Consider the following 54,800-nt stretch of genomic DNA (forward strand, 5'->3'; position numbering starts at 1 on the left):
TCATCCTCCCGAGCGGCGGCCACAACTTCAACACCTGGCGGCGGGAGATCCCCGCCACCCTCCAGTGGCTCAGCTCGCGACTGGTCGCCCACTGAGCCCCCGCACGACCGATGCCGCGTGAAGCCGGTGATGTGGCCGGGTTTTTACGGGGCGGGGGTCCGCGATTCGCCTACGCGCGGTAAGTTTCTGGCCATGCCACGTGGACGCCACCGCCATTCACCACCCCTGCATCGGTTGTTGCCTCCTTCGGCGATCGCCGGTGTCTCCGTCGTCTGCGCGCTGGGTCCCTGGGTGTTCTCCGAGGCCATGGTGCTGCGCGCGCTGGCCGGGGCCGCTGCGGCCACTGCGGTCGTGGGCGCGTTCGTGATGCGCCGCTGGGACATCCACGCGGGCAAGCAGGTCGCCGACCTCACACGCGCGCGTGCCGGTGACGAGTGGCGGTACGAGGAGCGGGTCGCCGAACTGGAGACCGACCTGGAGGAGTCGCGCGAGCTGCGCACCAAGCTGGAGCAGCGGCTGCGCGCCAAGCGCGCGGAGCTGGCCGGCCTGCGCAACGAGCACGCGGCCCTGCTGCGCCGGTACGCCACGGCGGAGACCGAGCGCGCCAGCGCCCTGGAGGGGCGCCGGCTGCTGGAGATCGAGGCGACCGTGCCCTCGCCCGCGCTGCCGCCCGCGCGCCGCGCCGAGCCGGACCTGGAGCCGGCCGAGGAGCCCGTGGAGGCGGCCGCTGAGGCCGCTGAGGCCGGGGACGAGCCGACGGCGTACGCGGTGTTCTCGCCCGAGGGCGCGCGGCTCTACCGGCAGGCCCTGACGGCCCTGGCCCGGTTCGACGGCGAGGCCGCGGACGACTCCGTGACGGACGCAGAGGCTTCCGTGGACACGGCCACGCGCGTGGCTTCCGAGGAGGCGGATTCCGGCGAGGCGGCTTCCGGGAACACCAAGGCGGCGGCTTCTGAAGCGGGTGCGCCCGACGCCGGCGAGGCCAGGGTCGACGCGGGCGCTGTTTTGGCGGGCAAGGCCGATGTCCGCAGGGCCGACGCGGGCAGGGCGGACTCCGCCGCGCGGGCGGAAGGCACTGCGGAAGGCGCCCGTGAGGACGCGGCGGAAGGCGTGACGGACGGCGCCGGTGCTTCCGCGAGCGAGGCCGGTGCGCCGGCCGCCCAGGAGGACGAGGCGCAGGGGAAGCCCGTGGCGGCCGACGGGCACGCGCGTGCGGCCGCCGCCCCGATGGCACCGGCCGAGGCCGCCAAGCCCGTGGGCCGGCCGCCCGCCGGGCACTTCACGGTGCCGACCGCGGTGGCCGTCGTACCGGCCGCGCCCGCGCGGCGCCCGGTGGTCGAGGGCGGTTTCGACTTCTTCGGCACCCAGAAGGACGCACCGAAGGCCGCGCTGGACTCCGTGCAGAACGAGGATCTCGCCGACGTCGTCGGCCCGGAGGCCCTCGCCGTGCACAAGGCCGAGGCCGAGGCCGAGTTCAAGCACGCCGGCGCTCAGTCGGACGGCGCCGGCCAGGTCATCGACCTGACCGCGCACGACGAGACCGAGCAGATCGACGTCCAGCGGCTGCGCAGCGCGGCTTCCTGACACGGCACCACGCATCAGGCGCTACCGGGCCCGGCTTCCCGCGAGGGGAGCCGGGCCTGATGTCATCCGGTCATCCAGCGGTCGGGGCGGGCGTCCCGGCGACCCGTACGCGACCGCTCCGCCTGGGCGCGCAGAAGCCGCGCGGCCTCCTGGGCGTCCCGCAGACCGGCCGTCACGGTCTTGTCGGCCCCGGTGTCCACGTGGACGTCGGCGAGCCGCCACAGACGCTGCCAGGGCCCCTGGCGCAGCCGCACGCTCTGCACCTTGGCATGCGGGACCAGCGACAGCCGGCGCCGCAAAAGACCGTGCCGGGTGGCGAACACCGCGCCGGTGACCGCGAGACGCCGGCCGCGCCACCACACCGGCACGCACCAGCGGGCCCGCCGCGGCGGCCGCGACAGCTCCTGAGGCACCGTCACACCCGGCAGCACGCACGCGACGACCGACTCGGCGATCGGGCGCGGAGCGACCGGTACCAGCACCGAGTTGGCGGATCCGGCCACGTCCAGTTCCACCCGCACCCAGCCGAGCCACCGCCACAGCAGCGGCTCCACGATCCGCACGGTCTGCACCCGGCCGGGCGGGACCGTCTCGTGCGTACGGTCGAGCAGCCCGCGGTCGATGCGCAGTCCGTCCGGTGACTCGCTCACCTTCCAGTCGAACTCGCCGGTGAACCGTCCCGCGCTGCTCGCGCCGGCCGCGCCGAACAGCGGCAGGGCGGTCGCGAGGACCGTCCACAGGTTGTGGGTGGTGAGCCACAGCACGGTCGGTACGACGAGCGCGGCGCACAACGAGCCCCAGGTGGCGCCCGTCAGCAGCAGGGAGAGCGCCAGCGCGCGCGGGGGCACGCGCAGCAGCTCGCGCGCCGGAGCCTCGCCGACTTCGCGCGCCGTCTCGGGTGCGAAACCCGCCGCGCGCGCCAGCAGCTCCGCGCGCAGGGCGCGCGCCTCCTGCTCGCCGAGGAAGGCCAGTTCGTCCTTGTCGTCGGCGCCGACGACGTCGATCCGGAGCTTGGCGACACCCGCCACGCGCGCGAGGAGGGGGCGGGAGACGTCCACGGCCTGGATGCGCTCCAGCCGGATGTGCGCGGCGCGCCGGAACAACAGGCCGGTACGGATGCGCAGTTCGGCGTCGGTGACCGCGTAGTGCGTGAACCACCAGGACAGGAAGCCGTACAGGCCGGCCACCGGCACCAGCACCGCGAGCCCCAGCAGCAGGGCGGTGGTGGTCAGCCGCGCCAGCTGCACCTGTGGCCCGTTCGGGTCGTGCACCGCCCATCCGGCGACCACGGCGACCGGCGCCCACGCCCGGCGGAACGGCGTGACGGGGTGCAGTCGGCGCTCGGTCACCGGCGCGGGCGCCGGTATCTCCTCGTCGTGGTCCGCAGTCCTCTCCTCGTCTTGGTCCGAGGTCACCTTCTCGCCGGGGTCCGGGGTCGTCACAGGCCCGCCGATCGCGCCTCGCCCAGCTCGGTGAGCCGGTCGCGCAGCCGTTCCGCCTCGGCCGGGTCCAGACCGGGGATGGTGGCATCGGTCGCGGCGGCCGCCGTGTGCAGTTGCACGGTCGCCAGCCCGAAGCGCCGCTCGACGGGCCCGGAGGTGACCTCCACCAGCTGCATCCGCCCGTACGGCACCACCGTCTCCTCGCGCCACAGGACACCTCGACTGATCAGCAGGTCGTCCGCGCGCTCGGCGTACCGCCACGAGTGCCAGTTGCGCCCCACCAGCCGCCAGCACCACGCGCCGCAGGCCACGGGCACCAGGGCGACGGCGGCCCACGCGGGCCCCACGAGCAGGCCCGGCAGCAACCCGGTGACGGCCGCGAGCACCGCCGCCCACACCACCACGAGCAGTCGGCGCACCCGCATCAGGGCGGGCTGCAGTCTCCGCCATTCCAGCTCGGCCCCCGGTGTCCCGGTCTCCTCCGGGCTCCCCGTTTCCATGGGGCCAGCGTACGTAGGGGAAACTGGGGCCATGACTCCTACGACGGAGACCACGGTCGGGATCGGCGGCGCCGCGGAAAGCACCGACATGGTGCTCAACATCGGGCCCCAGCACCCGTCCACGCACGGCGTGCTGCGGCTCAGGCTCGTGCTGGACGGGGAGCGCATCGTGCGCGCGGAGCCGGTGATCGGCTATATGCACCGCGGCGCCGAGAAGCTCTTCGAGGCGCGCGACTACCGCCAGATCATCGTGCTCGCCAACCGCCACGACTGGCTGTCGGCGTTCTCGAACGAGCTGGGCGTGGTCCTCGCCGTGGAGCGGATGCTCGGCATGGAGGTGCCCGAGCGGGCGGTGTGGACTCGCACGCTGCTCGCCGAGCTGAACCGGGTTCTGAACCACCTGATGTTCCTCGGCTCCTACCCGCTGGAGCTGGGCGGCATCACCCCGGTGTTCTATGCGTTCCGGGAGCGCGAGGTGCTCCAGAACGTCATGGAGGAGGTCTCCGGCGGGCGCATGCACTACATGTTCAACCGCGTCGGTGGCCTGAAGGAGGACCTGCCGGCCGGGTGGACCGCACGCGCGCGTGCCGCCGTCGCCGATGTGCGCTCGCGCATGGACGTCTTCGACGACCTGGTGCTCGGCAACGAGATCTTCCGGGGGCGCACGCGCGGCGTGGGCGCGATGACGCCGCAGACCGTGCACGCCTACGGCGTGAGCGGGCCCATCGCGCGCGCCTCGGGCGTCGACTTCGACCTGCGCCGCGACGAGCCGTACCTGGCGTACGGCGATCTCCAGGACACCCTGAAGGTCGTCACCCGGAGCGAGGGCGACTGCCTCGCCCGCTTCGAGGTGCTCCTGGACCAGACCCACAACGCGCTCGACCTCGCCGACGCCTGTCTGGACCGGCTCGCCGAGCTGCCGCCCGGGCCCATCAACCAGCGGCTGCCGAAGGTGCTGAAGGCGCCCGAGGGGCACACGTACGCGTGGACCGAGAATCCGCTCGGCATCAACGGCTACTACCTGGTCAGCAAGGGTGAGAAGACGCCGTACCGGCTGAAGCTGCGCTCTGCCTCGTACAACAACATCCAGGCGCTGACCGAGTTGCTGCCGGGGACGCTGGTGGCGGACATGGTGGCGATCCTGGGCTCGATGTTCTTCGTGGTCGGCGACATCGACAAGTAGGCCGACCGCAGGCAGCAGGCAGCAGGCTCAGGCGAGCGGGTCCGGAATTCCAACGGGCTGCACCAGCCAGCCGAAGTCACCGAGCCCGCCCGGGGCGGTGAGCTCGGCGGCCTCTCCGGCGCTCGCGAGGGCGCGCACATAGGCCGCGGGGTCCGTGGAGGCCAGCGCGAGCGGGGGGCGTGCGCCGGTGAGGTCCAGGGCGCGCAACGCGGCGCGCTGGGTGAGGAGGCGGGCGGGGGGCAGCGTGCGCGCCGTGTGGGAGGGTGCCCGCGACCTGTCGGTGGGCGTGCGCGCCGGACGTCGGGGCGTGCCCGAGGTTGCACGCGTGGTGTCGGGCGGTGTGTGCGCCGTATCGAGGGGCGTGCGCGGTGTGTCCGAGGGCGTGCGCGCCATGACCGCCGCCGCGCATGCGTCCAGGGCGACGTGCGCCGTGATGTCGCACGACCCGTCCGGCACGGGCGCCGTCTCGCGCCCTTCCCGAAAGCCGGTGAGCGTCCCGAACGGGGGGCGCGTGCCGACGGTGTGCGCGTAGTCCACGGCCACCGCGAGCCCGCGCACCACCCGGTCCACCGCCGACGCCCACGCCAGATCCCGGGGCAGCCCGATCTCCGCGCGCAGCCCCTCCTCGGCCGGCAACGGCCACCACCGGGCGAGCCAGTCCGCCTCCGCGCCGGTCGCCGGCTCCCCGAGCCGTTCGGTGCCGTCCTCGGCGACGAGCACCAGCCGGGGCACGCCCGCGGGGTCGACCTCGGCCACGTCCACGGGCACGTTGTCCAGCCACTCGTTGGCGAACAGCAGCCCCGTGACGGTGGCCGGGGGCGTGTCCAGCCAGGTGATCCGTTCGTCCAGCCCGGCCGGGCGGTCGGCGAGTTCGACGGCGTACCCACGCGCGCGTGCGGCCACATCGGCCGGCAGGGCGGCCAGCACCCCGGTGACCAGTTCGCCCCGCCCCGCGCCCATGTCGACGAAGTCCAGTACGGGGGGCCGGCCCAGTGCCTCGTCGACCCGGCACAGCAGCCGGGCCACGGCCTGCGCGAACAGCGAGGAGGCGTGTACGGACGTACGGAAGTGGCCGGCCGGGCCCTCCGGGCGGCGGTAGAAGCCGCCGGGCCCGTACAGCGCCGCCTCGGTCGCCGCACGCCAGCCGCGCCAGCGGCCCCCGCCGTCTCCGTCGCCGGGGCGCGGCCCCGATCCCCGTGCCGTCTCATCCGTCACCGGAACAGACTAGGCGCACAGATGATCACTTCCTCCACCTTGCGGAGTACGCGCCCCGGGCACGGATCGGCCCTCCGGTTGACCCCTGCATGCATCCGGTTTCCCTACTCTGGGTTACGTGCAGCGCCTCTACGACTTCCTCCGCCGCCACCCGACCTGGGTCGACACCTTCTGGGCCGTCGTCCTGTTCGGGCTGTCCGGTCTGAGCGTGGTCAATCTCCACGGGGTGCCCGGTCACCACATGACGCTCGCCGGGGGGATGGCCGTGTCCGCCGTCCTGTGCGTCGTCGTCGCGCTGCGCCGCCGTTTCCCGGAGCCGATGCTGCTCGTGGCCCTCGCGACGGGTCTGTCCCAGCTGGTGGTGGACGTCGAGACGACCGTCGCCGACTTCGCCATGCTGGTGATCACCTACACGGTGGCAACGGTCGGCGCGCGCTGGGCCTCCCGGCTCGCGCTCGCCGCCAGTCTCGTCGCGGCGCCCCTCGCGCAGATCCGCTGGCCGAACGAGCACACCAATTTTCTGGGGCAGATCGCGATAGTCGTCTTCCAGACGGTGCCCTTCGCGCTCGCCTGGGTGCTCGGTGACTCCATGCGCACCCGGCGTGCCTACTTCGCCCAGCTGGAGGAGCGCGCGGCCCGCCTGGAGAAGGAGCGCGAGGCGCAGTCGAAGGTCGCGGTCGCCGCCGAGCGCGCTCGTATCGCGCGCGAGCTGCACGATGTCGTGGCGCACAACGTGTCGGTGATGGTGGTGCAGGCCGACGGCGCCGCCTATGTCCTCGACGCCGCCCCCGACCAGGCCAAGAAGGCCCTGGAGACGATCTCCTCCACCGGCCGTCAGGCCCTCGCCGAGATGCGCCGTCTGCTGGGCGTGCTGCGCACCGGGGAGCACCAGGAGAGCGGGGAGTACGTCCCGCAGCCGGACGTCGGGCAGATCGACGAGCTGATCGAGCAGTGCCGCAGTTCCGGTCTCCCGGTCGACTTCAAGGTCGAGGGCACCCCGCGCCCGCTGCCGAGCGGCGTGGAGCTGACCGCGTACCGGATCGTGCAGGAGGCGCTCACCAACACCCGCAAGCACGGCGGGCCCAACGCGGGCGCCAGCGTCCGGCTGGTCTACTTCGACGACGGGCTCGGCCTGCTCGTCGAGGACGACGGCAAGGGCGCGCCGCACGAGCTGTACGAGGAGGGCGGCGCCGACGGCCAGGGGCACGGGCTGATCGGTATGCGCGAACGGGTCGGCATGGTAGGCGGCACCCTGGACGCGGGCCCGCGCCCGGGCGGAGGATTCCGCATCAGCGCCCTGCTCCCGCTCAAGCCGGCGCACTGACGCAGCCGTACGCCACGGTTGACACCTGTACCCCCTCGCCCTGAAGCCATCCCCACCGCCCCGAACGAAAGAGGCCCGATGACGATCCGTGTGATGCTCGTCGACGACCAGGTGCTGCTGCGCACCGGGTTCCGGATGGTGCTCGCCGCCCAGCCGGACATGGAGGTCGTGGCGGAGGCGGGCGACGGCGTCGAGGCCCTCCAGGTGCTGCGGTCCACGCCCGTCGACGTCGTCCTGATGGACGTCCGCATGCCCAAGCTGGACGGCGTGGAGGCCACCCGGCGGATCTGCGTGGAGCCCGATCCGCCCAAGGTGCTGATTCTGACCACCTTCGACCTGGACGAGTACGCCTTCTCCGGGCTGAAGGCGGGCGCCTCCGGCTTCATGCTCAAGGACGTGCCGCCGGGTGATCTGCTGGGTGCGATCCGGGCGGTGCACAGCGGTGACGCGGTCGTGGCGCCCTCCACCACCCGGCGCCTGCTGGACCGTTTCGCGCCGATGCTGCCGTCCACCGGCAAGGAGCCGCAGCACAGGGAGCTGGACCGGCTCACCGACCGCGAGCGCGAGGTGATGGTGCTGGTCGCGCAGGGCCTGTCCAACGGTGAGATCGCGGCCCGGCTGGTGCTGAGCGAGGCCACGGTGAAGACCCACGTGGGCCGCATCCTGACCAAGCTGGGCCTGCGCGACCGGGTGCAGGTCGTGGTGCTCGCCTACGAGACGGGTCTGGTACGCGCGGGCGGCCACGGCTGACACCCGGGCCTGCGGGCTGCCTCGGCGGTCACGGCTGGGGCGGGCTGTGGCGGCGGGCAGCGGCCCCAACGGTCCGAGACCCGGCTCAGCCGACTGCCTCCGCCGTCACGGCGGGGACGGCCTTTCCGGCTGCCCCGCGGTCACGGCTGAGAACCGGGCCCCCTTCCGGCTGCCTCGCGGCCACGGCTGACGCCCGCTGCGGCGCGCGGTGCGTCAGCGCAGGACGCCCTCGATGAAGTCGGTGCCCAGGCGGGCCACTGCCGCCAGGTCCAGTTGGTGCTGGACGTACCGGCCCCGGCGGCAGTTGGTGATCAGGCCCGCCTTCTTCAGCACCGCCAGGTGCCGGGATATCTCGGGCGCCGACATGCCGTGCGCGTCGGCCAGTTCGCTCGTGGTGTGCGGGGCGCGCGCCAGATGCCGGCACAGCCGCATCCGCACCGGGTGGGCCAGCGCCTCCATCCGGCGGGTGAGCTGCTCGACGGACGGGGCCTGCGGGCGGGAGACACTCGCCGGGTAGGTGATCGAGGGCTGCCAGCCGTACCGGTGCAGGACCATCACGTGCGGCCAGCCGAGGCTGGTCGGGACGAGGACCAGGCCGCCGTCACCGGTTGCGGTGCGGCCCACGAGGAGCTTGTCGACCGTGATGAGCGCGGCCTCCTCGTCCAGGGAGATGGCCCCGGAGAGGGCCGCGAGCGCTTCGCCCAGGCCCTTGCGGCGCAGCAGTTCGGTCTTGTGCCGGGCGTCGGCGGCGAGCTGGGGCTGCAGGCGGGCCCAGATGTCGGCGAAGAACGCCGCGTCGCAGTCGAGCATCAGCTCCCGGAACCAGGCGCGGACGGCCGGCGGATCATCCAGCAGCCGGCGCGTGAACCGCTCCTGCACAGCACCGCGGGCGGCGGCCAGTTCCAGGGAACGGCGGCGCAGCTCCAGGTCCTCCAGCGGGCCGGATTCCTGGACGTCGTAGCGCAGCTGGCAGGTGAACTCCAGGGCGGCGGTGACGAACTGGTCGTCTGTCAGCTTGTCCAGCTGGTCCAGTTCCTCGGCGAGGGTGGCGCCGGGGAGCGCGCGGCCGCCGGGAATGCCCGCGAACGGGGCGAACACGTCCGAGAACGTCGTACGCCACAGGAAGTCGGCCTCGCACAGGCGGTCGGCCAGGCGCGGGTCCAGCCGGGAGGAGACGGCGGTCGTCCAGCCCTGGAGGCCGGGGTGGTGGCCGGGCTCGCTGAGGGCGTGCAGGGCCATCCCCAGTTCCGCCAGCGGAGAGGGCACGACGGAGACCCGCTCCAGTGGCAGCCCGGTGATGTCGATGGTCACGCTCATGCCCTCCATCGTGCACCCGGCCACTGACAGCGCCGCCGCGGATCGACGGCGGCAGTCAATCCACGCGACGCCCGGGCCGAGGTCGGAGGCACCGGGGCGCGTGCGCGGCGCCCTGCGCCGGCTGCACCCGCGCGCCTTGCGATCACACCTTGGGCAGACGGGTCACGAAGTCGCCGACGGCCGCCCGTACGTCGTCCGCCGTCCACTCGAGGCCCGGCGAACGTACGGCGACCTCGGTGAAGGACAACCCCGGCCTGCTGCGGTCCCAGGGGTTGGCGAAGAGGAACGTCCCCGTCTCCTCGGCCTGGCGCACCGCCGCCTCCATGAGGACGTCCGAGTCGTACGGCAGCCAGACCTGGAAGTCGTGGGTGTGCGGTTCCTCGGGGTGCACGCGTACCCACGGGACCCCTGCCGCGGCGAAGCCCTCCCTCAGCGCGGCGGCGACCACGCGCGCGTGCCGGACGTAGTCAGGCAGCCGGGGCAGCTCGCGCTCCAGGCCGGCGAGGGCCGACAACGCGGTGGGGAACTGCTGGAAGACCATGCCGCCGTACCGGTGCCGCCATGTCTTCGCCTCCGCCACCAGCGTCTTCGGTCCCGCCAGCGCGGCGCCGCCGAAGCCGTCGAGGGACTTGTAGAACGACACGTAGACGCTGTCCGCCAGGCCCGCGATCTCCTCAAGGGGCCGGCCGAAGTGGACCGTGCACTCCCACAGGCGCGCGCCGTCGAAGTGCACCACCGCGTCGCGCTCCCGCGCGGCCTCGACGACCTCGGTGAGCTCCTCCCAGGTGGGCAGCACGAAACCGGCGTCCCGGAGGGGCAGCTCCAGCATCAACGCCCCGAAGGGCTCGTCGAAGTCGCGTATCTCGGCGGCGGTGGGCAGCCGGGGCTCGCTGGTCACGTGCACCGGACGCAACCCGCTGACCTGGCTGAACGCATGCCGTTCGTGCACCTCCGGGTGGGCCAGGGCGTGCAGGGCGACCGTTCGGTCGCCGGTGCGGCCCGCCCAGCAGCGCAACGCCACCTGCTGGGCCATCGTGCCGGTCGGGAAGAACGCGGCGGCCTCCGTGCCGAGCAGGGCCGCGACCCGTTCCTCCAGGTCCGCCATGATCCCGTTGCCGTAGATGTCCGTGTTCCGGTCCAGGTCGTACACCTCGGGTGCCGCTTCCTGGAGAGCTGCCAGCCGCTCCCGGATCGTGCGCTGGAAGCCCGGGCGCGACAGCACACGCTCCGCCTGCGCGAAGGCGGCCCGGCGCCGCTCCCGCATCCGTTCCCGTTCGGGCTGCTCCGTCTGCTGCTCGTCGCCCGTCTCCGCCGTACCAGTCATGTGCGGATCATGCCCTGAGAGGGGCCGTTCGGGCAGCCGGATTTCAGGCGCACGCACGCGTGGTGGCGCTCGGGGGCGTCGGGCGCGGCCGGAGCGCCGGTGGACACGCGACTGCGCGGCGTACACGTGGCGTAACCCACAGCCTGTGGACAACCAATCGGCTCCGGACCGAGATAGCGTTAACATGACGAGAAATCGTCCGGTACCCAGAGCGGACTGGAACGGGAAGGCCGCCGTCGCGTGAGTACAGTCCACCAGCAAGACCTCAAGGACCGCCCCGCGCGGCTCACCGTCGGCGTCGTGGGCGCCGGGCGGGTGGGCCCCGCGCTCGCCGCGTCCCTCCAGCTCGCCGGGCATCGCCCGGTGGCCGTCTCGGGCGTCTCCGACGCCTCCCGGCGGCGCGCCGAGACCATGCTCCCGGACGTGCCGCTGGTACCGCCCGCCGAGGTCCTCGAGCGCGCCGACCTGGTGCTGCTCACCGTCCCCGACGATGTCCTGCCCGGACTGGTCACCGGTCTCGCCGAGACCGGTGCGGTACGGCCCGGCCAGCTGCTCGTGCACACCTCCGGGCGGTACGGCGCGAGGGTCCTCGACCCCGCCCTGCGCGCGGGCGCGCTGCCGATGGCCCTGCACCCAGCGATGACCTTCACGGGCACTCCGGTGGACGTGCAGCGCCTGGCCGGCTGCTCCTTCGGCGTCACCGCGCCCGAGGAGCTGCGGCTGGCCGCCCAGGCCCTCGTCATCGAGATGGGCGGCGAGCCCGAGTGGATCAGTGAGCAGAACCGCCCGCTCTACCACGCGGCCCTCGCCCTCGGCGCCAACCACCTGGTGACCCTGGTCGCCCAGTCCATGGAGCTGCTGCGCACCGCGGGCGTCGAGGCGCCCGACCGGATGCTCGGCCCGCTGCTCGGCGCCGCCCTGGACAACGCCTTGCGCTCCGGCGACGCGGCGCTCACCGGGCCCGTCGCGCGCGGCGACGCCGGTACGGTCGCCGCCCACATCACCGAGCTGCGCAGGCACGCCCCGCAGACCGTCGCGGGCTATGTGGCGATGGCCCGCGCGACCGCGGACCGGGCGCTCGCGCACGGCCTGCTGAAGCCCGAACTCGCCGAGGACCTGCTCGGCGTGCTGGCCGACGGCGCCGGCGGAACGAGCGGCGCCGACGGCGGCAACGGCGGTGGCACGAACGGCACTCACGGCACCGAGGGGAACGACCGATGACCACCGCCCTGCTGAGCACCGCCGACGAACTCCACGCGCGCGTGCGCCGCGGCCGTCGCGCCGTCGTGATGACCATGGGTGCCCTGCACGACGGCCACGCCACCCTGATCCGCGCCGCGCGCCAGATCGCAGGACCGGACGGCGAGGTCGTCGTCACCGTCTTCGTCAACCCGCTGCAGTTCGGCGCGGGCGAGGACCTGGACCGCTACCCGCGTACCCTCGACGCCGACCTGAAGATCGCCGATCAGGCCGGTGCGGACGCGGTGTTCGCGCCCTCCGTGGACGAGGTCTACCCCGGCGGCGACCCCCAGGTACGGATCACCGCGGGCCCCATGGGCGAACGCCTGGAGGGCGCCTCGCGGCCCGGCCACTTCGACGGCATGCTCACCGTCGTCGCCAAGCTGCTCCACCTCACCCGTCCCGACGTGGCCCTCTACGGCCAGAAGGACGCCCAGCAGCTGGCCCTGATCCGGCGCATGGTGCGGGACCTGAACTTCGGCGTCGACATCGTCGCCGTACCGACCGTGCGGGAGGAGGACGGGCTCGCCCTGTCCAGCCGCAACCGCTACCTCTCGCCGGACGACCGCCGTACCGCGCTCGCGCTGTCCCGCGCGCTGTTCGCGGGCCGCGACCGGCACGCCGCGCAGGAGGCGTTGCGCGCGCGTGCCCGCGAAGTCCCCTCCACGCACGCGCGTGCCGAGGCGCTGAGCGCCCTCGGGGAGTCGCGCGCGGCCGCCGACGCGCACGCGGTCGCCACGGCGTCCCCCGGCGGTCCGGCAGCCGTCCGCGCGGCCGCCCGCCAGGTGCTGGACGAGGCCGCCCGGCTCGTCCCGCCGCTCGAACTGGACTACCTGGCGCTCGTCGACCCGTCCGACTTCACCGAGATCGGCGACGACTTCACCGGCGAGGCCGTCCTCGCCGTCGCCGCCCGGGTCGGCACGACCCGGCTGATCGACAACCTTCCCCTGACCTTTGGAGCCGCCTCGTGACCAGCACAGGCACCAGCACCGGCATACGACTGCACGCGCCCGCCCCCGGCTGGGCCATCTCCGCGGACGTGGTCGTCGTCGGCTCCGGCGTGGCAGGCCTGACCGCGGCCCTGCGCTGCGAGGCCGCGGGCCTGACGACGGTCGTCGTCACCAAGGCCCGCCTGGACGACGGCTCCACGCGCTGGGCGCAGGGCGGAATCGCCGCTGCCCTCGGCGAGGGCGACACGCCCGAGCAGCACCTGGACGACACCCTGGTGGCCGGCGCGGGCCTGTGCGACGAGGAGGCCGTACGGATCCTCGTCACCGAAGGCCCCGACGCGGTACGGCGCCTCATCGACACCGGCGCCATCTTCGACGAGTCCTCCGAAGGAGGACTGGCCCTCGCCCGCGAGGGCGGCCACCACCGGCGCCGGATCGCGCACGCGGGCGGCGACGCCACCGGCGCGGAGGTCTCCCGGGCGCTCGTCGAGGCCGTACGCGCGCGTGGGCTGCACACCATCGAGAACGCGCTCGTGCTGGATCTGCTGACCGACGCCGACGGCCGTACGGCGGGCGTCACGCTGCACGTGATGGGCGAGGGCCAGCACGACGGCGTGGGCGCCGTGCACGCGCCCGCGGTGGTGCTCGCGACCGGCGGCATGGGCCAGGTGTTCTCCGCGACCACCAACCCGTCGGTGTCGACCGGCGACGGCGTGGCGCTGGCGCTGCGCGCGGGCGCCGAGGTCAGCGACCTGGAGTTCGTGCAGTTCCACCCGACGGTGCTGTTCCTCGGCCCGGACGCCGAGGGCCAGCAGCCGCTGGTCTCCGAGGCAGTGCGCGGTGAGGGCGCCCACCTGGTCGACGCCGACGGGGTGCGCTTCATGGTCGGGCAGCACGAGCTGGCCGAGCTGGCGCCCCGGGACATCGTCGCCAAGGGCATCCTGCGGCGGATGCTGGAGCAGGGTGCCGAGCACATGTACCTCGACGCCCGGCACTTCGGGGCCGAGACGTGGGAGCACCGCTTCCCGACCATCCTGGCCGCCTGCCGCGCCAACGGCATCGACCCGGTCACCGAGCCCATCCCGATCGCCCCGGCCGCCCACTACGCCTCCGGAGGCGTCCGCACCGACGCCCGGGGCCGCACGACCGTGCCCGGCCTGTACGCGTGCGGCGAGGTCGCCTGCACCGGCGTGCACGGCGCCAACCGGCTCGCCTCCAACAGCCTCCTCGAAGGCCTCGTCTACGCCGAGCGGATCGCCGCCGACATCGCGGCGGCCCGCGCGGAGAACGGCCTCCACGCGCGCGTGCCCGTACCGGTCGAGCACCCCGAGACGCCCGCGCATCCGTTGCTCGCTCCCGAGACCCGGTTCGCCATCCAGCGGATCATGACCGAGGGCGCCGGCGTGCTGCGCTCCGAGGAGTCCCTCGCCAAGGCCGCCGAACAGCTGCAGCGGCTGCACACGGAGGCCCGCGACGCCCTCGAGGAGAACGGCAAGACCGCCGAGCCCGGCGTCGACACCTGGGAGGCCACCAACCTCCTGTGCGTCGGCCGCGTCCTGGTCGCCGCCGCCCGGCTGCGCGAGGAGACCCGCGGCTGCCACTGGCGCGAGGACCGCGCCGAGCGCGACGACACCCACTGGCGGCGGCACATCGTCGTACGGCTGAACCCCGACCGGTCGCTGGCCGTGCACACCACCGACACCGCAGACTTCCCCCCTACCCGGTAACACCCAGCGCCTCAGGAGCAGTGACAGACGTGAGCACCGACGACCTTCCCCTCGCCCCGACCGGCGGCTGCGGCGACGGCTGCGCCTGCGGCGCCGAGGGCGACGAGGAGTACCTGGAGAGCGGGCTCGACCCCGCGCTCGCCGAGCTGCTGGCCGCCGCCGGGCTCGACCCGATCGAGGTCGAGGACATCGCCAACGTCGCCATCCAGGAGGACCTGGACGGCGGTGTGGACGTGACGACCGTCTCGACCATCCCCGAGGACGCCACCGCCACCGGCGACTTCACCGCGCGCGAGGCGGGCGTCGTGGCGGGCCTCAGGGTCGCCGAGGCCGTGCTGTCCGTGGTCTGCACGGACGAGTTCGAGGTCGAGCGGCACGTCGAGGACGGCGACCGCGTCGAGGCCGGGCAGAAGCTGCTGTCGGTCACCACGCGCACGCGTGACCTGCTGACGGCCGAGCGCAGCGCGCTGAACATCCTGTGCCGGCTGTCCGGCATCGCGACAGCCACGCGCGCGTGGGCGGACGTGCTGGAGGGCACCAAGACCAAGGTCCGCGACACCCGCAAGACGACCCCGGGCCTGCGCTCGCTGGAGAAGTTCGCCGTCCGCTGCGGCGGCGGCGTCAACCACCGCATGTCGCTGTCCGACGCGGCCCTGGTGAAGGACAACCACGTGGTCGCCGCCGGTGGCGTCGCGCAGGCCTTCAAGGCCGTACGGGAGGCCTTCCCGGAGGTGCCGATCGAGGTCGAGGTGGACACCCTGCACCAGCTGCGCGAGGTCGTCGAGGCGGGCGCGGACCTGATCCTGCTGGACAACTTCACGCCCGACGAGTGCGCGGAGGCCGTCGGGATCGTCCGCGGCCGGGCCCTGCTGGAGGCCTCCGGCCGGCTCACGCTCGACATCGCGCGCGTGTACGCCGACACGGGCGTGGACTTCCTGGCCGTCGGCGCGCTCACCCACTCCGCGCCGATCCTGGACATCGGCCTCGACCTGCGCGAGGCGGAGTAACCGCGATGCTCCTCACGATCGACGTCGGCAACACGCACACCGTCCTCGGCCTGTTCGACGGCGAGGACATCGTCGAGCACTGGCGCATCTCCACGGACGCGCGCCGTACGGCGGACGAGCTGGCGGTGCTGCTCCAGGGCCTGATGGGCATGCACCCGTTGCTCGGCGAGGAGCTGGGCGACGGCATCGACGGCATCGCGATCTGCGCGACCGTCCCGTCGGTGCTGCACGAGCTGCGCGAGGTAACCCGGCGCTACTACGGCGACGTTCCCGCCGTGCTGGTCGAGCCGGGCGTGAAGACGGGCGTGCCGATCCTCACCGACAACCCCAAGGAAGTCGGCGCGGACCGGATCATCAACGCGGTCGCGGCCGTCGAGCTGTACGGCGGCCCGGCGATCGTCGTGGACTTCGGTACGGCGACGACCTTCGACGCGGTCTCCGCGCGCGGGGAGTACGTCGGCGGGGTCATCGCGCCCGGCATCGAGATCTCCGTGGAGGCGCTCGGCGTCAAGGGCGCCCAGCTGCGCAAGATCGAGGTGGCCAGGCCGCGCAGTGTGATCGGCAAGAACACGGTCGAGGCCATGCAGTCCGGCATCGTGTACGGCTTCGCGGGCCAGGTCGACGGGGTCGTCGGCCGGATGGCGCGGGAGCTCGCCGACGACCCGGACGACGTGCGGGTCATCGCCACGGGCGGGCTCGCGCCGATGGTGCTGGGGGAGTCCTCGGTGATCGACGAGCACCAGCCGTGGCTGACGCTGATCGGGCTGCGGCTGGTGTACGAGCGGAACGTGTCACGGCTGTGAGCTGACCGGCCGGTGAGGTTACCGGCGCCTGTGCGGGGAGCCGGTTTCCTCGCTCCACGCGCGTGTGCCATAGCCCCGGTCGAGGGAAACCGGGAGCGACACGCGGTGCAAAGATCATCCATATTCGTCACTTTTGTCCGATTAGCGGTAGCGTCGCCGCATGCCCACGCCATACGGATCCCGCGGCGGCATGGCGTTCGGCGTGGAGGAGCTGCGTGTGCTCCGCCGCGCCCTCGCCCTCGCCCTTCACCCCGGCCAAGCGTCCGCCGAGGACGTCCAGGACTGCTTCCGGCTCGCCGAGTCGCTCGACGAGGCGCTGCGCGAGGGGGCGAGACTGCGCGCTTTCCTGCTGGCCGACCTCGGCCGGTATCGGGCGGCGCTGCCGGGTGCCGCCGCCGGCTACCTGACCCTCCTGGAGGAGGTGCTGGGCGCCGGGCACCGGCCGACGCCGGACGATCTCGCGGCGCTCCGGGCGCTGCGCGGGAACCCGGCGGCGGCCGCGCTGCTGGACCGTTGCCAGGCGCTGGCCGAGCAGGACGTACGGGCCCGGTTCGCGCAGGGCGCGCGCAAGGTGCCGGCGCGCGCCGTGCCGCCCTCCCGCGCCCGCCTGCTGGCCCTTCCAGGCGGCGGAGGAACGTCCGGGGTGCCGCAGGCCCGGGAGGGTGCCGGAGAGCCGCAGAAGCCGGCTCAGAGGCCTCCGCAGAAGCCCGCGCCGAAACCCGCGCCGACGCCTGGGGAGCGGCCCGGTACGGAGCCGGCGGCGCCGAAGCGGCCCATTCCTACGCCGGGGGAGGTCTTCCCGCGCCGCAAGCCGGCGCCGCCGGCGAACCCGACCGAAACCCGCCAGCTGGCCGCCGGCTGAGCGACCTTGGCCTCTGCCTTCGGCCGGACCCGTCCCACTCGCATCCCCGTGCAGCTGTGGCGGTCGAGTGCGGGTGGGCAGCGTCGTCGGGTGCGGGTGGCCCTGGTGGGGCGGGCCCGCCGTCGGCGGCCGCCGGGTTGCGGTGGTGGCCCCCGTGGGCGATGAGCGCCATCGGCTTCTGAGGCGGCGGCGGGTGGGGCTGCAGATGGAGGCGCAGATGGGGAGGCGCAGGTGGGGAGGGGGCCTGGGGGGTTTGCGTACCCCGTACCTTTCGGGTGTCGGCGCGTGGCTACTCTGGTGGGCATGGACTACGTCTCCGCGCTCGTGCCCCCGGTCGTCATGGCCGTGTTCTTCATCGGTGTGGTCAGGGTGATCGTGAAGACCCAGGGCGGGGCCGCCAAGGCCAAGGAGGACGCGGCCGTCGACGCCGCCCTCGCGCGTGCGGAGGGTGTGCGCAAGACCTCCGCCGCCGGCGACGCCTGAGTCCGCCCGCCCGGCCCCGGCTCCGCGACTTCGAGCCTTGCGCCCTTTTTGTTCGCGTTCATGGGCTTAGTGCACGTCCGGCACGCCGATGCCGGGATCTCCCACTATTGTTCTGAGTTGTGCCTCGCCCATTGGGAGAACTCGAAGACGCGGTCATGACGCGGGTGTGGAAGTGGAACCGCCCGGTGACCGTTCGAGAAGTCCTGGAAGACCTCCAGCAGGAACGCTCCATCGCGTACACCACCGTGATGACCGTTTTGGACAATCTCCATCAGAAGGGCTGGGTGCGCCGCGAGGCGGAAGGCCGGGCCTATCGATATGAGGCCGTCTCGACGCGAGCCGCGTACGCCGCCGCCCTCATGAACGACGCCTGGTCGCAGAGCGACAACCCGGCAGCGGCTCTCGTCGCCTTCTTCGGGATGATGAGCGAGGAACAGCGCCAGGCCCTCCGGGACGCCGTACGCATCGTCCAGGGACCGGAAACCCCGGAGGCCCCGGAACCGCGGCAACAGGAAGCCGGGCGAGAAGAGGAGAACCCCGGCGCCGCACCGGACGCGGACGGGCGATAGCGTCCGCTCATGTCAGCAGAGCGCCCTGAAGTCTCCGCAAAAGCCATCACGGTCCGCCGCGCCCGGACCAGCGATGTGCCGGCCGTACGTCGCCTCCTCGACGCCTACGTCCGCGACCGCATCCTGCTCGACAAAGCCACCGTCACGCTTTACGAGGACATCCAGGAGTTCTGGGTCGCGGAACGCGACGACAACGCCGAGGTGGTCGGCTGCGGTGCGCTGCACGTCATGTGGGAGGACCTCGCGGAAGTCCGCACTCTCGCGGTGAAGCCCGGTCTCAAGGGCGCCGGCGTCGGCCATCAGTTGCTGGAGAAGTTGCTGCAGACCGCACGCTGGCTTGGCGTTCGCCGGGTTTTCTGCCTGACCTTCGAAGTGGACTTCTTCGGGAAGCACGGCTTCGTGGAGATCGGGGAGACGCCGGTCGACACCGATGTGTACGCGGAGCTCTTGCGTTCCTATGACGAGGGTGTCGCGGAGTTCCTGGGTCTCGAACGAGTGAAACCGAACACCTTGGGCAACAGCCGGATGCTTCTGCATCTGTGATCGTCATTGCCCCGGTGCCCTATGTCCGAAACGCGTATGTTTCCGGACGGAGGCGGTCCGTCGGTCCTCTACCGGTCCTCTCCCAGGGGTTTGTGTTTTTCCGGCAAAAGCGGTTTGCTTTCCGACGTACTGCAGTACTGCATATAACAGGGGCGGCGAAACGGCGGACGCCGCACACCCCTGGCCCTCAACGTTATCGATGAAAGGAAATCCGGTGGCACAGAAGGTTCAGGTCCTTCTTGTCGACGACCTCGACGGCGGCGAGGCGGACGAGACGGTGACGTTCGCGTTGGACGGCAAGACGTACGAGATCGATCTCACGACCGCCAATGCGGACAAGCTGCGCGGCCTTCTCGACCCCTACGTGAAGGGCGGTCGTCGTACCGGTGGCCGTGCGTCGGGCGGACGCGGAAAGGCGCGTGCCGCTTCCGGCGGCAACCAGGACACCGCGGCGATCCGCGCCTGGGCGAAGGAGAACGGTTACGAGGTCAACGACCGCGGTCGCGTTCCCGCGTCCATTCGCGAGGCCTACGAGAAGGCCAACGGCTGATCCCGCCGGCAGGCGGTCGGCAGTCCCGCGCGCGGGCGCCGCAGCCGGACCCGGTGACACTGTGCTGCCACCGTGTCCAGCAGTCGTACGAGATCGGGGGCGCCCTCTTCGCGCCCCATGGCCGGCAGCGCCGGCAGCGAGGCCTCGACCTCGCCTCCAGGCCCAGGGGGCCGCAGCCATAGGGCGGCCCCCTGCACGGACCCGGTCCACCCGGCCCCGTCGGACCCGGTCGCCGGTGGGACCGGTGCTTCCATCGCGTCGCCCACGCCCAGGACCCGCAGGTCGAGGGCCACGGCGCTCCACTCCAGCCAGTCCAGCAGCCCCGGCAGCTCCTCGGCGCTGCCCACGGCCACCAGCAACTGCATCCGGTCGCCCCGAAGGGCCACCGGAGAGCCCGGCGCGAGATGCCGGAGCGCCCCCGCGCCCGCCTCGGCCGGCACGTCCAGGACGTCGAACCGCACCCCGGTGACCAGCCGCAGCGGCCGTCCGGGCACTGTCGCCCAGCCCAGATCGTTCTCGTACCAGTGCCGGATCCGGATGTCCGGGCCGTGCGGAAGATCACTGGTGTCCGGTACGTCCGGATCCAGTGGGCGACGGGGAAGGGGGACTGTTGAGGCCGTGGGGGCCGAGCCAACCATGCCAAGTGCAACCGCCGAAGCACGCCGCGAGTTACGCTGAGTGGCAGATCAATTGCACTCGGTGCCGAAAGAGGGGGCGCGCGGGGGTGCGGGGAGGCGCAAGGTTGTTCGCCCATAGCGGAGGGAACCGGTGCGCGCCGCATGGAGTGTCAGTCCCAGCGGGTAAGACATGCCTAGTGGGAGGGGGCGACACGCAGGTCGGGCCGTCTCACGTTCGCCATCGGCGTACTGGCGATGGGGGTAACTGCCTGGCCTGCGGGAACATCGTCTCGCACCATCGGGTTGGAGCAGATGTCGGCGTTAGCGGGGTCAGGAGGCCATCGACGGTGTCGGCAGTTGGAATGAGCGGTCCCCGCTTGCGGGACTAAGCTGCGGAAGGACAGGGAGGGGAAGTTCCCCCCACTGCCTGACCGCTCTGAGGAGCGATTAACGATGTTCGAGAGGTTCACCGACCGCGCGCGGCGGGTTGTCGTCCTGGCTCAGGAAGAAGCCCGGATGCTCAACCACAACTACATCGGCACCGAGCACATCCTCCTGGGTCTCATCCACGAGGGCGAAGGTGTCGCCGCTAAGGCCCTGGAGAGCCTCGGCATTTCGCTTGAGGCGGTCCGCCAGCAGGTGGAGGAGATCATCGGTCAGGGCCAGCAGGCCCCGTCCGGCCACATCCCCTTCACCCCCCGTGCCAAGAAGGTCCTGGAGCTGTCGCTCCGTGAGGCTCTTCAGCTGGGCCACAACTACATCGGCACGGAGCACATCCTGCTCGGCCTGATCCGTGAGGGCGAGGGCGTCGCCGCCCAGGTCCTGGTCAAGCTGGGCGCAGATCTCAACCGGGTGCGGCAGCAGGTCATCCAGCTGCTCTCCGGTTACCAGGGCAAGGAGACCGCCGCCGCCGGCGGCCCGGCCGAGGGCACCCCCTCGACCTCTCTCGTCCTGGACCAGTTCGGCCGGAACCTCACCCAGGCCGCTCGTGAGTCCAAGCTCGACCCGGTCATCGGGCGCGAGAAGGAGATCGAGCGGGTCATGCAGGTGCTGTCCCGCCGTACCAAGAACAACCCGGTGCTGATCGGTGAGCCCGGCGTCGGCAAGACCGCCGTCGTCGAGGGCCTCGCCCAGGCCATCGTCAAGGGCGAGGTGCCCGAGACGCTGAAGGACAAGCACCTCTACACCCTGGACCTCGGCGCCCTGGTCGCCGGCTCCCGCTACCGCGGTGACTTCGAGGAGCGCCTGAAGAAGGTGCTCAAGGAGATCCGCACCCGCGGCGACATCATCCTGTTCATCGACGAGCTGCACACGCTGGTCGGTGCGGGTGCCGCCGAGGGCGCCATCGACGCGGCTTCCATCCTGAAGCCGATGCTGGCCCGCGGTGAGCTGCAGACCATCGGTGCGACCACGCTGGACGAGTACCGCAAGCACCTGGAGAAGGACGCGGCCCTGGAGCGCCGCTTCCAGCCCATCCAGGTCGCCGAGCCGTCCCTGCCGCACACGATCGAGATCCTCAAGGGTCTGCGCGACCGGTACGAGGCGCACCACCGCGTCTCCATCACCGACGAGGCCCTGGTCCAGGCGGCCACCCTGGCCGACCGGTACATCTCCGACCGCTTCCTGCCGGACAAGGCGATCGACCTGATCGACGAGGCCGGTTCCCGGATGCGCATCCGCCGGATGACCGCTCCGCCGGACCTGCGCGAGTTCGACGAGAAGATCGCCGCCGTCCGCCGGGACAAGGAGTCCGCGATCGACTCGCAGGACTTCGAGAAGGCCGCCTCCCTGCGCGACAAGGAGAAGCAGCTCCTGGCCGCCAAGGCCAAGCGGGAGAAGGAGTGGAAGGCCGGCGACATGGACGTCGTCGCCGAGGTCGACGGCGAGCTGATCGCCGAGGTCCTCGCCACGGCGACGGGCATCCCGGTGTTCAAGCTCACGGAGGAGGAGTCCTCCCGTCTGCTCCGCATGGAGGACGAGCTCCACAAGCGGGTCATCGGCCAGAACGACGCCGTCAAGGCGCTGTCGAAGGCGATCCGTCGTACGCGTGCCGGTCTGAAGGACCCCAAGCGTCCGGGCGGTTCGTTCATCTTCGCCGGCCCGTCCGGTGTCGGTAAGACCGAACTGTCCAAGGCGCTCGCCGAGTTCCTCTTCGGTGACGAGGACGCGCTGATCTCCCTCGACATGTCGGAGTTCAGCGAGAAGCACACGGTCTCGCGTCTCTTCGGTTCGCCCCCCGGCTACGTGGGCTACGAAGAGGGCGGTCAGCTGACGGAGAAGGTGCGCCGCAAGCCGTTCTCGGTGGTCCTCTTCGACGAGGTCGAGAAGGCCCACCCGGACATCTTCAACTCGCTGCTGCAGATCCTGGAGGACGGTCGTCTGACCGACTCCCAGGGCCGGGTCGTGGACTTCAAGAACACGGTCATCATCATGACGACCAACCTCGGCACCCGGGACATCTCCAAGGGCTTCAACCTCGGCTTCGCCGCCGCGGGTGACACGAAGACCAACTACGAGCGCATGAAGAACAAGGTGTCGGACGAGCTCAAGCAGCACTTCCGCCCCGAGTTCCTCAACCGCGTCGACGACGTCGTCGTCTTCCCGCAGCTGACGCAGTCGGACATCCTGCGGATCGTCGACCTGATGATCAGCAAGGTGGACGAGCGCCTGAAGGACCGGGACATGGGCATCGAGCTCTCCCAGTCCGCCAAGGAGCTGCTGGCCAAGAAGGGTTACGACCCGGTGCTGGGCGCGCGTCCGCTGCGCCGCACGATCCAGCGCGAGGTCGAGGACACGCTCTCGGAGAAGATCCTCTTCGGCGAGCTGCGTCCCGGTCACATCGTGGTCGTGGACACCGAGGGCGAGGGCGAGTCCCAGACCTTCACCTTCCGCGGTGAGGAGAAGTCGGCGCTGCCCGACGTCCCGCCGATCGAGCAGGCGGCCGGCGGTGCCGGTCCGAACCTGAGCAAGGAGGCGTAAGCCTCCGGCCCAGTGGGCGACGAAAGGGGCCGGTGCTGCACAGCACCGGCCCCTTGTCCATGCCTGCGAAAGCCGTGGCTTTACGACAACTGCCCGTTGTAGTCCGGCAGCTTGAAGGTCTTCTCGGCGTGGCCGCCGGACAGGTCGGTGGCGCTGTTGCCGATGTTCGCGATGATCGTGTAGCCCTTGTTCTCGATGTCGACGCGCTGGGCGGTCTTATAGGCGGCGACATCCTTGAACAGGTCGAACAGGCCGCGGACGTAGAGGCCGGAGACGTCGTAGCCGTCGTATTCGAGGTTGTACTCGGTGGGCAGGTAGATGATGCCCGGGCGGGCCGTGACGAAGAACAGCGAGACGCCGTGCTCCTGGGCGTACTTGGCGACGTTCAGGACGGGCTTGTTGGCCGGCTGCGGGTAGCTGAAGCCGAAGTCGGTCTCCAGCGTGGTGTTGTCGATGTCGAAGACGATCGCCTGCTTCTCGCCCGGCTCGGCGTCGGCGATCCGCTCCTTCAGGTACGGCAGGGCCTGGTCCATCACGGCCTGGCAGTCCTTCTGCCAGGTGGCGTAGTCGACCTTGGCGGTGGGGCTGCTCGCGGTTGCCGTGGCGTCCGCCGCGTGGGCCGGGACGGCCATGGCGGCCAGGGCGGCCACGGAGACGGCGGTTGCGGATATACGGCGCGCCCAGGGGCGACTGGTCATCGGTGGGGGTCCTCTCACGTCCGTACGCGTGCCGGAAATGGCAGGTGCATGATCTGTGGTGAGGATGGCGCAAGGGGAACCGTAGGGTTACTGAACGGTAGGTGACCGGAGGTGTGCGTCACATTTCCGTGATCGCCGGTTGAGATTGCCGGTGATATACGACACGGGCGACATATCCCTTACGAGGGCTGATAGTGGAATCCGGCTGCCGTGCAAATGGGACTCAAAGCGAGGCAGAAGGGCCCAGCTACTACCGTGTGCCGCAGAAAGGGGATTTTGGGGTAAATGGGGTGTTCGGTTAACAGGGGCCCTGTCTGAGTCAGTCCTGCTGCCGGGCGTGTTCGTGCGCCTGGCCGATCAGGTCCAGGGCGACTTCGAGAACCGCCGTGCGCTTCTTCTCGAAGTCGCCTTCGAGGTCCTGCATCAGGAACATCCCCGCGTGCAGGGTGAACATCGCGCTGACCGAGCGCACCTGGTCGACGAGTTCGGCCTTCGGGTCGATGAGGATGTCCCGCAGATCGCGCATCCGGTCCTTGAAGCTGTCACCGATGCGCAGGTCCCGGACCGTGCCCTGGTTGTCGTGCATGAAGCGGAAGAGCGGTTCGGCGTCGGCCAGCACGCGGCTGTAGCGCCGTACCACCTCCTGCTTGGTCTCCAGGGTGTGCGGCCGGCTGCGACCCCACTCGATCAGGTCCTCGATCGGTTTCGTCAGATCCTCGAAGAGGCTGACGATGATCTCTTCCTTCGTCTTGAAGTGGTAGTACAGGGCCGCCTTCGTGACGTCGAGACGCTCGGCGATCTCGCGCAGGGAGGTCTTCTCGTAGCCCTGCTCCGCGAAGAGTTCGAGCGCGACGTCCTGGATGCGCTGGCGGGTGTTGCCGCGGCGCTGCTGCTTGGTGCCGTCCATGGTGACGCCCATCCTCGTACTCCTCGCGCTCCCGCGGAAACTTACTTGACGCCCGGCTAGTTACAGGTCTACTTTCCCCAGTGTAGTGAACTAGCCGGGCGGCAAGTAAGTGGCCGCCGTGGGGGAATGGGAAGAGATGGCGGACACGGTCGAAAGCGTCATGGAAAGCAAGCCGGAGGGCAAACAGCCCAAGAGTGTGCGGGTGGTCCTGCTCGCACTCATGATCGCGATGATGCTCGCGATGCTCGACAACATGATCGTCGGTACGGCGATGCCGACGATCGTGGGCGACCTGGGCGGCCTGGAGCACCTGTCCTGGGTGGTCACCGGCTACACCCTGGCCACCGCGGCCTCCACCCCGATCTGGGGCAAGCTCGGTGACATGTACGGGCGCAAGGGCTCGTTCCTCACCTCGATCGTGATCTTCCTGATCGGCTCGGCGCTCAGCGGCATGGCCCAGAACATGGGCGAGCTCATCGGCTTCCGGGCCGTCCAGGGCCTGGGCGCCGGCGGTCTGATGGTCGGCGTCATGGCGATCATCGGCGATCTGATCCCGCCGCGGGAGCGCGGCAAGTACACGGGCATGATGGCCGGCGTCATGGCGCTGGCGATGATCGGCGGCCCGCTGGTCGGCGGCACCATCACCGACAACTGGGGCTGGCGCTGGTCCTTCTACATCAACCTGCCGCTCGGCGTCGTGGCACTGGCCCTGGTCAGCGCCGTCCTGCACCTTCCCAAGAAGCGGGCGCGGGCGCGCATCGACTACCAGGGTGTCGCGCTGCTGACCGTCGGCATCACCTCGATCGTGCTGGTCACCACCTGGGGCGGCACCGAGTACGCCTGGACCTCCGCGCGGATCATGGAGCTGACCAGCATCGGCGTCGTCGCGCTGATCGGGTTCGTCTGGTGGCAGACCAAGGCCGCCGAGCCGGTCGTACCGCTGCACATGTTCCGCAGCCGCAACTTCACCCTGATGTCCGTCATCGGCTTCATCACCGGCTTCGTGATGTTCGGCGCCACGCTCTACCTGCCGCTCTACCAGCAGGCGGTGCAGGGTGCCTCCGCCACCAACTCCGGTCTGCTGCTCCTGCCGATGCTCGGCGCGATGCTCGTGACCTCGATGGTCGCGGGCCGGGTCACCACCAACAGCGGCCGCTACAAGATCTTCCCGATCGTCGGCGGTGCGCTGATGATCGTCGGGCTGTATCTGCTGTCCGTGATGGACACGGGCACGACCCGGTTGACCTCCGGTATCTACATGGCCGTACTGGGTCTGGGCATGGGCTGCCTGATGCAGATCACCATGCTGGTGGCGCAGAACAGCGTGGAGATGAAGGACATGGGCGTCGCGTCCTCGTCCACCACCCTGTTCCGTACGCTCGGCTCCTCCTTCGGCGTGGCCATCATGGGCGCGCTGTTCAACGACCGGGTCAAGCACGTGATGGCCGAGCGGGCCGGCGCGCTGGGCAAGGGCGTCACCGAGAAGTCGGCGCAGCTGGACGCCAAGCACCTGAAGATGCTGCCGGCCCCGGTCAAGGACGCGTACCAGCACGCGGTGTCCGCCGGTACGCACTCGGCGTTCCTGCTGGGCGCGGGGATCGCGGTGATCGTGCTGATCGCGGCGCTGTTCGTGAAGGAGGTCCCGCTCAAGGGCGGGAAGCCTTCGGCGGAGAGCGGCGAGGACATGGCCCCGGTGCAGGTCGCCGAGGCCGTCTGAGCCGCATCTGAACCGCAGACCCCCGGTCGGTGTCCGCCCCGGGGGTCTGCCCCTTTTTGCGCCTGAACCGGCGCCGCTCTCGCGGACGTGGCGGATCGCCGTCGTGGTTCCCCCATTGATGATTGCGGTCGTCATGGGCCGAAAATCGACTGTCAGTCCCCCATGTCACCATCGACCCCGTGGACAAGCTGCGCCGTATGCGTCTGGCCAAGGACGCCATGGACCGGGACTGGGCGGACCCCGGCCTCGATCTGGACGCCGTGGCGGCCTGCGCCGGGTACTCGCGGTATCACTTCCTGCGCGCCTTCAAGGAGGTCTACGGCGAGACGCCGGGCCAGTATCTGACCCATCGCCGCATCGAGCGGGCCGAGGAGATGCTGCGCTGCGCCAACCTCACCGTGACCGAGATCTGCACACTGGTCGGCTTCAGCAGCCTCGGCACGTTCTCCGCCCGCTTCAAGGCCCGCACCGGACTCACCCCGAGCGAGTACCGCGCGCGGCACGTGGGGCGCGGTGCCTCCCTCATACCCGGCTGCTACGCCATGCTCTGGGCCGGCGGATTCAGCACCGCAAGATCGGAGAAGCGCTCCGGGCCCGGCCCTGCCTACGGTGACGAAGGGCAGTCCGCCGCGGCGGACAGCACCACCAGCGCCATCAGCACCGCCGACAGGAGAGCACAACCATGATCAAGGGGCTTGCCATCACGACCGTCTGGGTCCTGGACCAGGACCGGGCCAAGGAGTTCTACACCCAGAAGCTGGGCCTTGAGGTCCGTACGGACATGACCATGGGGGAGGGCGGCATGCGCTGGCTCACCGTCGGTGCCCCCGACCAGCTCGACGTGGAGCTCACGCTCATGGTGCCGGGGCCGCCCGCGATGGACCCCGAGTCCGCCGAGATGATGCGGAAGCTCATCGCCAAGGGGGCGCTCGGCGCGGGGGTGCTGGCGACCGATGACATCCACGGCGACTACAAGAAGCTCAAGGAGCGCGGCGTGGAGTTCCTGCAGGAACCGCAGGAGCGGCCGTACGGCACGGAGGCGCTCTTCCGTGACGACTCCGGCAACTGGTTCTCCTTCACGCAGCGTCGCGAGGGCGGGCTGGATATGGAGCGGGACTGGGCCTGCTGAGCGCCTGATGGCCCGGCGCGTTGCCCGGGCCCCTTCCGGGGCGCTGGTCAGCGCCCGGTTGCCAGCGTTGCCCCGCCCGTCGCCTCCAGCACCACGCCCGTCACGAAATCGTTGGCCGTGAGCATGTGGATCGCGCGGGCGATGTCCTCCGGGCGGCCGACGCGGCCGACGGGGGTGATCGCCGCGAAGCCGTCGAAGAGGGACTGGCGCTGTTCGGCCGGTACGGCGTCCCACCAGGGGGTGTCGATGACGCCGGGGGAGACGGCGTTGACCCGGAGCGGGGCCAGTTCCACCGCCAGGGGCGGGATCATCGCCTCCAGGGCGCCGTTGATCGCGGCGAGGCCGGCGGTACCGGGCAGGGCGGCGCGGGCGGAGGCGGCGGTCACCAGCGTCACCGAGCCGTCGCGGCGCAGCGCCGGCAGTGCGGCCTGGAACACCTGGACGTGCGGCCAGAACTTGCCGTCGAAGCCCTCCGCCAGCTCGGCCAGGTCGAGTTCGGCGAAGGGGCCGCCGCCCTTGCCGCCGCTGAGCGCGAGGACCAGGTGGTCGACCGGCCCCGAACCGGCGAAGAAGGCGTCCACCGCGGCGCGGTCCGCCCCGTCCATCCGGTACGTCGACACCTTGCCGCCGATCCGGTCCGCCGCGGCGTCGAGGCGGTCCTGGCTGCGGCCGGTGATGACCACCTCCGCGCCGTCCGCCGCGAAGAGTGCGGCCGCCGCCTCGCCGATCCCGGAACTGCCGCCCATGACGACGACGCGCTGTCCGGCGAGGGGGTGCACAGGGTTGTTCTGCGTGCTCATGAGTGGCTCTCTCTCCCGAGGAATCACCGGGCCCGACGCTTTGCCGAGACTGTCGGTCTCGTTAAAGCTTACCGAGACCAGTAGTCTCGTCAAGGGGGTGGAGGGGCGGACGGACTCGGTCGGATCCGGTGGGCCGGGAAGCCGCCGGACTCGGAGAGGATGGGCCCGTGCACGACAGCAACGAACCCCGCCCGCACACCGGGCGCCGCCGCAACGAGGCCGCGCGCCGGGCGATCCTCGACGCCGCGCTGGAACTGCTCGCCGACGCCGACGGCGCCCCGGTGAGCGTGGAGACCATCGCGCGCGCGGCCGGGGTGGGAAAGCAGACCCTCTACCGCTGGTGGCCCTCGAAGGGAGCCGTCCTGCTGGACGCCCTCACCGACCGCGCCGCCCAGGACGTGCCCGCGCCGGACACCGGAAACCTCCGCGACGACCTGCGCGGTCTGGCGGTCGCCACCTTCGAGGCCTCCCAGCGGCCGCCGTCCGCTCCTGCTCTGCGCACTCTGGTCAGGGAGGCGGCCCGTGACGAGCATCTGGCGGAGCTGATGCGGGAGTTCACGGAGTCCCGCAGGGCGGCGGTGCGAGCGGTGCTCGAACGGGGGCGGGAGCGGGGGGAACTGGACGCCGACAGGGACGTCGACCTCCTGGTCGACCAGTTCTACGGGTTCTTCTGGTACCGGTTCCTGTTGGGGCACGGGCCGTTGGACCGGGGGGCAGCGGAGCGGCTGACCGAGTCATTGCTTCGCTGAGTGCCGTCGAGCCCGCCCCTCTTCGGGGCGCTTCAGCCGGCGTTCCCCGGCAACGGCAGCGTCGGATAGGTGCCCGTGGCCGTCGGGGCGTGCTCCGGCAGCCACAGCACCGCCACCGCGCCCTCCGCCGGGAGGTCGGCCGGGGTGCCCGCGGCCCGTACGTTGCGGAAGGTGAGGCGGGCGCCCAGAACGCGGGCCTGGCCTGCCGCGATGGTCAGGCCCAGCCCGTGGCCCGTACCGGCACGGTCCTTGCTGCCCGTGCGGAAGCGGCTCGGCCCCTCGGCGAGCAGTTCCTCGGGGAAACCGGGACCGTGGTCGCGGACCCGGATGACCCGGCCCTCGACGGTCACCTCGATCGGCGGCCTGCCGTGCCGGGCGGCGTTGGCGAGCAGGTTGAACAGGACTCGCTCCAGGCGGCGCGGGTCGGTGGTGACCTCCGACTCGTGCACCACCCGTACCTCGATCTCCGGGTCCTTGGCGGCCACGCGCCGGGCGACGAACTCGCCGAGCATGATGTCCTGCAGCTCCGCCCGCTCCGAGGCGCCGTCCAGGCGGGCCACCTCCAGGACGTCCTCGACGAGCGTGCGCATCGCCTTCGCCCGGTCGAGGACCAGTTCCGTGGGACGGCCGGGGGGCAGCAGTTCGGCGGCCGTGAGCAGGCCCGTCACGGGGGTGCGCAACTCGTGCGCGATGTCGGCGGTGACCCGCCGCTCGGCCTCCAGACGCTGCTGCAGCGCGTCCGCCATGGCGTCCACCGCGCGCGCCAGATCGTCGGTCTCGTCCCGTACGACCCCGCCGATGGCCTCCCGCACCCGGACATCGGTCTCGCCCCTGGCGACCTGGTTCGCGGCCGCGGCCGCCTTGCGCAGCCGCCCCGACAGCTGCCCGCCGATCAGCACGCCGAGCGCGCTGCCGCCGAACACGACCGCGATGGAGCCGATGACCAGCGCCTGGTCGAGGTCCTTCATCACAGCGGTGGAACGGTCCGGCATATGGGTGTGCAGGGACAGCACATGCCCGTCCTTGGCCGGCATGGCCGCCCAGATGTCCGGCACCCCGCCGTGGACGATGACGTCGCTGGCCTTCCTGCCCCGCTCCACCTTCTCGCGCATCGACTGCGGCAGCTCGGGGTCGTCGACCTTGATGTTGGGGAAGTTCGGCCGCTGGCTCAGCTCGTAGTTGCGCTGCGCGTACTGGACGCGCTGGGTGGCGAGGTCGCGTGCGTTGTCCAGCATCGAGACCATGGCCGCGTTGTGCACGACCAGGCTCAGCGCGATCGCGACCAGCCCGGCCACCAGCGCGATCGCCGCGCTGAGCTTCCATCTGAGCCCGGTGTGCAGGCCGGCGCGCTCCATGCGCCGGACCGGGTAGCGAAGGATCCCCCGCATGCCGCCCCGCTCAGGCCTTCAGCTTGTAGCCGAAGCCGCGGACCGTCTCGATCCGGTCCTGGCCGATCTTCTGGCGCAGCCGCTGCACATGCACGTCGACGACCCGGGTGTCCCCGCCCCAGCCGTAGTCCCAGACCCGCTCCAGCAGCTTGTCACGGGAGAGCACGGTGCCCGGCGCCGAGGAGAACTCCAGCAGCAGCCGCATCTCGGTCGGGGTGAGCGCGACCGGCTGCCCGGCCCGGCGCACCTCCATGCCCTCGGTGTCGATCTCCAGGTCCCCGAAGGTCAGCACGCCACCGCTCACCGTGTCCTCGGCCGCCTCCGCCCGGTCGCCGCCGCCCGCGTGCCCGAAGCGGCGCAGCACCGCCCGGATCCGCGCGACCAGCACGGCGCCGTCGAACGGCTTGGTCACATAGTCGTCGGCGCCCGCCTCCAGGCCGAGGACGACGTCGATGGAGTCGGCACGCGCCGACAGCATGATCACCGGCACGGTCGACTCGTCCCGGATACGACGGCACAGGCTGACCCCGTCCAGGCCGGGGACCATCACGTCCAGCAGGGCGATGTCGGGGCGGTTCGCCCGGAACGCCTCCAGGCCCGACAGGCCGTCGGGCATGGCGGTGACCGCGAAGCCGTCCCGCTCCAGGGCGAGTTGGGTGGCCTCGCGGATGACGTCGTCGTCCTCGACGAACAGGACGTGGGTCTGGTCTGCCATCCCGGTGCTCTCAGTCCTCATGTGTGCGTGTGGGGGGTCAGTTGTCCGTCGGGGCCGCCGCGTCGCCGCCGGTTCTGCTGTAGAAGGTGTCATGCCGGTAGCGCTCGGTGAACCGGCCCGCCTTCCACCTGTACGTGATCACGGTTTCCCGGGACGGGTTCGACACCTGGTCGTCCGTGTCGTACACCTGCTTGGTCACGGTCAGGTCGGTGCCGTCGATCTCCGAGACGACCGGCGAGTCCTCCGCCTTGAACACATTCTTGTACGTGCCCCCGACGTCCCGGTACACATACGTGCCGATGCCCACCCAGTCACTGCAGGCCGACACGTTGATGAGGACGTCGTTGACCGATCCGCCGGTCAGATAGCCGTAGGTGACCTCGATCGGGTAGTCGTTGCCGCCGCACGGCTTCAGCCCGCGCTTCACCGTCGCGGAGACCGCCGGGTCGTTCTTGATCAGCGAGACGGCGTTCACCCGCCGATAGCCGGTGGTCGTGCTCGGACTGGGTGAGGCGACGGCTCCCGCGATCGCCGACGCGTGCGCGGGCCCCTCGTCCCGGGTGCCGGTGCCCCCGGTGCCGCAGGAGGCGACGAAAAGGGCGATGGCGGCGAGCGCGGCACCCGCCGCGATCACCGCCTGTGAACTGTCTCGGGCCCCGTCGGGCCCGGCCCCGGTCAGGCCGCGCAACGCTCCCGCTCCTCACGCTCCAGCGCGCGTGCGTCCAGATCGCGGGCCTCCAGCTCCTCGCGGAGCCGGGCGAGCGCCCGGTGCAGCGTGCTCTTGACCGTACCGGCCGACATGCCGAGGGCCGCGGCCGTCTCCTCTGTGGACATCTGCTCCCAGTGTCGCAGTACTACAACACTGCGCTGCTTCGGTGCGAGCACTTTCATGACGTCCATCAGCAGGGCCCGGTCGGCGTGCTGCTCGGTGGAGTCGTCCACGGACGCGTCCGGCAGCTGCTCGGTCGGGACCTCCTCCAGCTTGCGCGCCCGCCACCACTCCGTACGGGTGTTGATCATGACCCGGCGCAGATAGGCGTCGGCGAGGCGCTTGTCGGCGATGCCCTCCCAGCGGCCGTACGTCCGCACCAGTGCCGTCTGCAGCAGGTCCTGGGCGTCGACCGGGTCCGGGACCAGCCGGCGTGCGCTGCGCAGCAGCGCGTCCTGCCTGGTGCGGACGTACTCCTCGAATTCGAGCACCTCGCCCTGCGCCATGATCAACCGCCTCCGTTCCCCGTTCACTCCGGCTCATGCCTGAAGTCCTGCGTCTCCGTGTCCGGTGGTCTGCCGGGCACGGACAAGAAGTTAGGGAGCGGTTGTCACGGCGCTGTCCGAACCAGCCTGCGGCTAGCAATCGGCTATCCGTCAGTTGTGTAACAGCCGTAGGGAGGGGGTAAGGGGTGCGCCTGTTATGTCCCTTTATGCGGACCTTTGTCGGCCGGATCGGGCCGTAACAGAGGCGGGGTGACTGTGACTTGGCTGTCCGTCAGCTCAACGGCAGCCGATACAGACCGCCCGGCAGCGGCTCCACCAGACCGTCCGCGACGAGCCCGTCGAGCGCGCGGGCGCGCTGCACCGGCTCGTGCCACACCCGGTCCAAGGCCGCCTGCGGCACCGGCGCGTGGGCCTCCCGCAGTACCGCCAGCAGCTTGCCGCGCACCTGCCGGTCCGTGCCGGCGTAGGTCTGCCCACGGCGCGGCGGCCCCTCGTGCTCCGGCTTCCCGGCCAGCAGCCAGGCGCACTGCGCGGCGATCGGGCAGCGCCCGCACCCCTCGTTCTTCGCCGTGCACACCAGCGCGCCCAGCTCCATGGAGGCCGCGGCCCAGCGCGCCGCCGTCTTCTCGTCCTCGGGCAGCAGCTCACGGGCGAGCCGGCGCTCGGCGGCCGTGGTCGCGTTCGGCGGGTACTGCACCCCCGTCACCGCCCGCGCGAAGACCCGGCGCACATTCGTGTCCAGCACCGGATGCCGCTGCCCGTACGCGAACGAGGCCACCGCGGCGGCCGTGTACTCGCCGATGCCGGGCAGCGCCAGCAGTTGCGCGTGGTCCGTCGGTACGTCCCCGCCGTGCCGTTCCGTTATGGCCAGCGCGGCGCCGTGCAGTCGCAGGGCCCGGCGCGGGTAGCCGAGCCGGCCCCAGGCCCGCACCGCCTCGCCGGGCGCCTCCTTCGCGAGGTCGGCGGGGCGCGGCCAGCGGGCCAGCCACTGCTCGTAGACCGGCAGTACCCGGTTGACCGGCGTCTGCTGGAGCATGAACTCGCTGACCATCACCCCCCACGGGCCCGCCTCCGGGCGGCGCCAGGGGAGGTCGCGGGCATGGGCGTCGAACCAGGCGATCACGGGGGTGTGCAGCTTCTCAGTCATGGCCCTCCGATCCTGCCACGGCTCGGCACGCAGGGCGGGTGACGGCGCGGTCACTGAGCGTGGCGAAGGCGAAGCGCCCTGGACGTCAGGGCAGTTGCCGGAATGATGATCCGGAAAAGTTGGCGCTCGTGCGGCGGGTGGGGCAAGCAAGCACGGCGTTCTCTCGTACAGTTTGCGCCGTGGGATCTCTGCGCAATCCGGTCGGGCCGCTTCCCTCCTCCATCTACTGGCGAAGGAGGGTCGTACTGCTGTCGGTGATCGCCCTGTTGGCGCTGCTGATCACGTGGATCGTCACCGCCGGCGGCGGGGGCGGCAAGAAGAACGCCGGCGAGTCCAACGGCAAGAATCCCGCGCACACCATCACGCCGGGGCCGTCCTCGTCCGGGCCCGCGATCAGCCAACACCCGGGCGGGCGCGACGACTCGGGCGGCGCCTCCGGTGGGAGCGATTCCGGTTCGAGCGGCGGCAGCGGTTCGGACACCGGCTCCGGCGGCTCCTCCGGGTCCGGTGACGGCTCGGCCGGCGGCTCGGGTTCGGGCTCCGGCGGCGGCAACGTCGGTACGGGCGACGCGCTCCCGGCGTCCTCCACGCTCCCCAACTGCACCTCCTCCGCCGTGGCGTTGAACCTGCGGAGTCTGCACAACTCCTACTCGCCGGACCAGACGCCGACCTTCGAACTCACCGCGAAGAACGCTTCGTCCGCCGACTGCAAGGTCGATCTCGGGCCGAAGAACGCGGTGTTGACCATCACACCGGCGGACGGGAGCGACACGTTCTGGTCGTCGGCGGACTGTCCCCAGGGCGCGGGGAGCCTGGTGTTCCGGGTGCCGGCTGGGCAGAGCATCACGTACACGGTGAAGTGGGACCGGAAGCCGAGCGCGCCCCAGTGCGCGACGCCCTCCGCGGGCTCGGCGAAGGCGGGCACCTATCTGCTGGAGGCGAGGGCGCCCGGGTTCGGGAAGATGCAGGCGTCCTTCGTGCTGTCGGCCGACTGAGCCGTCGCCGCAGAAGAAGCACCCCCGGCCTCGACGAGGCCGGGGGTGCTTCTGTCACGCGTGGCGAAATGTGGTTCAGCTCCAGCGCTGGGCCGGGACGCGCGCGTCGTCCGCGGTGCTGACCGACCCGTCGCCCCACGCCTCGAGGACGCGCCCGGTGGCCTTGTCCTTCAGCCGCCAGCCGGAGGAGTCGTGGCTCTCGTACCACTTCTGGTAGTCGCCGCCGTTGCAGGTGCCGATGTACACGTCACCGTTGCGGTTGCTGTCGAGGCACTTCCCGGTCCCGTGGTGCTTCATGAGGTAGGTGCCGTCGGACTGCTTGTACTCGTCCCACTTCAGGGACGCGCTCTGGGACGGGTCCGCGTTCGTCGTACGGACGCGGAAGTTGAAGTACGCCAGGTACTTGCCGGTGCCGTTGTTCTTCCAGGTGACGGGGTTGCCGGCAGCGAACGCCTGCCCCGTGCCCGCAAGGGTCAGTGCCGGGGCGAGAACAGCCGCGGCGGCGAACGTGCCCATGAGGCGCTTCTTCATATGATTTCCCCCTACGCAGTTCGAATTTAAAATCGAACATTTTGGTCGGGGCCACGCTACCCCGGCGTGATCGCCGCGGGCAAGGTGATTTGGATCAACTGGGAGAAGCCGTACCGGAGTTGGGGCGCACGGTCCGAACTCAGACGTACCGCTCCAGAATGGAGGACTCGGCCAGGCGCGACAGGCCTTCCCGGACGCTCCTCGCCCGGGCCTCGCCCACGCCGTCCACGGTCTGCAGGTCGTCCACGCTCGCGGCGAGCAGCTTCTGCAGGCCGCCGAAGTGCTCCACCAGCCGGTCGATGATCGCGCCCGGCAGCCGCGGCACCTTGGCCAGCAGCCGGAAGCCCCGCGGGGACACCGCGGAGTCGAGGGTCTCCGGCGAACCCGTGTAGCCCAGCGCCCGCGCCACCGTGCCGAGTTCGATCAGCTCGGCGTGGGTCAGCGCGTCCAGCTCGGAGAGGGCGTCCTCGACCGTACGGGAGCGCTTGGCGGTCGGCTCGGGGACATAGTCCCGGACGACCAGCTCACGGTCGGGCTCGACCCCCGCGATCAACTCCTCCAGCTGGAGCGCGAGAAGACGACCGTCCGTGCCCAGTTCGACCACGTACTCGGCGATTTCGGTGGCGATGCGCCGGACCATCTCCAGGCGCTGCGCGACGGCGGACACATCCCGCACCGTGACCAGGTCCTCGATCTCCAGCGCCGAGAGGGTGCCGGCCACCTCGTCCAGCCGCAGCTTGTACCGCTCCAGCGTGGCCAGCGCCTGGTTCGCGCGGGAGAGGATCGCCGCCGAGTCCTCCAGGACGCGCCGCTGACCGTCGACGTAGAGGGCGATCAGGCGCATGGACTGGGAGACGGAGACCACGGGGAAGCCGACCTGCTTGCTGACCCGGTCCGCCGTGCGGTGCCGGGTGCCCGTCTCCTCCGTGGGGATCGTCGGGTCCGGCACCAGCTGCACGCCCGCGCGCAGGATCTTCGACAGGTCCGAGGACAGCACGATGCCGCCGTCCAGCTTGCACAGCTCCCGCAGCCGGGTGGCGGTGAACTCCACGTCCAGGACGAACCCGCCCGTGCACATCGCCTCGACCGTCTTGTCGGAACCGAGGACGATGAGTCCGCCGGTGTTGCCGCGCAGCACCCGCTCGAGCCCGTCACGCAGGGCCGTACCAGGAGCCACGGCGCTCAGGGAGGCGCGCATCAGGCCATCGGAACCGGCACTCCCACCGATTTTTCCGGGAGCTGCTGCCCGGTCGTTGGCTGCCACTGCACTCCTCCGGTCGCAGGTTCTGACGCGCCCCCGTGACCCGCACTCGGTTCGTACGGACGGGCGAGACCTGGGCAAAGTCTACCGGCGGTCCTCCGCCTCCCGCGGGGCCTCTCGGCGACGGGAGCGCGGCAGCACCCGCAGCGCGTCACCCATGTCAGCGACTTCCAGGACCTTCATGCCGGGCGGCACCTTGCCCGGATCGGTCGGCACCAGCGCGTGCGTGAAGCCCAGCCGGTGGGCCTCGGTGAGCCTGCGCTGCACGCCCGTGACCCGTCTCACCTCGCCCGCGAGGCCCACCTCGCCGATCGCGACCAGGTTCTTCGGCAGCGGAGTGTCGCTGGCGGCGGAGGCGAGCGCGAGGGCGATGGCGAGGTCGGCGGCCGGCTCCGACAGCTTCACCCCGCCGACCGTCGCGGAGTAGATGTCCCGCTTGCCGAGCGCGCTGATCCGGCCGCGCTGCTCCAGGACGGCCAGCATCATCGACACGCGCGAGGTCTCCAGGCCCGAGGTCGTACGCCGCGGGGAGGGGATCTGGGAGTCCACGGTCAGCGCCTGCACCTCGGCCACCAGCGGGCGGCGGCCCTCAAGGGTGACGGTCAGACAGGTGCCGGGGACCGGTTCGGCACGACGCGTCAGGAAAAGTCCGCTTGGGTCGGCAAGTCCGGTAATGCCCTCGTCGTGCAGTTCGAAGCAGCCGACCTCGTCCGTGGCGCCGTAGCGGTTCTTCACACCGCGCACCAGGCGCAGGCGCGCGTGCCGGTCGCCCTCGAAGTGGAGGACGACGTCCACGAGGTGTTCCAGGAGGCGGGGGCCCGCGATCGCGCCGTCCTTTGTGACATGGCCCACGAGGAGCGTGGACATCCCGCGCTCCTTGGAGGCGCGGATGAGCGCGCCCGCGACCTCCCTCACCTGGGCCATGCCACCGGGTGCGCCCTCGATCTCCGGGGAGGCGACCGTCTGCACCGAGTCGAGGATCAGCAGGGAGGGCTTGACCTCGTCCAAGTGGCCGAGGACGGCGGAGAGATCGGTCTCGGCGGCCAGATACAGCTCGTCATGGAGGGCGCCGATGCGATCCGCGCGCAGCCGCACCTGGCTCGCCGACTCCTCGCCGGTCACATAGAGGGTGCGGTGCTCGGCGCTCGCGGACTTGGCGGCCACGTCCAGCAGCAGCGTGGACTTGCCGACGCCGGGCTCGCCCGCGAGCAGCACGACCGCGCCGGGGACGAGACCGCCGCCGAGCACCCGGTCCAGCTCCGGCACGCCGGTGGTGCGGGCGGTGGCCTGCCGGCCGTCGACCTGCCCGATCGGCAGCGCGGAGGTGGTGACCCGACCCGCGGCCGTCGTACGGACCGCGGGCGCGCCGTACTCCTCGACCGTGCCCCAGGCCTGGCACTCGGGGCAGCGGCCGAGCCACTTGGCCGTCTGCCAGCCGCACTCGGTGCAGCGGTAGGACGGGCGGTCCTTGGTGGTCTTGGTACGGGCAGCCATGCGGAAACCGTAGCCCGCGGCACTGACAACGGATCCCCGGGATGTGTGTGGGTGAACCGGTATCGGCCATCAGCCGTCGGCTTCGAGCCACGGAACAAAAGGTTCCTGTCCCCTTATGAGGGATCGTTTCACCCGTACGAATTAAAAGTGCTCAAGCTTGGAGAAGGGGCACTCCGGCGCCGCCTACGGTCGCACGGGTGATGAGCAGCAGTCCGGAGACCACCACCCGCACCACCGGCGCGCACCGAGTGCGCGGCGAGGCGCGTGAAGCACGAGGGGCGCGCGAAGCACGAGAGGCGCGGGAAGGTCGTGATGCCCGCGAGGGTCGCGGTGCCGGAGAGGCCCGCGATGCGCGGGAGGGTCGCGACCGCGCCGCCGCGCGCACCCTCGCCCAGCGGCCGCCGGCGCGCTACGAACCGTACCTGGACGGGCTGTTCACCTACTGTCTGTCGGTGCTGTGCGACCACGACGCGGCCACCGCCGCCCTCGGCGACGTCCTCGCCCTGGCCGAGCGGCGCGCACACCGTGTCCCCGAGGCCGCCGCCGACCGCAGGGCCTGGCTGTACGCGCTGGCCCGCTGGGCGTGCCTGCGCAAGCTGGCCGAAGCCAAGCAGAAACGTCAGGCCACGCATGCGGCGGGCCGCCCCGCGACCCGGCGCCAGGTGCCCGAACCGCCCGTCGCCCCCGAGGTCCAGGAACAGCGGCGCCGCGAACTGGCCCTGCTCGCCTGGCCGGAGGCGGCCGGTACGACCCCCGAGCAGCGCGAGGCCCTGGAACTGGCCGTGCGCCACCACCTGGCCGCGCAGGAGGTCGCCGCCGTCCTCGGCATGGAACCGGCGGCCGCACGCGAACTGCTCGCCTCCGCCGCCTGCGAGGTCGAACGCACCCGCGCGGCGCTCGCCGTGGTCGAGACCGGCGGCTGTCCGGGCGTGGCCCATCTCACGGGGGACAGCGGGCTGGTCCTGAGCACGGCGCTGCGCCGCGAACTGGTCCGGCACGTCGACGACTGCCCGCGCTGCCGCCGCACCGCCGAGCGCGCCGTGCCCGGCCACTGGCCCGGCGCCACGGTCACCCCCGCCGAACTGCCCGTCCTGGAGGCACCCAGAGGGGCCCTGCGTGTCGCCCTGGCGCACCAGCCACGCGCGCGTGGAGCGGCGGTCCCCCGCTTCGACCGGCGCGGCTTCCCCATGGACCCCAAGGACCGCGCGGCCCGCCGTGACCGGCTACGCGCGCGTGCGGTGACGACCACGGTCGTCGCCACGGTGCTGGCCGCGCCCGTCCTGGCCCTGTGGGCCGCCTACCGGGGCGCGCCGACGGCGGACGGGGAGGGGCCCTCCGCCACGGCGCGCGAGGCCCAGGGACCCGACGTCCTCGGCAGTGATCCGGCCGGCGGCTACGAGAACGCCGGGAACGCGAGCGTGAAGCCGGGCGTCCGCATCGGCAAGGACGGCAAGGCGGACGTCTCCGTGGAGGTCGTCAGCGTGACCGGAGCGGGCACGAAGGGCGCCGGGCACCTCGCGGTCAGCGCCGCGAACGACGGCGACACCACCCTGATCACCCTCACCGCGTCCGGCTCCTCCCCGGTCCGCTGGTCCGCGTCCACGACAGCGCCCTGGCTGTATCCGAGCCAGTCCACGGGAACCCTGAAGCCCGGCGACACGTTGACGATCAAGGTGTACGTCGACCACCTCCGCGAGCCCTCCGGCCACTGGCAGGCAAAGCTGGCGATTTCCCCGGCGGGCGCGGTGGTCACGATCGACGGCTACGGCACGGCCCCCACGCACGGCCCGACCCCTCCACCCACCAGCGCATCCCCCACCCCACCCCCACCGACCACACCGCCCACGACGCCCCCTTCCACCCCGCCCTCCACGCCACCGACCACCGACCCCCCCACCTCCCCAGACCCGACCCCACCGGATTCCCCACCGCCGACCTCACCGCCGCCGCCGTCCGGCAGCGATGCGTCGAGTCCGTCTGGGGGGTAGGGCGGGGCTTGGCCGGTGGGGAGGGGTGCCGGGGGCGGGCTGGCCGGAGGTCGGCCGGCGGGGGAGGGGGAAGCGCCGGGGGTGGCCTGTACCGGCGTCGGCGCGAAACGTCGAAGGTCAGGCGGTGCTGTGCCGGGACGGAGGGGTGGGTGTGGGTGGAACGGATCTGCCAATCACCGTGGCCGGGGCCGCCGTGGACCGCGAATGGGCGTGGGCGGACGCCGGTGGGCCGGCGGGGGAACCCCGGCTCGCCGCGGTTATGGGGTCGGGTCGGCGGGGTGGGGGGCGATCAGGGGCAGCTGGGAGGCCAGGCGCTGTTCGCAGAGCTCGGCCAGGCGGTCGTAGCCGGCCTTGCCCATCAGTTCGGTCAGCTCGGCCCGGTAGGAGACGTAGACCGGCTCGCCCGCGCCGTGTGCGGAGGTCGCCGAGGTGCACCACCAGTGCAGGTCGTGGCCGCCCGGACCCCAGCCCCGGCGGTCGTACTCACCGATGGAGATCTGCAGGACCCGGGTGTCGTCGGGGCGGTCGATCCAGTCGTACGTGCGCCGGATCGGCAGCTGCCAGCACACGTCCGGCTTGGTCTCCAGCGGCTCCCGGCCCTCCCGCAGCGCGAGGATGTGCAGCGAGCAGCCCGCGCCGCCCGCGAAGCCGGGCCGGTTCTGGAAGATGCAGGAGCCCTGGTAGGGGCGGGTCTGGCGGGAGCCCTCCTCGTCCTTGGACACCCAGCCGTTCCGCGTGCCCTCGTCGTGGTGCTGCCAGATCTCCGGCGTGAGCCGGGCCACATGCTCGGCGACCCGCTTCTCGTCGTCCTCGTCCGAGAAGTGCGCGCCCAGCGAGCAGCACCCGTCGTCCGCGCGGCCCGCCTGGATGCCCTGGCAGCCGCTGCCGAAGATGCAGTTCCAGCGAGAGGTCAGCCATGTCAGATCACAGCGGAAGACCTGCTCGTCGTCCGCAGGATCGGGAAACTCCACCCAGGCGCGCGCGAAGTCGAGCCCCTTCTCGTCGCTCATCTGCGGAGCCTGCTTGGCCTGCTTCGACTTCTTGGTCACGGACGACGCCTTCGCCTGTGCAGAATCCTTCAATCCCTTGGAGGATTTGTGGTCCTTCGCCTTTTTCGTCTTTGGCACATGTCCAGGGTAAGTGGCCGAGGGCCGCACCGGGGACCGTCGGCGGGCGATCTGGCAGTAGCGTTCCGTATATGAGACTCGGTGTCCTGGACGTGGGTTCGAACACGGTGCATCTGCTGGTGGTGGACGCCCACCCCGGCGCGCGCCCGCTGCCCGCGCATTCGCACAAGGCCGAACTTCGGCTCGCCCAGCTGCTCGACGACAGCGGTGCCATCGACGACGACGGCATCCGCAAGCTGGTCGCAGTCGTGCAGGACGCGCTCCAGGCCGCCGAGGACAAGGGCGTCGAGGACCTGCTGCCGTTCGCGACCTCCGCCGTCCGGGAGGCCACCAACGCCGACGAGGTCCTCGCGCGCGTGGCGGACGAGACGGGCGTACGACTCCAGGTCCTCGCCGGTGCGGAGGAGGCCCGCCTCACCTTCCTCGCGGTCCGCCGCTGGTTCGGCTGGTCCGCCGGAAAGCTGCTGGTCCTGGACATCGGCGGCGGCTCCCTGGAGATCGCCTACGGCATAGACGAGGAGCCGGACGCCGCCGTCTCCCTGCCGCTCGGCGCCGGCCGGCTCACCGCGGGCTGGCTGCCCGGCGACCCGCCCGCTCCCGGGGCCGTGCGCGCCCTGCGCCGCCATGTCCGTACCGAGATCGCCCGCACGGTCGGCGAATTCAGCCGCTTCGGCGCCCCCGACCACGTGGTCGCCACGTCCAAGACCTTCAAGCAGCTCGCCCGCATCGCCGGCGCGGCCCGCAGCGCCGAGGGCCTCTACGTCCAGCGCGAACTCAAGCGCGAGTCCCTGGAGGCCTGGGTCCCGCGCCTGGCCGGCATGACGGCGGATCAGCGTGCCGAGCTTCCCGGCGTCTCCGAGGGCCGCGCCGGCCAGCTCCTGGCGGGCGCCCTGGTGGCGGAGGGCGCGATGGACCTGTTCGGGGTGGAGAACCTGGAGGTCTGCCCGTGGGCTCTGCGGGAGGGCGTGATCCTCCGGCGCCTCGATCACATGGGGAGCGATTAGCGCCCAGAAAGGGGCACGGGCTGCATCGATGTGCGGCTCCGCCGCGCGGGCGCGAGAAGCGGCCACACACCCGCACTCGCGCAAATGGCGAAAGTCACAACGGCGAATGGGCACCCAACACCGGCACCACTCAACGCCGTAAGGTGACGGACGTGGCTGAACCAACGGACGTGCGTATCGCGCTGTCGACGGCCTCCGTGTACCCGGAGTCCACCGCGACCGCCTTCGAGATCGCCGCGCGCCTCGGCTACGACGGCGTCGAGGTCATGGTGTGGACCGACCCGGTCAGCCAGGACATAGAGGCGCTGCGCCGCCTGTCGGACTACCACGGCATCCCGATCCTGGCCGTCCACGCCCCCTGCCTGCTGATCACCCAGCGGGTCTGGTCGACGGACCCCTGGGTCAAGCTCCAGCGGGCCCGGGCGGCCGCCGAGAAACTGGGTGCCTCCACCGTCGTCGTACACCCGCCCTTCCGCTGGCAGCGGCAGTACGCGCGCGACTTCGTCGACGGGATCTGGCGGATGGCGGACGAGACGGACGTACGCTTCGCCGTCGAGAACATGTACCCGTGGCGCTACCGCGACCGCGAGATGCTCGCCTACGCCCCCGACTGGGACGTCACCCAGCACGACTACCGGCACTTCACGATCGACCTCAGCCACACGGCGACGGCCCGCACGGACGCCCTGGAGATGGCCGGCCGCATGGGCGACCGCCTCGGCCACGTCCATCTCGCCGACGGCCGGGGCTCGGCCAAGGACGAGCACATGGTGCCGGGCCGCGGCACCCAGCCCTGCGCCGAGCTGCTGGAGCACCTGGCCGTCTCCCGGTTCGACGGCCATGTGGTCATCGAGGTCAACACCCGGCGGGCGATGTCCAGCGCCGAGCGCGAGGCCGACCTCGCCGAGGCCCTGGCCTTCACCCGCAAGCACCTGACGTCCGCGGTACGGGTGCCTCGGCGATGAACGACCACGAGCAGTCCCCCCGCAGAAGAGGCAGGCCGCCGCGCACGGAATCCGCCGACACCCGCGACCGCATCCTCTCCGCCGCTCGCGAGGAGTTCTCCGAGCGCGGCTACGAGAAGGCGTCCGTGCGCGGTATCGCCAAGGCGGCCGGTGTCGACTCCGCGCTGGTCCACCACTACTTCGGCACCAAGGAGCAGGTCTTCGAGGCGGCGATCGCGGTGGCCTTCGCGCCCGCGCTGAACGCCCCCGAGGCGGTGGCCGCCGGTCCCGTGGAAGCGGTGGGGGAGCGGCTGACCCGTTTCATCTTCGGCGTCTGGGAGAACCCCACGACCCGTTCACCGGTCCTCGCGATCGTCCGGTCCGCCCTGAACAACGAGACCGCCGCCGCCGTCTTCCGCCGGCTCATCGCCTCCCAGCTGCTGCGCCGCGTCGCCGCCCAGGTGGACCTGCCGGACGCCGAGCTGCGCGCCGAGCTGGCCGCCGCGCAACTGGTGGGTACGGCGATGATGCGGTACGTCGTCAAGCTGGAGCCGCTGGCCTCCGCCGACCTGGAGCAGATCATCGCGCGTGTGGCACCGGTCGTACAGCACCATCTGACCAGCGCCTGAGCCGCACACCGGGGTCCGTACCGGCGAGATGGGCGTCCCGCATTCCGGACAGCCGTGTCCAGCGTTTGGAGCACCGGCGTACGCTCGGAGACAACCAGAAATGTCTGGCAGATCTTCGAAGGAGCGAGCGACGATGCCCGAGCTGAGGTCCCGCACAGTCACCCACGGCCGCAACATGGCGGGCGCCCGCGCCCTTATGCGCGCCTCCGGTGTACCTGGTGCGGACATCGGCCGGAAGCCCGTCATCGCCGTCGCCAACTCCTTCACCGAGTTCGTGCCGGGCCACACCCATCTGCAGCCGGTCGGCCGGATCGTCAGCGAGGCGATCAAGGAGGCGGGCGGCATCCCGCGCGAGTTCAACACGATCGCCGTGGACGACGGCATCGCGATGGGCCACGGCGGCATGCTGTACTCCCTGCCCTCCCGCGACCTGATCGCGGACTCGGTGGAGTACATGGTCGAGGCCCACTGCGCCGACGCCCTGGTCTGCATCTCCAACTGCGACAAGATCACCCCGGGCATGCTGCTGGCGGCCCTGCGCCTGAACATCCCGACGGTCTTCGTCTCCGGCGGCCCGATGGAGTCCGGCCGCGCCACCCTGGTCGACGGCACGGTCCGCACGCTCGACCTGGTCGACGCGATCTCCGACGCCGTCAACGACAAGATCTCCGACGAGGACATCCTCCGGATCGAGGAGAACGCCTGTCCGACCTGCGGCAGCTGTTCCGGCATGTTCACCGCCAACTCGATGAACTGTCTGACCGAGGCCATCGGCCTGTCCCTGCCCGGCAACGGCTCGGTCCTCGCCACCCACACCGCGCGCAAGCAGCTCTACGTCGACGCGGCCGGCACGGTCATGGACCTCACCCGCCGCTACTACGAGCAGGACGACGACACGGTCCTCCCGCTGAACATCGCCACCTTCCAGGCCTTTGAGAACGCCATGGCCCTGGACATCGCGATGGGCGGCTCCACCAACACGATCCTGCACCTGCTGGCCGCCGCCCAGGAGGCCGGCGTCCCCTTCGGCCTGGAGCAGATCGACGCCGTCTCCCGCCGGGTGCCGTGCCTGGCGAAGGTGGCGCCCAACGTGGCGAAGAACCGCACGTACTACATGGAGGACGTGCACCGCGCCGGCGGCATCCCGGCCCTGCTGGGCGAACTCCACCGCGCGGGCCTGCTCAACGAGGACGTGCACGCCGTCCACAGTCCGTCCCTGGCCGACTGGCTGAAGACCTGGGACGTCCGTGGCGGCAGCCCGTCCCCGGAGGCGGTGGAGCTGTGGCACGCGGCCCCGGGCTGCGTCCGCTCCGCCGAGGCCTTCTCCCAGTCCGAGCGCTGGGAGGCGCTGGACGAGGACGCGGAGGGCGGCTGCATCCGCTCCGTCGAGCACGCGTACTCCAAGGACGGCGGCCTCGCGGTCCTCAAGGGCAACCTGGCCGTCGACGGCTGCGTGGTGAAGACGGCCGGCGTGGACGAGTCGATCTGGACCTTCGAGGGCCCGGCGGTCGTCTGCGAGTCCCAGGAGGAGGCCGTCCAGCGCATCCTCACCCACGAGGTCAAGGACGGCGACGTCGTCGTCATCCGCTACGAGGGCCCCAAGGGCGGCCCCGGCATGCAGGAGATGCTCTACCCGACCTCGTACCTGAAGGGCCGCGGCCTGGGCAAGACCTGCGCCCTGATCACCGACGGCCGCTTCTCCGGCGGCACCTCGGGCCTGTCCATCGGCCACGCCTCCCCCGAGGCGGCCTCCGGCGGCACCATCGCCCTCGTCCAGGACGGCGACCGCATCCGCATCGACATCCCGAACCGCACGATCGAGCTCCTGGTCGACGAGGCCGAACTCGCCCGCCGAGAGCAGTCCCTGAACGGCGTCTACGCCCCGAAGAACCGCGACCGCAAGGTCTCCGCGGCGCTGCGGGCCTACGCCGCGATGGCCACCAGCGCCGACAAGGGCGCGGTGCGGGACGTGACCAAGCTGGGCTGAGACCCGTACGACCGGCAGGGGCCGCCTCCCGCGCGGGGGCGGCCCCTTCGCATGTCACCAAGTCTTCGGGTCGCGTCCGTCACCAGGTCTTCGGGTCGCGTCCGTCCACGGCGAAGACGGTTCCGTCGGGGGAGGCGGCGTAGACATGCGTGCCGATGAGCAGCGGGCTGGGCAGGGCGGCCGAGACCTCGCCCGCGTTCGCACCGAGCCGCGGCGATGTCTGTCCCACCAGGCTTCCGTCGCGTGCGTCGACGGCGAGCAGGCGCCCGTCGGGAGCGGTGAAGTAGACGTGGTCGGCGGAGGCGACCGGCGCCGAACCGCGGCTCACCGACGTTTCCGTGTGCCACAGCCGCTTACCCGTGCCGAGGTCGACCGCGTCCAGTGACCCGCCGGTCGCCAGCAGCTGCACGACATTGCCGCGTACGTCGGCGTGGGGTGCCGTGAGCGGGAAGGACAGGGCGACGCGGCGTACGGCCTTCACGGCCGGTGTGTACCGGACGACAGCCTTCGCGTCCCCCGAGACGGGGTCGAGGGACAGCAGGAACAGGGAATGGCCCTGGCTGCCGATGGGCCGCAGCAGGCCCTTCAGCCGCGCTTCCCACCGCACCGCACCGGTGCGCGGTTCCAGGGCGGTGACCAGCGTGTCCGCCCCTTGCGCCGAGGCGCCGGTGGCATAGGCCAGCGGATCGCCGTCGTAGGAGGCCAGAAGAGGGGTCGTACTCCCGGACACCCGGCGATGCCACTTGATCTCTCCCGATTTCCCGGCCACCCCGGTGACCGCACCGTCCGTGCCGGTGACCAGGAGCATGGACCCGGTGAACCGTATCCCCGTGTTCGCGGGCATGGCCCGTTGCCAGCGCGGCCTGCCCGAGGCGGGATCGAGCGCCACGACTCGCCGGCCGCCGTCCGTGGGCAGCAACAGGAGGCCGCCCGAGAGAGCGGGAGCGTCGCTCGTCCGTTCCTCGGCGACCGGCCGCCGCCACAGGAGGGAGCCGTTCGTGGGATCGAGGGCGAACGCCAGGCCGGAACGGAAGCAGAGCAACCTCCCGGCCCCGTGGACGCATTGAGGCATCCCCGAGCCCTTCCCGACGGGCTTGGCGCGCCATGCGGCGAATCCGGCAGCGGTGGTGGGGGCGCTGGTCTCCTTGGCCGCGGGACCACCGTCGTCGCCGGCGCGCAGCAGGCCGGTGAGCACACCACCCAGGGCAAGGGCAAGGACGAGCGCCCCGGCGCCGAGAGCCGTGCGCTTGGCGAAGCGCCTGCGGGAGCCGGGCACCGGCTCGGCGCCGGAGGGTTCGTCAGTCGGCGCGTCGTCCCCGGTGCGCTGCGCCGGTATGAACGCCTGCGTGTCGTACGACGCCGCCACCGACCGCAGCTCACGCATCAGCTCGTCGGGAGTGGGCCGGTCCTCGGGCTCCTTGGCGAGACACCGCAGCACCAGCGGGGCGAGACTCTCCGGCACCCCGGTCAGATCCGGCTCGTCGTGCACCACCTGGTACGCGACGACATAGGGGCTGTCGGAGTCGAACGGCCCCCGCCCGGTCGCCGCGTGCACCATCACCGACCCGAGGGCGAAGATGTCGGCCGCCGGCCCCACTTCCCGGGGCCGCCGGAACTGCTCCGGTGCCATGAACGGCGGCGTGCCGATCAACTTGCCGGTCTCGGTGCGCAGTTCACTGTCCTTCGGCCGGGAGATGCCGAAGTCGATGACCTTCGGCCCGTCCTCGGCCAGCAGCACATTGCTCGGCTTGAGATCCCGGTGCACGACCCCCACCCGATGGATGTCGCGCAACGCCTCGGCGAGCCCGGCCATGAGCCGCCGCAACTGGGCCGCCGGCATCGGCCCGTTCCGCTTCACATACTCCGAGAGAGTCGGACCGGGGATGAACAGCGTGGCCATCCAGGGCCGTTCGGCCTCCGGATCGGCATCGACGACGGGCGCGGTGAAGGCGCCGCTCACCCTCCGGGCCGCCGCCACCTCCTGCCGGAAACGGCCTCTGAACTCGCGGTCTCTCGCGAACTCGGCGTGTACGACCTTCACGGCGAGCCTCAGTCCAGAGGTGCTGCGGGCCAGATGCACCACGCCCATGCCCCCGGACCCCAGACAGGACTCCAGGTGGTAGTGACCGGCGTATTCGGGAAGTTCCGCTTCCGCGCCCGCTCCGGTGCTGCGCTGTGGCGTCATGGACCACCCCCGTGCTGTTCGTCCGCGCGCGCGACGCACGGAGCCTAGTCGATGACTCGTGCGAGACAGAGGCGGCTTGCTAGCCTTCGCGCGCGAGTTACGCACACGTGTTTCAGAACACGATTCGAGGGAACCAACGGGCCCCAGCACAGTCGTGGGGCCGAGCGGGGGAGGTCTGTCATGTCTGTCGAGCACACGGAAGCCGCGAGCGGCGGCGAGAGCGAGTCTTTCACCACGGAGTCGGGTGTCCACACGTACCCGGTCGCGCCGGGTGTCCGCCTGAACGTCCGCAGCGGACCGGGCACCAACTACAGCATCGTCCGGGTCCTCACCGAGGGGATCCGGGTACCGATCTTCTGCCAGACCCCGGGCACGACCGTGACGGGGCCCTATGGCACGTCGAACATCTGGGACAACATCGACAGCGGCGAGTACGTGTCCGACGCCTACGTCCAGACCGGCAGCGACGGCTACATCGCCCCGCGCTGCGCCTGAGACGCATCATCACTGAGAGGACGAGGGCAGAGAGGGCTTCACTCACGCGCAGGACCGCCGTACTCGCCGCCGCGGGAGCCTTTCTCACGGTGATCGGTTCGGCGGCCTCGGCGTCCGCCCTGGACCTCCGCTACTACCCGGTCGCCCCGGGTGTCCGCCTGAACGTCCGCAGCGGCCCCGGCACCAGCTACAACATCGTGCGCGTCCTGGCCGAGGGAGCGCAGGTCCCGATCTTCTGCCAGACCCCGGGCACGACGGTGACCGGCCCGTACGGCACGTCGAACATCTGGGACAACGTCGACAACGGCGAGTTCGTCTCGGACGCCTACGTCCAGACCGGCAGCGACGGCTACATCGCCCCGCGCTGCGGCTGACCCCCCTCCGGGAGCCCGCCGCCACCCGGCGCCATAATCGTTCCGTGAGCGACGAAACCGGTACCCCGGACACCCCGGCGGGCTCCTCGGACGGTACGGCCCTGGGCGGCGGGCCCCGCCCCGAGCCCCTCCGCTTCTTCGGCACCACCTGGGTGAACCACGACAACGGCTACGCGGCCCGCCGCGCCGGCGTCGCCGTCGGCTCCCTCGCCGCGGCCGTCGCCTCCTGCCTGGTCCTCCGCTTCGCATACGAGGGCATCCGGATCGCCGACACCGGCTCCTTCGTCACCGTGCTGATCATCGCCATGTTCGCGATCTGCAGCGCGCTCGCCTTCCGCAACACCTGGGAAGGCTTCGGCAAGCGCCACGACCCACAGCGCCAGGCCTCCCTGCGCGGCCTGCTCGCCATCGGCTTCGTCGGCTCCCTCCTCGCCTACTTCTTCCGCTCCCTCACCGAGGCCCCGGGCGAGAAGCTGCACCGTGAGGAGTACGAGAAGGCCCGCGAGGACCACGCCCGCCGCACCACCCGCCGCACCGGCAACCCGTCGAAGAAGAAGCGCCGCCGGTGACGTGAGCCTCCGGCGGTTGGCAGGGGGCTGGTGGCAGGGGCTTGCGCTGGTCAGATGGGTGGTCAGGTGAGGGGGCGCCGTTGATGTCTGCTCTTGGTGGTCAGTAGGGGCTGGCGGCAGGGGGCTTGGGTGGGCAGCGGATGCGTCGCCGGTGAGGCTTGCTGGCCGTGGTTGCTTGGTGCGGTTGGAAGTGGGTGCTGGCGACAGGGTCCGCGGTGGGCGGATGACGGGGCGCCGGTGATGCCTGCTCCCCGTGGTCCCCAGGGGCGCTGGCTCCAACGGCTCGTGGTGGTCAGATGAGGGGACGCCGGTGATGTCTGCTCTTGGTGGTCAGTAGGGGCTGGCGGCGGGGGGCTTGGGTGGGCAGCGGATGCGTCGCCGGTGAGGCTTGCTGGCCGTGGTTGCTTGGTGCGGTTGGAAGTGGGTGCTGGCGACGGGGTCCGCGGTGGGCGGATGAAGGGGCGCCGGTGATGCCTGCTCCCCATGGTCTCCAGGGCACTGACACCAAGGGCTCGCAGTAGTCAGACGAGGGGGTCGCCGGTGATGCCTGCCCCCGTGGCCACCGGGGCGCTGGCGGCAGGGGCCGGCGGTGGACGGCGGATGCGCCGCCGGTGATGCCTCGTACCCGTGGTCGGACTGCTCCGAAAAGCCGCTGACGTCACGTTCCCGCCGCCCCACCATGGTCGTATGACCGTGACACAACCGCCCGCACCCCCGCCCTCGCCCGCGGCCCGCGCGCGCTCCTTCGACTCGGCTGCCGCCCAGTACGCCGCGAACCGCCCCTCCTACCCGCCCGCCCTCTTCGACGCCGTCGAGGAACTGGCCGGCCGGTCGCTGTCCGGTTCCAGGGTCGTGGACGTCGGGGCCGGTACCGGTATCGGGACCGCCCTCCTGCAGGCCCGCGGCGCCGACGTGCTCGCCGTCGAACCCGGTGAGGGCATGGCCGCCGAGTTCCGCCGCGTGCTGCCGCATCTCCCGATCGTCCGCGGCAACGGCAACGCCCTTCCCATCGCCGACGCCCACGCCGACTTCATCACCTACGCCCAGGCCTGGCACTGGACCGACACCGCCCACTCGGTGCCGGAAGCGCTGCGGGTGCTGCGGCCGGGCGGTGCGCTGGCGCTGTGGTGGAACCGCGACGCCTTGGACGTGGAGTGGATCGCCGAGGCAGCCCACCGTATCGGCCGCTTCCTCGGTGTGGACGTCGCCGCCGAGAAGCGGAAAGCCAGCCGCACGGAACTGGCCGACCCCAGCGGCCGCCTCCGCTTCAGCCGCCGGGAGGTCCGCTGGAGCCGCCGCGTCACGATCGACACCCACCTCGCGAACATCGGCAGCCACTCGGCGCTCCTCCTCACGCCCGAGGCCCGCAGGACCGCCTTCCTGGAAGAGGAGCGCGCCCACCTGTTGAAGACCTTCCCCGACGGCATGGTCGAGGAGACCTACGACGTGCTTCTGCTCGTCGCCACCAAATCCTGATCAGCGAACAGACATCAGCGAAGAAACATCAGCGAAGAGGCGTCGCCCGGAGCGGCGGCCGGGCTCGTCCCGGCCGCCGCTTGCGCATCTGTGACCGGCCGGCCCCTTGACGCACGGACCCATCCGCGAACATTATTCATCGCATGATGAATTACGTGCCGGACCCACCGAGCCAGGCCTCCACCCCAGCGGTCCAGGCCCACGACCTCACCGCCGTCCGCGGCCCCCGCACCGTCCTCCACCATCTCGACTTCACGGTCCCCCGCGGCCAGGTCACCGGCCTGCTCGGCCCCTCCGGCTGCGGCAAGTCGACCCTCATGCGCTCGATCGTGGGCACCCAGGCCAAGGTCACCGGCACCCTTCAGGTCCTCGGCCATCCGGCCGGCCACCCCGCCCTGCGCACGCGCATCGGCTACGTCACCCAGGACGCCTCCGTCTACGACGACCTGACCGTCCGGCAGAACCTGGAGTACTTCGCCGCGATCCTCGACCCCGGCCGCGCAGCCGCCGAACGCCGCCACGAGCACGTCACCCGGGCCATCACCGACGTCGACCTCACCAGCCACGCCGACGCCCTCGCCGGCAACCTCTCCGGCGGCCAGCGCAACCGGGTCTCACTGGCCGTGGCCCTGCTCGGCGCCCCCGAACTCCTCGTCCTGGACGAACCCACCGTCGGCCTCGACCCCGTACTGCGCCGCGACCTGTGGCGCCTCTTCCACGACATCGCCGCCACCCGCGGCGCCACCCTCCTCGTCTCCTCCCACGTCATGGACGAGGCCGAGCGCTGCCACCGCCTCCTCCTCATGCGCGAGGGCGAGATCCTCGCGGACGACTCCCCGGACGCCCTGCGCACCCGCACCGGCAGCGACACCGTCGAGGCCGCCTTCCTCCACCTCGTCGACGAGGCCGCCGCGGCAGCCCGACCCAAGGAGAGCACCCGATGAGCACGATCAGCACGACGAGCACCACGACCGCCCCGGCCCCGACCGGCGTCATCAACGCGGGCCGCACCACCGCCACCGCCGCCCGGGTCCTGCGCCAACTCCGCCACGACCCGCGCACCATCGCGCTGATGATCCTCATCCCATGCCTGATGCTGATCCTGCTGCGCTATGTCTTCGACGCCAGCCCGCGCACCTTCGACAACATCGGCGCATCCCTGCTCGGCATCTTCCCGCTGATCACGATGTTCCTGGTCACCTCCATCGCCACCCTGCGCGAACGCACCTCCGGCACCCTCGAACGCCTCCTGGCGATGCCCCTCGGCAAGGCCGACCTCATCGCCGGCTACGCCCTCGCCTTCGGCGCGATCGCCATCGTCCAGTCCGCCCTCGCCACCGGACTGGCCGTGTGGGTGCTCGGTCTCGACGTCACCGGCTCACCTTGGCTGCTCCTCCTCGTCGCCCTCCTCGACGCCCTGCTCGGCACGGCCCTCGGCCTCTTCGTCTCCGCCTTCGCCGCCTCGGAGTTCCAGGCGGTCCAGTTCATGCCGGCGGTGATCTTCCCCCAGCTCCTCCTCTGCGGCCTGTTCACTCCCCGGTCCGACATGCAGCCCGTCCTCACGGGCATCTCCGACGTCCTGCCGATGTCCTACGCCGTCGACGGCATGAACCAGGTCCTGCACCACACCGACATGACCGCGACCTTCGTCCGGGACGTCCTGATCGTGGCCGGCTGCGCGCTGCTGGTCCTGGTACTGGGCGCGGCCACCCTCCGGCGCCGCACGGCCTGACCGCCCTTCGCCGATCCCACGGCGCCGGACGGCCGCACTGCGCCCGTGTTCCGCCTGCCGGACAACCCCCGCACCCTCACGGCCCGGTGCGAGGATGACCCCATGAGCCAGAAAGTCGCAGTCCTCGGCACCGGCAAGATCGGCGAAGCCCTGCTCAGCGGAATGATCCGGGCCGGCTGGGCCCCCGCCGACCTCCTGGTCACCGCCCGCCGCCCGGAACGCGCCGAAGAACTCCGCACCCGCTATGGAGTCAGCCCGGTCACCAACACCGAGGCCGCCAAGACCGCCGACACCCTCATCCTCACGGTCAAGCCGCAGGACATGGGCACCCTCCTGGACGAGCTCGCCCCGCACGTCCCCGCCGACCGCCTGGTCATCAGCGGCGCCGCAGGTATCCCCACCTCCTTCTTCGAGGAGCGCCTGACCGCAGGCACCCCGGTCGTCCGCGTCATGACCAACACCCCCGCCCTCGTCGACGAGGCCATGTCGGTCATCTCCGCCGGCAGCCACGCCACCGAGCAGCACCTCGCGCACGCCGAGGAGATCTTCGGTGCCGTGGGCAAGACACTCCGCGTCCCCGAAACCCAGCAGGACGCCTGCACCGCCCTGTCCGGCTCCGGACCCGCGTACTTCTTCTACCTGGTCGAGGCCATGACCGACGCCGGCATCCTGCTCGGCCTGCCCCGCGACAAGGCCCACGACCTCATCGTCCAGTCCGCCATCGGCGCCGCCGTGATGCTCCGCGACAGCGGCGAACACCCCGTCAAGCTCCGCGAGAACGTCACCTCCCCGGCCGGTACGACGATCAACGCCATCCGCGAACTGGAGAACCACGGCGTACGAGCCGCCCTCATCGCCGCCCTCGAAGCCGCCCGCGACCGCAGCCGCGAACTCGCCTCCGGCAAGAAGGACTGACCCTGCGCCCGGGGGCGACGGCGCTCACCGGCAGCCGCCCGCCCCCGCACGCACGAGCCGCACGGGCAGGCCCAACGTCCGGCCCTACCGCCCGACCCCGCTCAACGCCGTATCGAACACCGGCGGCAACAGCCCGATCGCCCGGTACGCCGCATCGACGGTCGGCCGGGCCATCGCCCTCGCCTTCTCCGCACCATCCCGCAGCACCCCCTCCACATAGGCAGGATCGGCGCACAGCTCCCTGTGCCTGGCCTGTACGGGCCTGAGGACCTCCACCACCGCTTCCGCGGTGTCCTTCTTCAAGGCGCCGTACGAGTCGTAAACGCCTGCCAGTGACTCAGGGTTCCCGTCCGTGCACGCAGCGAGAATCTCCAGCAGGTTCGAGACCCCCGGCTGCCGCTCGCGGTCGTACTCCACGTCCCGCCCGCTGTCCGTGACGGCCCGCATGACCTTCTTCCGCACGTCGTCCGGCTCGTCCAGCAGATAGACGACCCCCAGCCCCGAGTCGTCCGACTTCCCCATCTTCGACGTCGGGCTCTGCAGATTCATCACCCGCGCCGCCACCGCCGGCCGCGTGGCCCTCGGCACCACGAACGTGTGCCCGAACCGCTGGTTGAACCGCACCGCCAGATCCCGCGCCAGCTCGACATGCTGCACCTGGTCGTCCCCGACCGGGACCTCCTCCGCGCCGTAGCCCAGGATGTCCGCCGCCATCAGCACCGGATACGTCAGCAGGGAGAGCCGCACGGTCCCGCCGCGCTCCCGCACCTTCGCTGTCTTCTCCTTGTACTGGATCATCCGGCGCATCTCACCGTCGGTCGCCACGCACTCCAGCAGATACGACAGCCTCGTGTGCTCGTCGACATGGCTCTGCAGGAACACCGTGCACACCTCGGGATCGAGCCCCGCCGCCAGCATCAACGTCGCCGTCTGCCGACTGAGCCTGAGCAATCGCGCCGGATCCTGGTCCACCGTCAGCGCGTGCAGATCCACGACGCAGAACACCGAGTCGGCCTGGTGCTGATCCGTGTCCACCCAGCGCCGCAGGGCTCCCAGGTAGTTGCCCAGCGTCAGGTGCCCGGTCGGCTGAATCCCGCTGAAGACCCGCTTCATCTCCACTCCACCTCCTGGTCGGGACCGCCGCTCCTGCGGCCGGCCCCCGGAGTCCGGAGGAGATACGAGAACGGCCGCCGAAGCGGCGGCCGTTGGATGCATACGTGAGTACGGCCGCCGTCAGGCGGCCCACCACAGCTGGGTACACGTACGCGTCGTCATGTGGATCAGAGTACGCCTCCGGAGCGCACCAGGGGCAAGAGTTGACACACGCCACGCCGATCCGTAGTGTTCTCCGAGTTGTCCGACGTGAGCGCCGACTCCGGTCGGTCCCCGGACAGCCACTTCGCAAGTACCAACCAGCAATCGACGCTCCGGTGTCGAGTGTTTTGGCATGCGTAATTGCGGAATGAGGAATCCGCGTTCGAAAGGACGCAGCCCCCGATTAGCTCGGGAGCACGGAATCCGCTAAAGTCTCACTCGTCGGAACGGCCCAACGGCCGCGAAGACAAACCCCCTGACTGGGAGTCAGACGCCGAAAGGATCTGATAGAGTCGGAACCGCCGGAAAGGGAAACGCGAGAGCGGGAACCTGGAAAGCACCGAGGA

General features: G+C 71.3%; 52 protein-coding genes. 32 read left to right on the forward strand and 20 right to left on the reverse strand.

All coding sequences use genetic code 11. The features are described from left to right. Positions 1-192 precede the first annotated feature (192 nt). Positions 193-1,584: a hypothetical protein gene (locus ACWCQS_RS43475; protein WP_451009647.1), complete on the forward strand. Its 1,392-nt coding sequence runs from the start codon at positions 193-195 to the stop codon at positions 1,582-1,584. A gap of 62 nt (positions 1,585-1,646) precedes the next feature. Here the strand turns inward: ACWCQS_RS43475 and ACWCQS_RS43480 are convergent, their stop codons facing one another. Further along, positions 1,647-2,951, reverse strand: coding sequence for a PH domain-containing protein (locus ACWCQS_RS43480; RefSeq protein WP_451009684.1), 1,305 nt, complete (start codon positions 2,949-2,951; stop codon positions 1,647-1,649). A 71-nt stretch (positions 2,952-3,022) separates the two neighbouring features. Further along, positions 3,023-3,526, reverse strand: coding sequence for a PH domain-containing protein (locus tag ACWCQS_RS43485; RefSeq protein WP_451009648.1), 504 nt, complete (start codon positions 3,524-3,526; stop codon positions 3,023-3,025). 31 nt (positions 3,527-3,557) lie between these two features. On the opposite strand from ACWCQS_RS43485, the gene ACWCQS_RS43490 reads away from it, so the two are divergent. Beyond that, positions 3,558-4,709 carry an NADH-quinone oxidoreductase subunit D gene (locus tag ACWCQS_RS43490; RefSeq protein WP_388636238.1) on the forward strand — a complete coding sequence of 384 codons (1,152 nt, stop codon included), beginning with the start codon at positions 3,558-3,560 and terminating at the stop codon, positions 4,707-4,709. Positions 4,710-4,736: 27 nt separating this feature from the next. On the opposite strand, the gene ACWCQS_RS43495 is transcribed toward ACWCQS_RS43490, so the two are convergent. Then, positions 4,737-5,924 carry an SAM-dependent methyltransferase gene (locus tag ACWCQS_RS43495; RefSeq protein ID WP_451009649.1) on the reverse strand — a complete coding sequence of 396 codons (1,188 nt, stop codon included), beginning with the start codon at positions 5,922-5,924 and terminating at the stop codon, positions 4,737-4,739. A gap of 118 nt (positions 5,925-6,042) precedes the next feature. Between ACWCQS_RS43495 and ACWCQS_RS43500 the strand changes: the two genes are divergently transcribed. Together ACWCQS_RS43500 and ACWCQS_RS43505 are read left to right on the forward strand one after the other, a co-directional pair. Beyond that, entirely contained in the window at positions 6,043-7,248 is a 1,206-nt protein-coding gene (locus ACWCQS_RS43500; protein ID WP_451009650.1) for a sensor histidine kinase, read from the forward strand. A gap of 78 nt (positions 7,249-7,326) precedes the next feature. Continuing rightward, positions 7,327-7,998 carry a response regulator transcription factor gene (locus tag ACWCQS_RS43505; RefSeq protein ID WP_451009651.1) on the forward strand — a complete coding sequence of 224 codons (672 nt, stop codon included), beginning with the start codon at positions 7,327-7,329 and terminating at the stop codon, positions 7,996-7,998. Positions 7,999-8,211: 213 nt separating this feature from the next. On the opposite strand, the gene ACWCQS_RS43510 is transcribed toward ACWCQS_RS43505, so the two are convergent. Both ACWCQS_RS43510 and ACWCQS_RS43515 read right to left on the reverse strand, forming a co-directional pair. Continuing rightward, positions 8,212-9,315: a DUF5937 family protein gene (locus ACWCQS_RS43510; protein WP_451009652.1), complete on the reverse strand. Its 1,104-nt coding sequence runs from the start codon at positions 9,313-9,315 to the stop codon at positions 8,212-8,214. Between the two features lie 142 nt (positions 9,316-9,457). After that, complete coding sequence (locus tag ACWCQS_RS43515; protein WP_451009653.1) at positions 9,458-10,639, reverse strand: threonine aldolase family protein; 1,182 nt, start codon at positions 10,637-10,639, stop codon at positions 9,458-9,460. Between the two features lie 240 nt (positions 10,640-10,879). Here ACWCQS_RS43515 and ACWCQS_RS43520 point away from each other — a divergent pair, with 240 nt between their 5' ends. From ACWCQS_RS43520 to ACWCQS_RS43565, 10 genes are all read left to right on the forward strand, one after another. Further along, a complete protein-coding gene (locus ACWCQS_RS43520) occupies positions 10,880-11,860 on the forward strand; it encodes a Rossmann-like and DUF2520 domain-containing protein (protein ID WP_451009654.1) in 981 nt (326 codons plus the stop codon). Continuing rightward, positions 11,857-12,849, forward strand: a complete 993-nt coding sequence (gene panC, locus ACWCQS_RS43525) for a pantoate--beta-alanine ligase (RefSeq protein WP_451009655.1) — start codon at positions 11,857-11,859, stop codon at positions 12,847-12,849. The genes ACWCQS_RS43520 and panC overlap by 4 nt, the downstream gene beginning before the upstream one ends. Further along, on the forward strand, positions 12,846-14,555 hold the full coding sequence (locus ACWCQS_RS43530) for an L-aspartate oxidase (protein WP_451009656.1): 1,710 nt from the start codon (positions 12,846-12,848) through the stop codon (positions 14,553-14,555). The genes panC and ACWCQS_RS43530 overlap by 4 nt, the downstream gene beginning before the upstream one ends. A 29-nt stretch (positions 14,556-14,584) precedes the next feature. Then, the gene (nadC, locus tag ACWCQS_RS43535) at positions 14,585-15,562 is read left to right on the forward strand and encodes a carboxylating nicotinate-nucleotide diphosphorylase (RefSeq protein WP_451009657.1); all 978 of its coding nucleotides are present in this window, start codon (positions 14,585-14,587) and stop codon (positions 15,560-15,562) included. A 5-nt stretch (positions 15,563-15,567) separates the two neighbouring features. Continuing rightward, a complete protein-coding gene (locus tag ACWCQS_RS43540) occupies positions 15,568-16,365 on the forward strand; it encodes a type III pantothenate kinase (protein ID WP_153540962.1) in 798 nt (265 codons plus the stop codon). Positions 16,366-16,555: 190 nt separating this feature from the next. Next, positions 16,556-17,227: a hypothetical protein gene (locus ACWCQS_RS43545; protein WP_451009685.1), complete on the forward strand. Its 672-nt coding sequence runs from the start codon at positions 16,556-16,558 to the stop codon at positions 17,225-17,227. 303 nt (positions 17,228-17,530) lie between these two features. Beyond that, positions 17,531-17,710: a hypothetical protein gene (locus tag ACWCQS_RS43550; RefSeq protein WP_388636309.1), complete on the forward strand. Its 180-nt coding sequence runs from the start codon at positions 17,531-17,533 to the stop codon at positions 17,708-17,710. A gap of 155 nt (positions 17,711-17,865) precedes the next feature. Beyond that, a complete protein-coding gene (locus ACWCQS_RS43555; protein ID WP_451009658.1) occupies positions 17,866-18,279 on the forward strand; it encodes a BlaI/MecI/CopY family transcriptional regulator in 414 nt (137 codons plus the stop codon). Positions 18,280-18,288: 9 nt separating this feature from the next. Next, positions 18,289-18,822 carry an amino-acid N-acetyltransferase gene (locus ACWCQS_RS43560; RefSeq protein WP_030651520.1) on the forward strand — a complete coding sequence of 178 codons (534 nt, stop codon included), beginning with the start codon at positions 18,289-18,291 and terminating at the stop codon, positions 18,820-18,822. A 214-nt stretch (positions 18,823-19,036) separates the two neighbouring features. Further along, positions 19,037-19,372, forward strand: coding sequence for a histone-like nucleoid-structuring protein Lsr2 (locus ACWCQS_RS43565; RefSeq protein WP_030751806.1), 336 nt, complete (start codon positions 19,037-19,039; stop codon positions 19,370-19,372). On the opposite strand, the gene ACWCQS_RS43570 is transcribed toward ACWCQS_RS43565, so the two are convergent. After that, positions 19,351-20,010 carry an SCO3374 family protein gene (locus ACWCQS_RS43570; protein ID WP_451009659.1) on the reverse strand — a complete coding sequence of 220 codons (660 nt, stop codon included), beginning with the start codon at positions 20,008-20,010 and terminating at the stop codon, positions 19,351-19,353. The genes ACWCQS_RS43565 and ACWCQS_RS43570 overlap by 22 nt on opposite strands. Positions 20,011-20,442: 432 nt before the next feature. Between ACWCQS_RS43570 and ACWCQS_RS43575 the strand changes: the two genes are divergently transcribed. Next, entirely contained in the window at positions 20,443-22,968 is a 2,526-nt protein-coding gene (locus ACWCQS_RS43575; RefSeq protein WP_351550636.1) for an ATP-dependent Clp protease ATP-binding subunit, read from the forward strand. An 80-nt stretch (positions 22,969-23,048) separates the two neighbouring features. Here ACWCQS_RS43575 and ACWCQS_RS43580 read toward each other — a convergent pair whose 3' ends face one another. After that, positions 23,049-23,666 carry an HAD family acid phosphatase gene (locus ACWCQS_RS43580; protein ID WP_451009660.1) on the reverse strand — a complete coding sequence of 206 codons (618 nt, stop codon included), beginning with the start codon at positions 23,664-23,666 and terminating at the stop codon, positions 23,049-23,051. A gap of 319 nt (positions 23,667-23,985) precedes the next feature. Continuing rightward, a complete protein-coding gene (locus ACWCQS_RS43585) occupies positions 23,986-24,585 on the reverse strand; it encodes a TetR/AcrR family transcriptional regulator (RefSeq protein WP_451009661.1) in 600 nt (199 codons plus the stop codon). A 124-nt stretch (positions 24,586-24,709) separates the two neighbouring features. On the opposite strand from ACWCQS_RS43585, the gene ACWCQS_RS43590 reads away from it, so the two are divergent. The 3 genes from ACWCQS_RS43590 to ACWCQS_RS43600 all read left to right on the forward strand — a co-directional run bounded on the left by ACWCQS_RS43590 (position 24,710) and on the right by ACWCQS_RS43600 (position 27,419). Further along, a complete protein-coding gene (locus tag ACWCQS_RS43590; protein ID WP_451009662.1) occupies positions 24,710-26,290 on the forward strand; it encodes an MDR family MFS transporter in 1,581 nt (526 codons plus the stop codon). A gap of 197 nt (positions 26,291-26,487) precedes the next feature. Continuing rightward, positions 26,488-26,976 carry a helix-turn-helix transcriptional regulator gene (locus ACWCQS_RS43595; RefSeq protein ID WP_451009686.1) on the forward strand — a complete coding sequence of 163 codons (489 nt, stop codon included), beginning with the start codon at positions 26,488-26,490 and terminating at the stop codon, positions 26,974-26,976. Next, a complete protein-coding gene (locus tag ACWCQS_RS43600; RefSeq protein ID WP_451009663.1) occupies positions 26,973-27,419 on the forward strand; it encodes a VOC family protein in 447 nt (148 codons plus the stop codon). Before ACWCQS_RS43595 ends, ACWCQS_RS43600 begins: the two co-directional genes overlap by 4 nt. Before the next feature lie 47 nt (positions 27,420-27,466). Here ACWCQS_RS43600 and ACWCQS_RS43605 read toward each other — a convergent pair whose 3' ends face one another. Next, complete coding sequence (locus tag ACWCQS_RS43605) at positions 27,467-28,219, reverse strand: SDR family oxidoreductase (RefSeq protein ID WP_451009664.1); 753 nt, start codon at positions 28,217-28,219, stop codon at positions 27,467-27,469. Between the two features lie 167 nt (positions 28,220-28,386). On the opposite strand from ACWCQS_RS43605, the gene ACWCQS_RS43610 reads away from it, so the two are divergent. Continuing rightward, complete coding sequence (locus tag ACWCQS_RS43610) at positions 28,387-28,968, forward strand: TetR/AcrR family transcriptional regulator (RefSeq protein WP_451009665.1); 582 nt, start codon at positions 28,387-28,389, stop codon at positions 28,966-28,968. A gap of 32 nt (positions 28,969-29,000) precedes the next feature. Here ACWCQS_RS43610 and cseC read toward each other — a convergent pair whose 3' ends face one another. From cseC to ACWCQS_RS43635, 5 genes are all read right to left on the reverse strand, one after another. Beyond that, complete coding sequence (gene cseC / locus ACWCQS_RS43615) at positions 29,001-30,356, reverse strand: two-component system sensor histidine kinase CseC (RefSeq protein WP_451009666.1); 1,356 nt, start codon at positions 30,354-30,356, stop codon at positions 29,001-29,003. Positions 30,357-30,366: 10 nt separating this feature from the next. Then, entirely contained in the window at positions 30,367-31,071 is a 705-nt protein-coding gene (gene cseB, locus ACWCQS_RS43620; RefSeq protein ID WP_351550613.1) for a two-component system response regulator CseB, read from the reverse strand. Between the two features lie 37 nt (positions 31,072-31,108). After that, positions 31,109-31,759 (reverse strand): hypothetical protein, encoded by a 651-nt coding sequence (locus ACWCQS_RS43625; RefSeq protein WP_451009667.1) that lies wholly within the window; start codon positions 31,757-31,759, stop codon positions 31,109-31,111. Continuing rightward, the gene (locus ACWCQS_RS43630; RefSeq protein ID WP_030751823.1) at positions 31,747-32,286 is read right to left on the reverse strand and encodes a SigE family RNA polymerase sigma factor; all 540 of its coding nucleotides are present in this window, start codon (positions 32,284-32,286) and stop codon (positions 31,747-31,749) included. The genes ACWCQS_RS43625 and ACWCQS_RS43630 overlap by 13 nt, the downstream gene beginning before the upstream one ends. A gap of 271 nt (positions 32,287-32,557) precedes the next feature. Continuing rightward, on the reverse strand, positions 32,558-33,433 hold the full coding sequence (locus tag ACWCQS_RS43635) for an HhH-GPD family protein (RefSeq protein WP_388636278.1): 876 nt from the start codon (positions 33,431-33,433) through the stop codon (positions 32,558-32,560). 179 nt (positions 33,434-33,612) lie between these two features. Between ACWCQS_RS43635 and ACWCQS_RS43640 the strand changes: the two genes are divergently transcribed. After that, positions 33,613-34,428, forward strand: a complete 816-nt coding sequence (locus ACWCQS_RS43640) for a hypothetical protein (RefSeq protein WP_451009668.1) — start codon at positions 33,613-33,615, stop codon at positions 34,426-34,428. A gap of 75 nt (positions 34,429-34,503) precedes the next feature. Here ACWCQS_RS43640 and ACWCQS_RS43645 read toward each other — a convergent pair whose 3' ends face one another. The 3 genes from ACWCQS_RS43645 to radA all read right to left on the reverse strand — a co-directional run bounded on the left by ACWCQS_RS43645 (position 34,504) and on the right by radA (position 37,714). Further along, the gene (locus ACWCQS_RS43645) at positions 34,504-34,959 is read right to left on the reverse strand and encodes an RICIN domain-containing protein (RefSeq protein ID WP_451009669.1); all 456 of its coding nucleotides are present in this window, start codon (positions 34,957-34,959) and stop codon (positions 34,504-34,506) included. Between the two features lie 139 nt (positions 34,960-35,098). After that, positions 35,099-36,223 (reverse strand): DNA integrity scanning diadenylate cyclase DisA, encoded by a 1,125-nt coding sequence (gene disA, locus ACWCQS_RS43650; RefSeq protein WP_228624253.1) that lies wholly within the window; start codon positions 36,221-36,223, stop codon positions 35,099-35,101. An 81-nt stretch (positions 36,224-36,304) separates the two neighbouring features. Continuing rightward, complete coding sequence (gene radA / locus ACWCQS_RS43655) at positions 36,305-37,714, reverse strand: DNA repair protein RadA (protein ID WP_451009670.1); 1,410 nt, start codon at positions 37,712-37,714, stop codon at positions 36,305-36,307. A 200-nt stretch (positions 37,715-37,914) separates the two neighbouring features. Between radA and ACWCQS_RS43660 the strand changes: the two genes are divergently transcribed. Continuing rightward, positions 37,915-39,702 carry a BACON domain-containing protein gene (locus tag ACWCQS_RS43660; RefSeq protein ID WP_451009671.1) on the forward strand — a complete coding sequence of 596 codons (1,788 nt, stop codon included), beginning with the start codon at positions 37,915-37,917 and terminating at the stop codon, positions 39,700-39,702. 257 nt (positions 39,703-39,959) lie between these two features. Here ACWCQS_RS43660 and ACWCQS_RS43665 read toward each other — a convergent pair whose 3' ends face one another. Next, positions 39,960-40,829: a hypothetical protein gene (locus ACWCQS_RS43665; RefSeq protein WP_451009672.1), complete on the reverse strand. Its 870-nt coding sequence runs from the start codon at positions 40,827-40,829 to the stop codon at positions 39,960-39,962. A gap of 71 nt (positions 40,830-40,900) precedes the next feature. Between ACWCQS_RS43665 and ACWCQS_RS43670 the strand changes: the two genes are divergently transcribed. The 4 genes from ACWCQS_RS43670 to ilvD all read left to right on the forward strand — a co-directional run bounded on the left by ACWCQS_RS43670 (position 40,901) and on the right by ilvD (position 45,393). After that, on the forward strand, positions 40,901-41,833 hold the full coding sequence (locus tag ACWCQS_RS43670; RefSeq protein ID WP_451009673.1) for a Ppx/GppA phosphatase family protein: 933 nt from the start codon (positions 40,901-40,903) through the stop codon (positions 41,831-41,833). A gap of 143 nt (positions 41,834-41,976) precedes the next feature. Next, complete coding sequence (locus ACWCQS_RS43675) at positions 41,977-42,798, forward strand: sugar phosphate isomerase/epimerase family protein (RefSeq protein WP_451009674.1); 822 nt, start codon at positions 41,977-41,979, stop codon at positions 42,796-42,798. Beyond that, positions 42,795-43,406, forward strand: a complete 612-nt coding sequence (locus tag ACWCQS_RS43680; RefSeq protein ID WP_451009675.1) for a TetR/AcrR family transcriptional regulator — start codon at positions 42,795-42,797, stop codon at positions 43,404-43,406. Before ACWCQS_RS43675 ends, ACWCQS_RS43680 begins: the two co-directional genes overlap by 4 nt. A gap of 133 nt (positions 43,407-43,539) precedes the next feature. Next, entirely contained in the window at positions 43,540-45,393 is a 1,854-nt protein-coding gene (gene ilvD / locus ACWCQS_RS43685; RefSeq protein ID WP_451009676.1) for a dihydroxy-acid dehydratase, read from the forward strand. 79 nt (positions 45,394-45,472) lie between these two features. Here the strand turns inward: ilvD and ACWCQS_RS43690 are convergent, their stop codons facing one another. Continuing rightward, a complete protein-coding gene (locus tag ACWCQS_RS43690; RefSeq protein ID WP_451009677.1) occupies positions 45,473-47,578 on the reverse strand; it encodes a serine/threonine-protein kinase in 2,106 nt (701 codons plus the stop codon). A gap of 180 nt (positions 47,579-47,758) precedes the next feature. Here ACWCQS_RS43690 and ACWCQS_RS43695 point away from each other — a divergent pair, with 180 nt between their 5' ends. The 7 genes from ACWCQS_RS43695 to proC all read left to right on the forward strand — a co-directional run bounded on the left by ACWCQS_RS43695 (position 47,759) and on the right by proC (position 53,139). Further along, a complete protein-coding gene (locus ACWCQS_RS43695) occupies positions 47,759-48,073 on the forward strand; it encodes an SH3 domain-containing protein (RefSeq protein ID WP_451009678.1) in 315 nt (104 codons plus the stop codon). An 89-nt stretch (positions 48,074-48,162) separates the two neighbouring features. Next, entirely contained in the window at positions 48,163-48,447 is a 285-nt protein-coding gene (locus ACWCQS_RS43700) for an SH3 domain-containing protein (RefSeq protein ID WP_451009679.1), read from the forward strand. Positions 48,448-48,491: 44 nt separating this feature from the next. Continuing rightward, complete coding sequence (locus ACWCQS_RS43705; RefSeq protein WP_451009680.1) at positions 48,492-49,016, forward strand: EamA/RhaT family transporter; 525 nt, start codon at positions 48,492-48,494, stop codon at positions 49,014-49,016. Between the two features lie 687 nt (positions 49,017-49,703). Continuing rightward, complete coding sequence (locus ACWCQS_RS43710) at positions 49,704-50,492, forward strand: class I SAM-dependent methyltransferase (protein WP_451009681.1); 789 nt, start codon at positions 49,704-49,706, stop codon at positions 50,490-50,492. A gap of 143 nt (positions 50,493-50,635) precedes the next feature. After that, positions 50,636-51,436, forward strand: coding sequence for an ABC transporter ATP-binding protein (locus ACWCQS_RS43715; RefSeq protein WP_451009682.1), 801 nt, complete (start codon positions 50,636-50,638; stop codon positions 51,434-51,436). Then, positions 51,433-52,224 (forward strand): ABC transporter permease, encoded by a 792-nt coding sequence (locus tag ACWCQS_RS43720; RefSeq protein WP_451009683.1) that lies wholly within the window; start codon positions 51,433-51,435, stop codon positions 52,222-52,224. Before ACWCQS_RS43715 ends, ACWCQS_RS43720 begins: the two co-directional genes overlap by 4 nt. Positions 52,225-52,326: 102 nt before the next feature. After that, the gene (gene proC, locus ACWCQS_RS43725) at positions 52,327-53,139 is read left to right on the forward strand and encodes a pyrroline-5-carboxylate reductase (protein ID WP_388636303.1); all 813 of its coding nucleotides are present in this window, start codon (positions 52,327-52,329) and stop codon (positions 53,137-53,139) included. A gap of 84 nt (positions 53,140-53,223) precedes the next feature. Here proC and trpS read toward each other — a convergent pair whose 3' ends face one another. Continuing rightward, entirely contained in the window at positions 53,224-54,252 is a 1,029-nt protein-coding gene (gene trpS / locus ACWCQS_RS43730) for a tryptophan--tRNA ligase (protein ID WP_451009687.1), read from the reverse strand. Positions 54,253-54,800 lie beyond the last annotated feature (548 nt).

This window comes from Streptomyces sp. NPDC002076 (genome assembly GCF_053593835.1).

Excerpts from the sequence above, each read along its gene's own strand:
- ACWCQS_RS43720 (WP_451009683.1), top strand. The coding sequence starts at position 51,433 with ATGAGCACGATCAGCACGACGAGCACCACGACCGCCCCGGCCCCGACC.
- panC (WP_451009655.1), top strand. The coding sequence starts at position 11,857 with ATGACCACCGCCCTGCTGAGCACCGCCGACGAACTCCACGCGCGCGTG.
- ilvD (WP_451009676.1), top strand. The coding sequence starts at position 43,540 with ATGCCCGAGCTGAGGTCCCGCACAGTCACCCACGGCCGCAACATGGCG.
- radA (WP_451009670.1), bottom strand. The coding sequence starts at position 37,714 with ATGGCTGCCCGTACCAAGACCACCAAGGACCGCCCGTCCTACCGCTGC.
- ACWCQS_RS43635 (WP_388636278.1), bottom strand. The coding sequence starts at position 33,433 with ATGACTGAGAAGCTGCACACCCCCGTGATCGCCTGGTTCGACGCCCAT.
- ACWCQS_RS43645 (WP_451009669.1), bottom strand. The coding sequence starts at position 34,959 with ATGAAGAAGCGCCTCATGGGCACGTTCGCCGCCGCGGCTGTTCTCGCC.
- ACWCQS_RS43540 (WP_153540962.1), top strand. The coding sequence starts at position 15,568 with ATGCTCCTCACGATCGACGTCGGCAACACGCACACCGTCCTCGGCCTG.
- ACWCQS_RS43670 (WP_451009673.1), top strand. The coding sequence starts at position 40,901 with ATGAGACTCGGTGTCCTGGACGTGGGTTCGAACACGGTGCATCTGCTG.
- ACWCQS_RS43485 (WP_451009648.1), bottom strand. The coding sequence starts at position 3,526 with ATGGAAACGGGGAGCCCGGAGGAGACCGGGACACCGGGGGCCGAGCTG.
- ACWCQS_RS43605 (WP_451009664.1), bottom strand. The coding sequence starts at position 28,219 with ATGAGCACGCAGAACAACCCTGTGCACCCCCTCGCCGGACAGCGCGTC.
- ACWCQS_RS43505 (WP_451009651.1), top strand. The coding sequence starts at position 7,327 with ATGACGATCCGTGTGATGCTCGTCGACGACCAGGTGCTGCTGCGCACC.
- trpS (WP_451009687.1), bottom strand. The coding sequence starts at position 54,252 with ATGAAGCGGGTCTTCAGCGGGATTCAGCCGACCGGGCACCTGACGCTG.
- ACWCQS_RS43550 (WP_388636309.1), top strand. The coding sequence starts at position 17,531 with ATGGACTACGTCTCCGCGCTCGTGCCCCCGGTCGTCATGGCCGTGTTC.
- proC (WP_388636303.1), top strand. The coding sequence starts at position 52,327 with ATGAGCCAGAAAGTCGCAGTCCTCGGCACCGGCAAGATCGGCGAAGCC.
- ACWCQS_RS43695 (WP_451009678.1), top strand. The coding sequence starts at position 47,759 with ATGTCTGTCGAGCACACGGAAGCCGCGAGCGGCGGCGAGAGCGAGTCT.
- ACWCQS_RS43580 (WP_451009660.1), bottom strand. The coding sequence starts at position 23,666 with ATGACCAGTCGCCCCTGGGCGCGCCGTATATCCGCAACCGCCGTCTCC.
- ACWCQS_RS43475 (WP_451009647.1), top strand. The coding sequence starts at position 193 with ATGCCACGTGGACGCCACCGCCATTCACCACCCCTGCATCGGTTGTTG.
- ACWCQS_RS43510 (WP_451009652.1), bottom strand. The coding sequence starts at position 9,315 with ATGAGCGTGACCATCGACATCACCGGGCTGCCACTGGAGCGGGTCTCC.
- ACWCQS_RS43515 (WP_451009653.1), bottom strand. The coding sequence starts at position 10,639 with ATGACTGGTACGGCGGAGACGGGCGACGAGCAGCAGACGGAGCAGCCC.
- ACWCQS_RS43590 (WP_451009662.1), top strand. The coding sequence starts at position 24,710 with ATGGCGGACACGGTCGAAAGCGTCATGGAAAGCAAGCCGGAGGGCAAA.
- ACWCQS_RS43690 (WP_451009677.1), bottom strand. The coding sequence starts at position 47,578 with ATGACGCCACAGCGCAGCACCGGAGCGGGCGCGGAAGCGGAACTTCCC.
- ACWCQS_RS43575 (WP_351550636.1), top strand. The coding sequence starts at position 20,443 with ATGTTCGAGAGGTTCACCGACCGCGCGCGGCGGGTTGTCGTCCTGGCT.
- ACWCQS_RS43555 (WP_451009658.1), top strand. The coding sequence starts at position 17,866 with ATGACGCGGGTGTGGAAGTGGAACCGCCCGGTGACCGTTCGAGAAGTC.
- ACWCQS_RS43560 (WP_030651520.1), top strand. The coding sequence starts at position 18,289 with ATGTCAGCAGAGCGCCCTGAAGTCTCCGCAAAAGCCATCACGGTCCGC.
- ACWCQS_RS43595 (WP_451009686.1), top strand. The coding sequence starts at position 26,488 with ATGCGTCTGGCCAAGGACGCCATGGACCGGGACTGGGCGGACCCCGGC.
- ACWCQS_RS43570 (WP_451009659.1), bottom strand. The coding sequence starts at position 20,010 with ATGGTTGGCTCGGCCCCCACGGCCTCAACAGTCCCCCTTCCCCGTCGC.
- ACWCQS_RS43680 (WP_451009675.1), top strand. The coding sequence starts at position 42,795 with ATGAACGACCACGAGCAGTCCCCCCGCAGAAGAGGCAGGCCGCCGCGC.
- ACWCQS_RS43630 (WP_030751823.1), bottom strand. The coding sequence starts at position 32,286 with ATGGCGCAGGGCGAGGTGCTCGAATTCGAGGAGTACGTCCGCACCAGG.
- ACWCQS_RS43710 (WP_451009681.1), top strand. The coding sequence starts at position 49,704 with ATGACCGTGACACAACCGCCCGCACCCCCGCCCTCGCCCGCGGCCCGC.
- ACWCQS_RS43585 (WP_451009661.1), bottom strand. The coding sequence starts at position 24,585 with ATGGGCGTCACCATGGACGGCACCAAGCAGCAGCGCCGCGGCAACACC.
- ACWCQS_RS43545 (WP_451009685.1), top strand. The coding sequence starts at position 16,556 with ATGGCGTTCGGCGTGGAGGAGCTGCGTGTGCTCCGCCGCGCCCTCGCC.
- cseC (WP_451009666.1), bottom strand. The coding sequence starts at position 30,356 with ATGCGGGGGATCCTTCGCTACCCGGTCCGGCGCATGGAGCGCGCCGGC.
- ACWCQS_RS43660 (WP_451009671.1), top strand. The coding sequence starts at position 37,915 with ATGAGCAGCAGTCCGGAGACCACCACCCGCACCACCGGCGCGCACCGA.
- ACWCQS_RS43715 (WP_451009682.1), top strand. The coding sequence starts at position 50,636 with ATGATGAATTACGTGCCGGACCCACCGAGCCAGGCCTCCACCCCAGCG.
- cseB (WP_351550613.1), bottom strand. The coding sequence starts at position 31,071 with ATGGCAGACCAGACCCACGTCCTGTTCGTCGAGGACGACGACGTCATC.
- ACWCQS_RS43600 (WP_451009663.1), top strand. The coding sequence starts at position 26,973 with ATGATCAAGGGGCTTGCCATCACGACCGTCTGGGTCCTGGACCAGGAC.
- ACWCQS_RS43490 (WP_388636238.1), top strand. The coding sequence starts at position 3,558 with ATGACTCCTACGACGGAGACCACGGTCGGGATCGGCGGCGCCGCGGAA.